The 46,698-nt window shown below is 71.1% G+C and carries 50 protein-coding genes, 1 tRNA gene and 2 pseudogenes; 20 read left to right on the top strand and 33 right to left on the bottom strand.

What is annotated here, in order from left to right; translation table 11 throughout:
- The first annotated feature begins 465 nt into the window (after positions 1-465).
- Entirely contained in the window at positions 466-765 is a 300-nt protein-coding gene (locus GEV28_RS17555) for a YciI family protein (protein ID WP_291413153.1), read from the top strand.
- Positions 766-806: 41 nt separating this feature from the next.
- Here GEV28_RS17555 and GEV28_RS17550 read toward each other — a convergent pair whose 3' ends face one another.
- From GEV28_RS17550 to GEV28_RS17535, 4 genes are all read right to left on the bottom strand, one after another.
- Positions 807-1,346 (bottom strand): recombinase family protein, encoded by a 540-nt coding sequence (locus GEV28_RS17550; RefSeq protein ID WP_291413152.1) that lies wholly within the window; start codon positions 1,344-1,346, stop codon positions 807-809.
- Positions 1,347-1,353: 7 nt separating this feature from the next.
- On the bottom strand, positions 1,354-1,845 hold the full coding sequence (locus GEV28_RS17545; protein WP_291413151.1) for a recombinase family protein: 492 nt from the start codon (positions 1,843-1,845) through the stop codon (positions 1,354-1,356).
- A 122-nt stretch (positions 1,846-1,967) separates the two neighbouring features.
- Positions 1,968-3,581, bottom strand: a complete 1,614-nt coding sequence (locus GEV28_RS17540; protein WP_291413150.1) for an MFS transporter — start codon at positions 3,579-3,581, stop codon at positions 1,968-1,970.
- The gene (locus GEV28_RS17535) at positions 3,578-4,333 is read right to left on the bottom strand and encodes a GntR family transcriptional regulator (RefSeq protein ID WP_291413149.1); all 756 of its coding nucleotides are present in this window, start codon (positions 4,331-4,333) and stop codon (positions 3,578-3,580) included. Before GEV28_RS17535 ends, GEV28_RS17540 begins: the two co-directional genes overlap by 4 nt.
- 203 nt (positions 4,334-4,536) lie before the next feature.
- Here GEV28_RS17535 and GEV28_RS17530 point away from each other — a divergent pair.
- The 3 genes and pseudogenes from GEV28_RS17530 (at position 4,537) to GEV28_RS17520 (ending at position 7,056) form a co-directional block, all read left to right on the top strand.
- A pseudogene (locus tag GEV28_RS17530) lies at positions 4,537-5,552 on the top strand (SIS domain-containing protein).
- A 62-nt stretch (positions 5,553-5,614) separates the two neighbouring features.
- On the top strand, positions 5,615-6,085 hold the full coding sequence (locus GEV28_RS17525; protein ID WP_291413148.1) for a helix-turn-helix domain-containing protein: 471 nt from the start codon (positions 5,615-5,617) through the stop codon (positions 6,083-6,085).
- Positions 6,082-7,056 (top strand): N-acetylglucosamine kinase, encoded by a 975-nt coding sequence (locus GEV28_RS17520; RefSeq protein ID WP_291413147.1) that lies wholly within the window; start codon positions 6,082-6,084, stop codon positions 7,054-7,056. The genes GEV28_RS17525 and GEV28_RS17520 overlap by 4 nt, the downstream gene beginning before the upstream one ends.
- Here GEV28_RS17520 and GEV28_RS17515 read toward each other — a convergent pair.
- Together GEV28_RS17515 and GEV28_RS17510 are read right to left on the bottom strand one after the other, a co-directional pair.
- Positions 7,040-7,756 (bottom strand): protein phosphatase 2C domain-containing protein, encoded by a 717-nt coding sequence (locus GEV28_RS17515; protein ID WP_291413146.1) that lies wholly within the window; start codon positions 7,754-7,756, stop codon positions 7,040-7,042. The genes GEV28_RS17520 and GEV28_RS17515 overlap by 17 nt on opposite strands.
- Positions 7,753-8,403 (bottom strand): DUF3159 domain-containing protein, encoded by a 651-nt coding sequence (locus tag GEV28_RS17510; RefSeq protein WP_291413145.1) that lies wholly within the window; start codon positions 8,401-8,403, stop codon positions 7,753-7,755. The genes GEV28_RS17515 and GEV28_RS17510 overlap by 4 nt, the downstream gene beginning before the upstream one ends.
- Before the next feature lie 323 nt (positions 8,404-8,726).
- Here GEV28_RS17510 and GEV28_RS17505 point away from each other — a divergent pair, with 323 nt between their 5' ends.
- Together GEV28_RS17505 and GEV28_RS17500 are read left to right on the top strand one after the other, a co-directional pair.
- Positions 8,727-9,224 carry a DUF3887 domain-containing protein gene (locus tag GEV28_RS17505; protein WP_291413144.1) on the top strand — a complete coding sequence of 166 codons (498 nt, stop codon included), beginning with the start codon at positions 8,727-8,729 and terminating at the stop codon, positions 9,222-9,224.
- 37 nt (positions 9,225-9,261) lie between these two features.
- Entirely contained in the window at positions 9,262-10,515 is a 1,254-nt protein-coding gene (locus tag GEV28_RS17500) for a serine hydrolase (RefSeq protein WP_291413143.1), read from the top strand.
- Positions 10,516-10,735: 220 nt separating this feature from the next.
- Here the strand turns inward: GEV28_RS17500 and GEV28_RS17495 are convergent, their stop codons facing one another.
- The 4 genes from GEV28_RS17495 to GEV28_RS17480 form a co-directional block, all read right to left on the bottom strand.
- Positions 10,736-11,509: an ESX secretion-associated protein EspG gene (locus GEV28_RS17495; RefSeq protein WP_291413142.1), complete on the bottom strand. Its 774-nt coding sequence runs from the start codon at positions 11,507-11,509 to the stop codon at positions 10,736-10,738.
- Positions 11,506-12,762, bottom strand: coding sequence for a hypothetical protein (locus GEV28_RS17490; RefSeq protein WP_291413141.1), 1,257 nt, complete (start codon positions 12,760-12,762; stop codon positions 11,506-11,508). The genes GEV28_RS17495 and GEV28_RS17490 overlap by 4 nt, the downstream gene beginning before the upstream one ends.
- 113 nt (positions 12,763-12,875) lie before the next feature.
- Complete coding sequence (locus GEV28_RS17485; protein ID WP_291413140.1) at positions 12,876-13,388, bottom strand: DUF3558 family protein; 513 nt, start codon at positions 13,386-13,388, stop codon at positions 12,876-12,878.
- An 8-nt stretch (positions 13,389-13,396) separates the two neighbouring features.
- The gene (locus GEV28_RS17480) at positions 13,397-13,840 is read right to left on the bottom strand and encodes a hypothetical protein (RefSeq protein WP_291413139.1); all 444 of its coding nucleotides are present in this window, start codon (positions 13,838-13,840) and stop codon (positions 13,397-13,399) included.
- 264 nt (positions 13,841-14,104) lie between these two features.
- Between GEV28_RS17480 and GEV28_RS17475 the strand changes: the two genes are divergently transcribed.
- Entirely contained in the window at positions 14,105-14,899 is a 795-nt protein-coding gene (locus GEV28_RS17475) for an SGNH/GDSL hydrolase family protein (RefSeq protein ID WP_291413138.1), read from the top strand.
- 164 nt (positions 14,900-15,063) lie between these two features.
- Here GEV28_RS17475 and GEV28_RS17470 read toward each other — a convergent pair whose 3' ends face one another.
- The 5 genes from GEV28_RS17470 to ectA form a co-directional block, all read right to left on the bottom strand.
- Positions 15,064-17,247, bottom strand: a complete 2,184-nt coding sequence (locus tag GEV28_RS17470) for a BTAD domain-containing putative transcriptional regulator (RefSeq protein WP_291413137.1) — start codon at positions 17,245-17,247, stop codon at positions 15,064-15,066.
- Between the two features lie 496 nt (positions 17,248-17,743).
- Positions 17,744-18,631: an ectoine hydroxylase gene (gene thpD / locus GEV28_RS17465; protein ID WP_291413136.1), complete on the bottom strand. Its 888-nt coding sequence runs from the start codon at positions 18,629-18,631 to the stop codon at positions 17,744-17,746.
- Positions 18,628-19,041 (bottom strand): ectoine synthase, encoded by a 414-nt coding sequence (locus GEV28_RS17460; RefSeq protein ID WP_291413135.1) that lies wholly within the window; start codon positions 19,039-19,041, stop codon positions 18,628-18,630. Before GEV28_RS17460 ends, thpD begins: the two co-directional genes overlap by 4 nt.
- Positions 19,042-19,059: 18 nt before the next feature.
- Positions 19,060-20,310 carry a diaminobutyrate--2-oxoglutarate transaminase gene (gene ectB / locus GEV28_RS17455; RefSeq protein ID WP_291413134.1) on the bottom strand — a complete coding sequence of 417 codons (1,251 nt, stop codon included), beginning with the start codon at positions 20,308-20,310 and terminating at the stop codon, positions 19,060-19,062.
- 91 nt (positions 20,311-20,401) lie between these two features.
- Complete coding sequence (gene ectA, locus GEV28_RS17450; protein ID WP_291413133.1) at positions 20,402-20,956, bottom strand: diaminobutyrate acetyltransferase; 555 nt, start codon at positions 20,954-20,956, stop codon at positions 20,402-20,404.
- Between the two features lie 143 nt (positions 20,957-21,099).
- On the opposite strand from ectA, the gene GEV28_RS17445 reads away from it, so the two are divergent.
- The gene (locus tag GEV28_RS17445; RefSeq protein ID WP_291413132.1) at positions 21,100-21,756 is read left to right on the top strand and encodes a response regulator transcription factor; all 657 of its coding nucleotides are present in this window, start codon (positions 21,100-21,102) and stop codon (positions 21,754-21,756) included.
- 11 nt (positions 21,757-21,767) lie between these two features.
- Here GEV28_RS17445 and GEV28_RS17440 read toward each other — a convergent pair whose 3' ends face one another.
- Entirely contained in the window at positions 21,768-23,498 is a 1,731-nt protein-coding gene (locus GEV28_RS17440) for a GAF domain-containing protein (RefSeq protein ID WP_291413131.1), read from the bottom strand.
- A 190-nt stretch (positions 23,499-23,688) separates the two neighbouring features.
- Between GEV28_RS17440 and GEV28_RS17435 the strand changes: the two genes are divergently transcribed.
- From GEV28_RS17435 to GEV28_RS17425, 3 genes are all read left to right on the top strand, one after another.
- Positions 23,689-24,468, top strand: coding sequence for a hypothetical protein (locus GEV28_RS17435; protein ID WP_291413130.1), 780 nt, complete (start codon positions 23,689-23,691; stop codon positions 24,466-24,468).
- A 107-nt stretch (positions 24,469-24,575) separates the two neighbouring features.
- Positions 24,576-24,983, top strand: coding sequence for a pyridoxamine 5'-phosphate oxidase family protein (locus GEV28_RS17430; RefSeq protein ID WP_291413129.1), 408 nt, complete (start codon positions 24,576-24,578; stop codon positions 24,981-24,983).
- 32 nt (positions 24,984-25,015) lie between these two features.
- Positions 25,016-26,455 carry an alpha-amylase family protein gene (locus tag GEV28_RS17425; RefSeq protein WP_291413128.1) on the top strand — a complete coding sequence of 480 codons (1,440 nt, stop codon included), beginning with the start codon at positions 25,016-25,018 and terminating at the stop codon, positions 26,453-26,455.
- Positions 26,456-26,479: 24 nt separating this feature from the next.
- On the opposite strand, the gene GEV28_RS17420 is transcribed toward GEV28_RS17425, so the two are convergent.
- From GEV28_RS17420 to GEV28_RS17405, 4 genes are all read right to left on the bottom strand, one after another.
- Positions 26,480-27,106 carry a dihydrofolate reductase family protein gene (locus GEV28_RS17420; protein ID WP_291413127.1) on the bottom strand — a complete coding sequence of 209 codons (627 nt, stop codon included), beginning with the start codon at positions 27,104-27,106 and terminating at the stop codon, positions 26,480-26,482.
- 108 nt (positions 27,107-27,214) lie between these two features.
- Positions 27,215-28,408, bottom strand: coding sequence for an RNA polymerase sigma factor (locus tag GEV28_RS17415; protein ID WP_291413126.1), 1,194 nt, complete (start codon positions 28,406-28,408; stop codon positions 27,215-27,217).
- A 6-nt stretch (positions 28,409-28,414) separates the two neighbouring features.
- A complete protein-coding gene (locus tag GEV28_RS17410; protein WP_291413125.1) occupies positions 28,415-28,771 on the bottom strand; it encodes a YciI family protein in 357 nt (118 codons plus the stop codon).
- Between the two features lie 19 nt (positions 28,772-28,790).
- On the bottom strand, positions 28,791-29,186 hold the full coding sequence (locus GEV28_RS17405) for a DUF6069 family protein (protein ID WP_291413124.1): 396 nt from the start codon (positions 29,184-29,186) through the stop codon (positions 28,791-28,793).
- A gap of 152 nt (positions 29,187-29,338) precedes the next feature.
- On the opposite strand from GEV28_RS17405, the gene GEV28_RS42380 reads away from it, so the two are divergent.
- Entirely contained in the window at positions 29,339-29,578 is a 240-nt protein-coding gene (locus GEV28_RS42380; protein ID WP_367115117.1) for a hypothetical protein, read from the top strand.
- A 306-nt stretch (positions 29,579-29,884) separates the two neighbouring features.
- Here the strand turns inward: GEV28_RS42380 and GEV28_RS17400 are convergent, their stop codons facing one another.
- Entirely contained in the window at positions 29,885-30,436 is a 552-nt protein-coding gene (locus GEV28_RS17400) for a TetR/AcrR family transcriptional regulator (RefSeq protein ID WP_291413123.1), read from the bottom strand.
- A 69-nt stretch (positions 30,437-30,505) separates the two neighbouring features.
- Here GEV28_RS17400 and GEV28_RS17395 point away from each other — a divergent pair, with 69 nt between their 5' ends.
- Entirely contained in the window at positions 30,506-30,925 is a 420-nt protein-coding gene (locus GEV28_RS17395; RefSeq protein ID WP_291413122.1) for a nuclear transport factor 2 family protein, read from the top strand.
- A 94-nt stretch (positions 30,926-31,019) separates the two neighbouring features.
- On the opposite strand, the gene GEV28_RS17390 is transcribed toward GEV28_RS17395, so the two are convergent.
- Positions 31,020-31,646 (bottom strand): TetR/AcrR family transcriptional regulator, encoded by a 627-nt coding sequence (locus tag GEV28_RS17390; protein ID WP_291413121.1) that lies wholly within the window; start codon positions 31,644-31,646, stop codon positions 31,020-31,022.
- Positions 31,647-31,759: 113 nt separating this feature from the next.
- Between GEV28_RS17390 and GEV28_RS17385 the strand changes: the two genes are divergently transcribed.
- On the top strand, positions 31,760-32,305 hold the full coding sequence (locus GEV28_RS17385; protein ID WP_291413120.1) for a TIGR03086 family metal-binding protein: 546 nt from the start codon (positions 31,760-31,762) through the stop codon (positions 32,303-32,305).
- Here GEV28_RS17385 and GEV28_RS17380 read toward each other — a convergent pair.
- Together GEV28_RS17380 and GEV28_RS17375 are read right to left on the bottom strand one after the other, a co-directional pair.
- The gene (locus GEV28_RS17380) at positions 32,302-33,078 is read right to left on the bottom strand and encodes a fumarylacetoacetate hydrolase family protein (RefSeq protein ID WP_291413155.1); all 777 of its coding nucleotides are present in this window, start codon (positions 33,076-33,078) and stop codon (positions 32,302-32,304) included. The two genes, GEV28_RS17385 and GEV28_RS17380, sit on opposite strands and share 4 nt — an antisense overlap.
- Entirely contained in the window at positions 32,967-33,476 is a 510-nt protein-coding gene (locus GEV28_RS17375) for a DMT family transporter (protein WP_291413119.1), read from the bottom strand. Before GEV28_RS17375 ends, GEV28_RS17380 begins: the two co-directional genes overlap by 112 nt.
- Here GEV28_RS17375 and GEV28_RS17370 point away from each other — a divergent pair.
- From GEV28_RS17370 to GEV28_RS17360, 3 genes are read left to right on the top strand one after another with little or no spacing between them, the layout of a single operon-like run.
- Positions 33,454-33,984, top strand: coding sequence for a TetR/AcrR family transcriptional regulator (locus GEV28_RS17370; RefSeq protein ID WP_291413118.1), 531 nt, complete (start codon positions 33,454-33,456; stop codon positions 33,982-33,984). The two genes, GEV28_RS17375 and GEV28_RS17370, sit on opposite strands and share 23 nt — an antisense overlap.
- A 4-nt stretch (positions 33,985-33,988) precedes the next feature.
- The gene (locus GEV28_RS17365) at positions 33,989-34,576 is read left to right on the top strand and encodes a DJ-1/PfpI family protein (RefSeq protein ID WP_291413117.1); all 588 of its coding nucleotides are present in this window, start codon (positions 33,989-33,991) and stop codon (positions 34,574-34,576) included.
- Between the two features lie 7 nt (positions 34,577-34,583).
- Positions 34,584-35,567 (top strand): aldo/keto reductase, encoded by a 984-nt coding sequence (locus GEV28_RS17360; RefSeq protein ID WP_291413116.1) that lies wholly within the window; start codon positions 34,584-34,586, stop codon positions 35,565-35,567.
- A 160-nt stretch (positions 35,568-35,727) separates the two neighbouring features.
- Here the strand turns inward: GEV28_RS17360 and GEV28_RS17355 are convergent, their stop codons facing one another.
- Positions 35,728-36,162, bottom strand: a complete 435-nt coding sequence (locus GEV28_RS17355; RefSeq protein WP_291413115.1) for an RpiB/LacA/LacB family sugar-phosphate isomerase — start codon at positions 36,160-36,162, stop codon at positions 35,728-35,730.
- Positions 36,163-36,175: 13 nt separating this feature from the next.
- On the bottom strand, positions 36,176-36,661 hold the full coding sequence (locus GEV28_RS17350; RefSeq protein ID WP_291413114.1) for a GNAT family N-acetyltransferase: 486 nt from the start codon (positions 36,659-36,661) through the stop codon (positions 36,176-36,178).
- A gap of 128 nt (positions 36,662-36,789) precedes the next feature.
- Between GEV28_RS17350 and GEV28_RS17345 the strand changes: the two genes are divergently transcribed.
- On the top strand, positions 36,790-37,188 hold the full coding sequence (locus GEV28_RS17345) for an SSI family serine proteinase inhibitor (RefSeq protein ID WP_291413113.1): 399 nt from the start codon (positions 36,790-36,792) through the stop codon (positions 37,186-37,188).
- A gap of 2 nt (positions 37,189-37,190) precedes the next feature.
- On the opposite strand, the gene GEV28_RS17340 is transcribed toward GEV28_RS17345, so the two are convergent.
- Both GEV28_RS17340 and GEV28_RS17335 read right to left on the bottom strand, forming a co-directional pair.
- Positions 37,191-38,399, bottom strand: a complete 1,209-nt coding sequence (locus GEV28_RS17340; protein WP_291413112.1) for an AMP-binding protein — start codon at positions 38,397-38,399, stop codon at positions 37,191-37,193.
- 238 nt (positions 38,400-38,637) lie between these two features.
- Positions 38,638-39,129: a metallophosphoesterase family protein gene (locus GEV28_RS17335; protein ID WP_291413111.1), complete on the bottom strand. Its 492-nt coding sequence runs from the start codon at positions 39,127-39,129 to the stop codon at positions 38,638-38,640.
- A gap of 47 nt (positions 39,130-39,176) precedes the next feature.
- Here GEV28_RS17335 and GEV28_RS17330 point away from each other — a divergent pair, with 47 nt between their 5' ends.
- Complete coding sequence (locus GEV28_RS17330) at positions 39,177-39,515, top strand: helix-turn-helix transcriptional regulator (RefSeq protein ID WP_291413110.1); 339 nt, start codon at positions 39,177-39,179, stop codon at positions 39,513-39,515.
- Between the two features lie 118 nt (positions 39,516-39,633).
- Here the strand turns inward: GEV28_RS17330 and GEV28_RS17325 are convergent.
- From GEV28_RS17325 to GEV28_RS17305, 5 genes and pseudogenes are all read right to left on the bottom strand, one after another.
- Positions 39,634-39,804 (bottom strand): annotated as a pseudogene (locus tag GEV28_RS17325) (RNA polymerase subunit sigma-70); the annotation flags it as partial.
- A gap of 40 nt (positions 39,805-39,844) precedes the next feature.
- On the bottom strand, positions 39,845-42,376 hold the full coding sequence (gene otsB / locus GEV28_RS17320; RefSeq protein ID WP_291413109.1) for a trehalose-phosphatase: 2,532 nt from the start codon (positions 42,374-42,376) through the stop codon (positions 39,845-39,847).
- 237 nt (positions 42,377-42,613) lie between these two features.
- Positions 42,614-44,092 (bottom strand): trehalose-6-phosphate synthase, encoded by a 1,479-nt coding sequence (locus GEV28_RS17315; protein ID WP_291413108.1) that lies wholly within the window; start codon positions 44,090-44,092, stop codon positions 42,614-42,616.
- 245 nt (positions 44,093-44,337) lie between these two features.
- Positions 44,338-45,273, bottom strand: a complete 936-nt coding sequence (locus GEV28_RS17310; RefSeq protein ID WP_291413154.1) for a hypothetical protein — start codon at positions 45,271-45,273, stop codon at positions 44,338-44,340.
- Positions 45,274-45,405: 132 nt separating this feature from the next.
- A tRNA-Thr gene (locus GEV28_RS17305) sits at positions 45,406-45,479 on the bottom strand.
- 151 nt (positions 45,480-45,630) lie between these two features.
- Between GEV28_RS17305 and GEV28_RS17300 the strand changes: the two genes are divergently transcribed.
- Positions 45,631-46,698: threonine/serine exporter ThrE family protein (locus GEV28_RS17300; protein ID WP_291413107.1), on the top strand; the 1,068-nt coding region annotated here is incomplete at its 3' end.

Raw genomic sequence — 46,698 nt, 5'->3', positions numbered from 1 at the left:
TGCCGCTCATCCAAGTGCGGCAGGATCGTCCCGAACTTCGCCGCCAGGACCTGCTCATCGATCTCCACGACCATGGCCATACCAGAACCATGACAGAACAATCACGACATGTACAAGTTAATTTGAGACAATTCCTAACGTGCCACAACCCGAACTCTATGGTCCTGGTCGAAGGCCCGGAGATCACGATCCGGCCGGTCGGCAGCCGAAGGCTTCCGTCGAAGTGGCGCAGGTCAAGCGCCGAGGCGGTGACGCCTGATGGCCACCGCCCCCTCACCACGCATGTCACCCCGCATGAGCCGCTGGCACGTCTCGTCCTAGCCCCGGTCGGGCACAATGGTTTCGTAGAATTCCTTGTAGGCGCGAGCCAGCACCTCCCAATCTGCGGCCCCCAGGACTCACCGTGGTTCGTGTCAGACCCTCCTGACACGATGGCGCAGAGGGAGGCCGAGAGGGAGAGATGCCATGGCAGTGTTCGCCGTCACGACGGCCACGGGACGCAACTGGGAACCCACCCGCGGAATTCGCGAGCAGCAAGGGTGGGATCAGCACGCCAAGTTTGCCGACGGGCTGGTCGATCGTGGTGTCATCATGTTCGGCGGCCCGATTGGCAGTGCCGATGACGAGGAGGTCGCACTTCTCGCCGTGGAGTCGGCTGACGAGAAAGAACTGCGGTCCGTCTTCGCTGAGGACCCGTGGGTGTTGAACGGCGTGTTGCGGATCAAAGAAGTGCGCCCCTGGACGGTGTGGCTCGACGGCCGGTGACACGACCGGAACCCGACATTGGTTGAGGCCACGGCCGGTTCTTATGCCGACCCAACGGATCGGCAAACGTGCAGGTCAGCGAGGGCCGTGGGGCTGTCCAGTCTCGGTTGATGGGCGACGGCCGACAGGGTGTGACCACACACTGCGCACCGGAGAATCCCGGTCCCCACGTAGCGTTCCCCGATCGGTCGGCCCCGGCTGCGGCCCTTGTACATCGACCGCAACCGCTCGAACACCTCCGGGTCGATGATCGGCTCACCCGGGATCCGCGAGACGAACTTGTCGTCCTGTTCGATCAGCCCGGCATTCGTGGCGCGCAGCATCATGAGCCGAAGCCCCTTTGCCGTCCACGGCAACCCGGTCACCGTCCACAGCCCTTCTTTGTTCCAGGCCCGAACGATCTCGCCCTGACTCACCCCGGCCAGCAGCTCGTCAGCCGCTGCCCGGATGGCCTCACGCTCCCGCGCCACCTGCGCAGCCGGTACCTGCGGCCGGTCCTCATCTGTCTGGCCCTCGGCGGGCTGCCACGTCAGGTCTCCGCCCGGCCAGCCGAACCGACGCGGCCCGCCGACGTAGGCCATGCCCGCCTCACGTAGGGCGCGAATGCGGGCGCTTCGCCCGTCGCGACGTGTCGTCCGACGACCGGGCCGCGTGCGCCACCTCGATACGCAGGATGTACCGGTCGTCCGGGTCGGAGAGGTCCCGCTCACCGTGCGCGGACGCGACCCGGAAGCCCTTGTCACCCAGCTCGATCAGCGTTTCCAGGTCACGGGGCTGCCGGAACAGCCGGTCGGTGTGCCACACCACGATCCCATCCGACTCCCCGGACCGGACCCGCTCCAACAACCGCTCCCACCCCGGCCGGCGGACACCGCGCTTCCATGCCGACAAGCCGTCCGACAGCTCCTCACCGAGCGACCCGCGCAACCGCTTGACCACCTTGCGGTTGTCCGCCAACTGGGTCTCGATCTTCTCCAACTCACCGGTCTCCGGCACCCGCGACAACCGCCCGTAGGAGTCGTACACAAGCGGGCGGCCGTCGCCCCGACCTGCACTAACGTCGCTCTCGTCACCAGCCATTGAGTCAGTGTGCAACCAAAAGACCGCTTCCTGGGCACCCTCAGCGCCAGTCTACGGGTTATACGTGCTGGTCAAAGGGGTGTGCGGCGGGCTGTGGGCAACTTCGCGGCGCGAATGGAGGGTCAGGCCGCTGTGTCGCCCGGCCGCGGTGAGGCCACCGGGATGTTGCGGGCCGGGACGATATGGGTCGGTGGGGTGAGGATGCCGCAGCTCATGCAGTCACCCGGGCGAGGGGCCTCGGGAGCCGCCGCCACGGCCGGCTCGGGTTCGGCGGGCGACGGCTGCTCCGCGGCGGCGGGCTCCGCCGCGCGGGGCTCGGGCACGGCCGACTCCAGCACGTCGTTCCGCACGCCCAGGGCCAGCAGGCCACCCACCACGCACAGGCCGGCGCACAGCCACATCGCCATCTGCCAGCCGGCGGTCAGCGCCACCGGGTCCGCGTACGCCGCACCGCTGAGACCCGCCGCGGCCGGCAGCACCGCCACCGCCAGCAGCCCACCCGTGCGGGCGATCGCGTTGTTCACCCCGGACGCCACCCCGGCGTGCCGGTCGGCCGCGGCGGCCAGCACGGTCGCCGTCACCGGGGCGACCACGGTCACCAGGCCGAGCCCGAACACGACCGTCGCCGGCAGCACCACCAGCAGGTACGACGCGCCGGGCGTCATCCCGGTGTACATGATCATCGCGACGGCGATGATCATCGGGCCGATCACCAGGAACCAGCGCGGTCCGAACCGCTGCGCCGCCTTTCCCGACCGCGCCGACAGCAGCAGCATCAGCACCGAGATCGGCAGCCCCGCGAGCCCGGCCGCGGTCGGCGAGTAGCCGAGCGAGGTCTGCAGCTGCAGCACGAACAGCATCATCACGCCGCTGAGCGCCGCGTACACCACGAACGTCAGCGCGTTCGACACCACGAACGTCCGGTTAACGAACAGGTCCGGCGGCACCAGCGGATCGCGCTGCCGCCGCTGCAGCACCACGAACGACGCCAGCCCGACGACCCCGACCACCACCGACCCCAGCACGAGCGGGTCCGCGAACCCCCGCCCCGGACCCTCGACCAGCGCCGCCGTCACCCCCGCCAGGCCCAGCGCACCCAGCACCGAACCCCAGATGTCCGGATGCCCACCCATCGTCCGGTCGCACGACTCCGGCACGAACCGCCTGGTGAACCACACGCACAGCAGCGCGATCGGCACGTTCACCAGGAACGCCAGCCGCCACGACCACAGCTGCACCAACGCGCCGCCGACCAGCGGCCCGATGGCGCCGGCGATGCCGCCGAGGCCCGACCACGCGCCGATCGCCCGCGCCCGGTCGGCCCGCACGAACGACGACTGGATGATCGCGAGCGAGCCAGGCGTGAGCAGCGCGCCGCCGATGCCCTGGAGCACCCGCGACACGACCAGCATCTCCGTCGACACCGCCAGCCCGCACAGCACCGACGACACGCCGAACCACGCGACGCCGAGCAGGAAGATCCGCCGCCGCCCGTACCGGTCGCCCAGCGAGCCGGCGATGAGGATCAGCGCCGCGAGCGACAGCAGGTACCCGTCGAGGATCCACTGCAGACCCGACAACGACGCGTCGAACTCCTCGCCGATCCGGGGCAACGCGATGTTGACCACCGTGCCGTCCAGGAACGCCATCCCCGACCCGAGGATCGTCGCGGCGAGCACCCCGCGCGCCGCCGGGCTGCCCCAGCGGACCTCGCCCTGGATGAGCGACGAGGTCATGACGGCCGGTTCAGCTCCGCCACGAACTTGTACCGGTCACCCCGGTACACCGAGCGCACCCACTCCACCGGCTTCTCCGTCATGTCGTAGGAGTGCCGCGACAGCAGCAGCATCGGCATCCCCACATCGGCGCCGAGCAGCTCGGCCTCGTGCGGGCCGGCCAGCGCGGTCTCGATCGTCTCCTCCGCGTGTCCCATCTCGACGTCGTAGCGCTCACGCAGCACCTGGTAGAGCGAGCCGCCCGCGGAGACGTACTTGCGCAGGCCCCGGAACCGCCCGAGCGGCAGGTGCGAGGTCTCGATCGCCATCGGCTCGCCGTCGGCCAGCCGGAGCCGTTGCATCCGAAGGATCTTGGCCCCGGCGCGGACACCGAGGAGCGCGGAGAGCTCGCCCTCGGCCGGGATCTCGGCGATGTCGAGCAGCCGGGAGGACGGCTCGCGGCCCTGCGCCCGCATGTCCTCTGTGTACGACGACAGTTGGAGCCGTTGTGCCACCTTGGGTTCCGCCGCAAACGTGCCCTTGCCCTGCACACGCAGTAACCGGCCTTCTACTGTCAGGTCGGCAAGAGCCTGGCGGACGGTCGTGCGGGACACGTCGAACTCGGCCGCGAGGGAGCGCTCGGTGGGGATCGGCGAGCCCGGTGGCAACGAGCTGAGCAGCTCGAGCAGGTGCCGCTTGAGCCCCCAGTACTTGGGCTCGCGCAGCGCACGACCAGCGGTGTCGGGCTCTTGCGCGGCCGACGTTTCCAGCATGGCTCCTCCAGACGACGACTTCCCTGCTACAGGATGCCTTCCCAGGTGCCGGCAGCGCGATCACACGCGCCGGATTTGGGAAATCCGTTACTCCCCTCGCGTCGGACCACCCTACAGCGATACCATGATTGGTCTAGACCTACTCGGCTGAGTCGACCGCAGCAGTTGGCAGGAGGACCCGAATGACCGGAGCAGGCGCACGGATGGCCGCGGAGATTGCCGAGCAGCCGTCGGTGTTCGACTCCGTCGTCGCCCGGCGGACCGAGCTCGCCGGGGTCGCGTCGCGGCTCGCCGCCCACCAGCCCAGGTTCGCGCTGCTCGCCGCCCGCGGGTCGAGTGACCACGCCGCGCTGTACGCGAAGTACCTGATCGAGGTACTCCTCCAACTTCCGGCTGGTCTTGTCTCGCCGTCGACGACCACGCTCTACGGCGCCGAGCCGGACCTGAACGGCGTGCTGTACGTGACGGTCAGCCAGAGCGGAGGTTCACCCGATCTGGTGGAGGCGACCACGGCCGCCCGCGGCCGCGGCGCTTTGACCGTCGCGGTGACGAACACGCCCGGCTCGGCGCTGGCCGAGGCCGCCGAGCACTCGGTGCGCATCGGCGCCGGTGCGGAGCTCGCCGTCGCCGCCACCAAGACCTACACCGCCACGCTGCTGACGTTGTACCTGCTGGTCGACGCCGCGCGCGGCGGGCACGGCGAGGCGGTGGCGAACCTCGGCGAGCTGGCCGAGCGGACGCTCACCGGCTCCGCCGACGCGGTCACCGCGGCCATGGAGCGCTACCGGAATGTGGAACGCGTCGTGACCACCGGCCGCGGCTACTCGTCGGCCACCGCGGCCGAGGCGGCGCTCAAGCTCGCCGAGACCAGCTACCTCGGCGCTCGCGCCTACAGCGGCGCCGACCTGCTGCACGGCCCGGTCGCCGCGATCGACGCGCGCACCGGGGTGGTCGCCGTGACCAGCAAGGGCCGCGGCGGCGAGGCCATGCGCGACGTCGTGGCCGCGGTCCGCGACCGGGGCGCCGACGTGCTGGCGGTCGGCTCGGCGGCCGTCGACGTCCGGCCGACCGGCGCATCGACGTGCCGGCGACGGCCGAGGAGGTCGCGCCGATCCTCGAGATCCTGCCGCTGCAGCGGCTCGCACTCGAGCTGTCCCTGGCCCGCGGCGGTGACCCGGACCAGCCGCGCGGCCTGTCGAAGGTCACCCGAACTCGGTGACGATCACATTCGACGCGTTTGGCGCATTACCGGAACGGGTGAGTTTCCCTACACTGTCCGGGGTGCGAAGGACGTCGTTCGCCCGCTGGCCGTGTTCCGTCGCGAGAACCATGGACCTGCTGGGCGACCAGTGGACGCTGCTCGTGCTCCGCGAGGCGTTCCACGGGGTGCGCCGGTTCGACCGGTTCCAGGCCTCGCTCGGCATCGCCCGCAACACGCTCACCGAGCGGCTGGACCGCCTCACCGGCGCCGGCCTGCTCGACCGGGTCCGCTACCAGGACCGTCCGGCCCGCTACGAGTACCCGCTCACCGACATGGGCCGCGACTTCTTCCCCGCGCTCGTCGCGATCATCCGCTGGGGTGACACCTGGCTCGACGGCGGCGCCGGGCCGCCCGCGCTGCTGCGCCACCTCGACTGCGGCCGGCACACCACGGCCGACGTCCGCTGCCCGCACTGCGGCGGCACGCTCGACTCCGAGCGGGTGACGTTCGAGCCGGGGCCGGGGGTGTCCACAGTGGAGGAGATGACGTGACCGTAGGCCGCGTGGTCGGCGTCGACGCGGGGGCCACCTCGACCCGTGCGCTCGCCGTCGAGCTGGACGGGACGGTGATCGGGCGGGGGACCGCGGGCGGCGGCAACCCCAACTCGCACCCGCCGGAGCTGGCCGGGAAGCGGGTCGCCGAGGCGGTGCGCGACGCGCTGGCCCCTGGCGGCGCCGGCAAGGTGCGCGCCTGCGTGCTGGGCATGGCGGGGGTGAGCAAGTTCACCGACCCGGAGGTCGTCGAGACGTTCACCGCCGCGCTGCGGCACATCGGGGTGACCTGCCCGATCGGCATCGTGAGCGACGCGGAGGTCGCGTTCGCGTCGGCCACCGCCGAGCCGGACGGCGTGGTGGTGATCGGCGGCACCGGCTCGATCGCGGCCCGGATCGCCGGCCACAAGATGATCTCGCGGGTCGGCGGCCTCGGCTGGATGCTCGGCGACGAGGGCTCGGCGTACTGGATGGGCCGCGAGGCGGTGCGGCGGACGCTGCGCCAGCTGCAGACCGGAAAGACGCCGTCGCCCCTCGCGGAGGCGGTGTTGTTCGAGGCACTGCCGGGCCTCACCTCGGTGAACGAGCCGAAGGTGGCCAACCGGCTGATCATGGCGGCGAACGCGGAGCCGCCCATCCGCCTGGCCCGGTTCGCCTCGATGGTCAGTACCTATCTGGCGACCGACCCGGTCGCGGCGGGCATCGTCGCCGAGGCCGCGGAGCTGCTCGCGGAACTGGCGATGGCCGCTCGGCCGGCCGACGAGCGCACGCCGATCGTGCTCGCGGGCAGTGTGATCGGGCCCGCGAGCCCGGTCGGCACGGCACTGCGCGCGGCGCTCGCCGAGTGCACACCGGTGCCGGTGCTGTTCGCACCGGACGGGGCCATTGGCGCCGCGTGGCTGGCGGCACTCGAGGTCCGCCCGGACGCGCCGAGGCCTAGAACGGAACCGAGGCCTAGAACGGAACGGTGACGACGACGGCGGTGGCGTTGTCCTCGCCGCCTGCCACGTCCGCGGCCGCGAGCAGGCGCTCGACCATGGCGGCGGGCTCGATGTGCAGCCGCAGGATCTCGCGGAGCCGCGGGTAGGGCACCTGCTCGGCGATGCCGTCGCTGCAGAGCAGGTAGATGTCGCCGGGTGCCGGGACGATGCTGAGCACGTCCGGCTCGGGGCGCATGGCGTGGCCGACGTAGCGGGTCAGGTGGTAGCGGGCGGCCGCGGCCTGCGGTGAGTCGAGCGAGTAGAGGCCGTGCGCGACGCCGAGCCAGGCCATCGTGTGATCGACGGTGAGCAGCTCGAGCAGGTCGTCACGGAACCGGTAGACCCGCGAGTCACCGAGCTGGGTGACCCACATGCCGTCGGCGCCGGCGAGGAGCGCGGTGAGCGTGCAGCCGGCCAGGCCGATGTCGCCGCGGCCGATGTCGATGACCCGGTCCTGCGCGGCCTCGACCGCGTCCCGGATCGTCTTGGGCCCGACGTCGCCCCGGGCTGCCCGGATCCGCTCGACGAAGATGTCCACGGTGGCGCGCCCGGCGAGTGCGCTGCCCTCGCTGTCGCCCATGCCGTCGGCGACGACGGCCAGGAGCGGCTCGAGGTCCAGGTGCGCGACGTCGAAGTTCGCCCGGTACTTGCGGCCGACCTCGCTGCCGGCCGCGCCGCGTAAGCCGTTCACGCCGGCATCCTAGGGTGCCGCAGGCCCGGATGGTCGGACGGCAGCGAGCGGCGCAGGACGACCGCGCTCGCCGCGACGGTGGCCGCGACGAGCGGCCAGCTGAGCACGACCCGCGCCACGCCGAGCGCGACCACCCAGCCGGACCACCAGAGGATGCCGAACACGAGCACGCGGACGGTGTACTGGGCGAACACCCAGACCCAGCTGGCCCGGCCGTACGCACGGACGAGGTCGGGATCGCGGCGCCAGCGGGTCTTCTGCCCGAGCAGCACGCCGACGACGACGCCGAGCAGCGGCCAGCGGATCAGGACGCTGACCGCCCAGGCGAGCGCACTGGCCACATTGGACAGCAGCTGGATGAGGAAGAAGTCCTGCGCGCGGCCGGTGTAGAGGGCGACGAGGGCGGCGCCGGCGACCGCGGCCACGCCGGCCAGCACGGCCGTCACCCGACCGCCCCTGACCAGGCGAATCACGCCGACCACGGCACCGGCCGCGACCGCGGCGAGCGCGCCCCAGCCGATCGAGCGACCGCTGACGAGCCAGCCGAGCACGAAGACGGCCGGCGGGATGCTGGCGTCGATCGCGCCGCTCCGGCCGCCGAGCAGCTCGCGCAGCGATAGCTGGTTCTCGGTCGCCTGCTCGGTCACGGTGCAAGCCTGCCTCATGCGTCCTGGCTTAGGTAGCCCTAACCTCAGGCCCGGCACGTTTTATGATAACGTGCGGATAGTTCGCGGCACGAAAGCAGGTGACCATGGCCAACGTCCCCCGCCCAACCACCTGCCTGGCCTGCGGTCGCTCGCTGCCAGCACAGCACGGAAAAGGTCGCCAGCGACAGTACTGCGACGCGACCTGCCGCAGTGCGGCGCGACGTTCCCGCGCATCGTCCGTCAAGGTGGGCTCGACGCTTTCGACTCGTAAAGGTTACCTTGACGACGAGGGGAGCGGCGGTGGTTCGAGGCCGCTGGAGAAGGTGCCGCGGGCCCGCGAGCAGGCGCGCAGTGCCGAGGATGCGCTGCGGCAGGCGGTCGAGCGGGCCCGCGACGCCGGCCACACCTGGCAGGAGATCGGGGACGTTCTCGGGACCTCCCGGCAGGCGGCGTTCCAGCGGTTCGGGCGCCCGGTCGACCCACGGACGGGAGCGGAGATGACCCGGGACGCGCTGCCGGGCGCGGCCGACCACGCGGTCGCGTTGCTGGCCGAGCTGGTGGTCGGCCGGTGGGCGGCGGTGCGCAGGGACTTCGACGGGCCGATGCTCGCGGAGATCACCGAGGACAAGCTCGCGTCGGTGTGGACGCAAATGGCGGCGAACATCGGTCGCTACGAGCGGATGGGCGACCCGTACGTGCTGCGGGCCGGCACGCACACGGTGGTGAGTGTGCCGCTGTTCTGCGAGGCCGGCGAGGTGCTCGGGCGGGTCGCCTTCAACGCCGACGGCACGGTCGGCGGGCTGTATCTGCTGCCGGCCTGACCCCTCGCCTTCGTCCGTCTACATCGGAGGGTGAGCGATGCGATCTCGAATTTTGCTGGGGTTGTCGGTGGTGGCGCTGGTCCTGCCGGGCGTGCCAGCGGTGGTGCGGCCGGCGCCACCCATGGCGCAGCTGGCGTGGGTGGTCGACGCGTCGTCCCGGTTGCCGATTTCCGAGGCGGAGCAACGGGAGCACCTGTCGGCGGAGTTCCTGTCGGCGATCGGCGGGCCGGCGGAGTTCAACGAGACTATGGCCGGGTTCGGCGCGCTGGCCCCGCCACGGGTGTTGTCGTCCACGCCGACGTCGGTGGAGGCGGTGTCGGGGGCATGGCTGGTGTCGCTGGTGGTCGACGCGAACGGCCTGGTGGGGAGGTTGCGCTTCAGCCCGTACGCGCCGTCACCGAGCTCGTGGTCCGAGCTGGACGGACGGTTGCGGGCGCTGGCGCCGTCGGTTTCCTTTGCCACGTTCGATGTTTCCGCCGGATGCGAACCGATCCACTCGGTCGACGGTGACGTGCCACGCCCGCTGGGCTCGGCCTTCAAGCTGTACGTCCTGGGGGCGTTGGCTCGCGCGGTCGCCGACGGCCGCGCGAGCTGGGACCAGGAGCTGGCGATCCGGGACGAGTGGAAGAGTCTCCCGACGGGGGTGCTGCAGGAGGAGCCCGCGGGGACGCGGCTGCCGCTGCGTGAGTACGCGAACCTGATGATCTCGATCAGCGACAACACGGCGACGGATCACCTGATCCATTTCCTCGGCCGGCGTGACGTGTCCCGCCAGCTGTCGCTGTCCGGCAACCGCGCGGACGGCAACGTCCCGTTCCTGACGACGCGGGAGTTGTTCGCACTCAAGGGTTTCCACTATCCCGCGCTCGCGCGCCCGTACCTGTCGTTGCCGCCGTCACTGCGCCACGCGGTGCTGCCGGCGGCGAACTCCGTGCCGCGTGACCGTATCGAGCCGTGGACCACCGCGCGCGACGTCGAGGAGATCGAGTGGTTCGGCGCACCGAGCGACATGTGCCGAGCGTTCGCCGGCCTCCAGTCCCGGCACGGCGCCGCCGTGGACCATGCTTTGTCCATTTCGGACGGCGGTATCGGCCTGGGCGGCGACTTCCCGGCGGTGTGGTACCAAGGCGGCGCGGAGCCGGGCGTGCTGACGCTGAACTACCTGGCCCACAAGGCGGATGGCCGAACGCTGGTGTCGAGTGTGATGCTGACCGATCCGGACGGCACCCTGACCCCGTCCACCCAGACCGAAGCCTTCGCCCTGGCTCGAGGCGGCTTGGAACTGTCCTGACCCGATCGGCTGAACCCCGTGCGAATGGACCATTCGCACGGCCGGGGGTCCCCCGGTTTCCACATTACCGCGCGGCACTGACAACGTCGGCGGCGCGAGCCGCTCACCGCCCGATTGCTCCACAGGGGAGGCCGTTGTCCACGGAGCACCGCTCGAGCCCGCCGAATTGTCGGTGCCGCTCGGTAGACTGGATACTCGGGGGCCGGAGGCCACGGCCGAGCTAGCCGCGGGCGATCGTCTCGCTCAGACGGTGCGTCAGTCGGGTGTTGTCCGCGGGCCACAAGGTCACCCAGTCCTCGCCGTCGCGGCCGCGGGTCATCGTCGTGGCGTAGCGGCCGTCGTCGGTGTCGAACCACGCTATGCCGGGTTGGCGGTGACGCTTGCCGGTCTCGTCGGTGAGCGTCACGCCGACCTGACCGGCCCGCCGCACCGGCTTCTCCATGATCGCGGCGATCGCGCGCAGCTTGCTGTCGGCCATGTCGCGCGGGGCCGCCGTCCGCAGCACACCGCCAGGCTGGGCGCGGCGGTGCTTGGGCTGGTTGGCGCTCACCGCCGCGGCCGGCTGGGTGATCGAGCTGCCGAGAGCCGCGCGCGTGTCGGGCAGCAGCTCCACCAGCGCGCCGGCGATCGTCGTGTCGCGCATCCGGCTGAACGACACCGCCAGCTTCCCTTGCACGACAAGGAGTCCGCGCCGCCCCCGCGCCACGGCGACCGCCCGGACCGGGTCCGTGCCAGTCATGTCGAGCAACGCGACGAGGTCGATGCACACCGCCGGGTCGGCGAGCAGCCGCAGGTCCTCGACGAGGTCGTCGTCGGGACGGCTGCCCTGCGCGAGCCCGCGGCGACCCAGGTCGGCGTAGACGGCCGCCTTGATCCGCGCACGGACGTCGAGAGAGTCGCCGTGGCTACGCACCTCGAGCGGGAACGGGAACCGGCCGAGCCGGAGGTCCTCCCAGAGCGTGTCGACCGCGGCGAGCGAGAGCTCGGCGTTCATTCGTCGTCCGGCGCGCCGATGACCGGCGGCGCGGTGAGGACGTCGGTGTCGAAGATGCCGTCGGGGTCGGGCTCCTGAAGGAACTCGGGCCGCTGGTGCTCGGCGTCCTCGTCGCGGCGCCCGGCACCGCCCATGGGCATGCCGCTCATGGGAGCGCCGCCGCGCCCGGCAGCCGCACCGCGCATCGCGGCCGCCTTCGCCGCCGCCGGTCCCGGCGCGACACCCGGCAGCCCGCGGCCACCCGGCCCGGCTCCCGGCTGACCCGCGCCCGCGCCGCCACCCGGCGAGCCACCACGTACCCCGCCGCCGGAGCCGCCGCCGGACCCACCGGCTCCGCCACCGAACCCGCCCGGTCCCCCACCCATTGGCCCGAACCCCGGCGGCACGCCAGGCGGCTGGGACGACCCGAACCCGGTGGGCCCTCCACCGACCGGCGCCGGCTCGCGAGGAGCGAAGGAGTCCGGCGTGGTGATGCCCGGGCTGCCCGACCCGCCGACCGGCGGACCTCCGCCGGGTGGCCCACCGCCGGGAGGCGCGCTGGTCCGAGGCGCACCGGAGTCACCGCCGGAGCCGGGCCCGCCACCGAACCCGCCCGGCTCGCCGGACCTGGGCCCCCCGGGCTCGGGCCCATCCGACCCGGGCGCCCCGTCCGACCCGTCCCCCGAGTCGATGTAGCCCGCATCATCCGACCCGTCCAACGAAGGCGGCGCCTGGAAGACCGACACCTCCCCAGCCGCGGTACTCATGGTCTGGTCCCGCTCCGCGACGACCCGAACGGCCTCCTCATGAGCGGCGTTGCTCTCCTGATAACGCTGGTACATGAGCTCCGGCAGCTGAACCAACGCCATGAGCCCGTTCCCTGGCGCATCCCGAATGATGTCGGCCGGCTTGTACGACACGGGCTCCGGCATGGCCCGCCGAGCAGCGTCCGCCGCCTCGCTCTGCCGGGCGATCGTCTGCCCGGCGGCGGAGATCTGCGAGCCGGTGCCGCCACTCCAGCCGGCGATCAGCCCGAGCCGCTGCCGCATCGCCTCGGCCGCATCACCCGTCCAGCCGGCCTCGGTGCCCATGGAAGCACGCTTGAGGGAGTCGGCCGCGTCCATCAACACGGTTCCGGTGCGCGTCCACTCATCGGCGAAGGCCTGCGAGGTGCCGGTGTCGGCATCGTCGGTCCACTTCTTGAGCTGCTCATGGTCGAAAGCCGCATGATTGCTCTCTGCCGGCGGCACCTGCCGCCCACCCTGCCCCGTCATCGACCCCCCCTTCACGAACCGCTCGGTGATCGACTGATAACCGTCAGCAGCATACCCACGGGCAAATTCGGGCACATCGGATCGACGAACCTTTCACCTGGTTGGCGCGCCGCTCACGGCAGCTTCTGCTCGACCCGCTCGGCGACATCGGTGGCCAGGCCGCACGCGGCCGACGTATCGTCCCCATGATTGGCAGTGACCAGCACGAATGACGAGTCCGAGGCCTCAATCGCCACTGCGCACACCCCAGGTTCACCGCCCGGACCTTCGATCCGGTCGCCACGATGATCACCGATGTCGACCGGTGTCCCCTTCTCGGCGTTGCTGTCCATTGAACGTTCGCGGTAGAGGTCGAGCCGGACACCGGTACCGATATCCAGCTTCCAGTCACACGTGATGTCACTGAGCCTCTCGCCGTCTTCGAGGCCAACCTCTGCCACGTCGATGTCGCTCAGCAACTCACACGGCTCGACGTCGTCGAGTGCCTGGTCGTCAGACTCCGACGAGGTCTCTTTCGGCTCGCTCGTCGACGTGCTGTCCGGCTCGGCCGGGGTTGGCGTACCGGCCTGGCTCGACGTGCAGGCGCCCAGCGATCCGACGGACCACGCCAGCACGAAGCCGACCATCGCCTTCCTCATCGAGTCGGCCCAGCCGCGTTGATGTGCGCCGCGCCACCCTCATCGGCTTGCTCGTAGGTGGCCATGCTCTTGCGAACCGCCTCCTTGAGCCTCTCCAGCTCCTTGACGTATTCGTTCATGATCGTCACCGCGGAGTTCGCGCCGGTCGAGGTCCAGTCCTGGATGAACCTGTCGATCTGCTCCGCGTAGCCACCGCCCAGCCGAGTGCCGACGGTGACCACGCTCCCGCCACGTCGCACATATCTGTTGACTTCGTCCTGGATGTCCGTGAGCGCCTTGATCGTGGCGTCGCCGGTGGCTTGGTCCACCCGAAGCCGGCCGGTTGTCGCGGCCTCGACAAGGCCGTCCAGCGAAGAGCCGATCATGCCGCCGACGCCGGTGCCGGCGCCCGTCGTCGTGGGCTGGGTGTTCGGGGTGGAGGCGTTCGGGTCGACGTACACGAAATCCCCCTCGGTGACCGGCTGATGACGGTGAGCAGCATACCGGCCGGGAAATTCGGGCACATCGGATCAGTCGCGACTAACTCGATTGCGGATGGCGTGCGCGCGGCGTACCAGTGGTGCACCAGTGGGGTGCGATCGGATGGTTACCGAACGAACGCAGAATCGAGTGTTGCTGACCGACGGTGGCGTAGGTCGGGAATGACACGGCATCCTGAGGGTTTAAGAGGGAATGGGGAAGGACCGGACGGAGGGGAGGCGACCGTGCCAGGGTTGTCTAGTTGGGTGGCCATCGGGGACAGCTTCACCGAGGGTTTGAGCGATCTTGCCGCGGACGGGTCCTATGTGGGATGGGCCGACCGTTTCGCGCAGACCCTCGCACTTCGAGATCCGGACTTCCGGTACGCCAATCTGGCATTGAGGGGCAAGCTGCTCCGGGAGATCATCGACGAGCAGGTGCCGGTCGTGCAGCAGATCAGGCCGGATCTCGTCACGTTTTGTGCCGGTGGGAACGATCTGATCGTGCCGGGCAGCGACGTGGACCAGCTCGCGGACGAGTTCGAGCAGGCTCTCGTCGAGCTGCGGAGGGTGAGCGAGGTCGTCGTCTTCACCGGACCGGACCCGCGCAAGCAGCCGGTCGTCCGGCGGGTTCGGGGCAAGGTCGCCATCTTCAACGCGCATCTGCGGGCCATCGCCGACCGGCACGGCGCCAAGCTCGTCGACCTGTGGGCCATGCCGGTGCTCGTCGATCTTCGGGCCTGGAGCGACGATCGGCTGCACTTCTCCGCCGACGGCCATCGTCGGATTGCCTTGCGTACGGCCGAAGTTCTGGGCGTTCCGGTCGCCGAGGACTGGCGCGAGCCGTGGCCGCCGGTCGACCCCACGCCCTGGATCCGGTCCCGCCAGGCCGATCTCGCCTGGACCCGAGCCCACCTGTTGCCCTGGGTACGCAGGCAACTACGCGGTGAGTCCGTGGGGGACGGCCTCCACCCCAAGCGGCCCGAGCTCCAGCCCTTCGCCAACCACACCAGCGAAAACGGCCACGCGGCACCCGTGTGAACAAGCGACGACCGGCCGGCACAGTCCCCCACCGCGCCGGCCGGTTCGCTCGGGCAGCACACCCCCACGTTGGCAGTGCCGCCCCGGCACTCGCATCAGGCTCCGGGACGTCGAGCACCGCGGCGCAGCCTGCCAGTTGATCGCGCCGATCGGTTAACTGTTCGCTAAACGACCAACCGCACGGCCCGCCCCAGCGCGACCGGGCCCAGCGTCCGCGTCCCTTCCGAGAACTCGCTCGCCATCCTCGCGAGCCGGACGATCTCCTCGTCCTGCCCGGTTTCCAGGCCCGACTCGACCACCGCGAGCAGGTTCGCCCACTCCTGGTCGATCCAGTCGATCGCGGCCGCCGGGGTGGTGATCGGCGGTCGCGGCGTGCCCGGGTACTCGTCTGCCGCCGAGTCCGCGGCGAGGCCCGAGCGCAGCTGGCGCTTCGCCTGGTCGACACCTACCAGGTAGTAACGACGAAGCCGGGTTCGCGCGGCCACCTTGTCCACTTCGGACAGCTCGTGCTCGGCCAGCTCGTGGGCGTGCAGCCGGACGAGGTCGTGCATGAGGAACACGTCGCGGCTGGTCTCGGTCACCACGAAGGACCCGGCCAGCGTGCGCAGCCGGCGCCTGGCCAGCTCGACGTCGATGCCGCACAGCGCCGCGACCGGGTACGGGCCGATCATCGTGCCGGGGAAGAGTCCCAGCAGCCGCAGCGTCTCCGCGAGCTCCGGGCGCAGGCTCCGGTAGGTGACGTCCAGCGCCGCGCGGACGCTCGTGTCGGCTTCCTCCAGGTCCAACGCGGAGAGCCGGCCACGCTCGTCGGCCAGCTCCTCCACCAGGCCCGCGACCGACCACTGTGGACCGCCGGTCAGCCGCGCGCCGGCGATCCGCAGCGCCAGCGGCAGGTGCCCGCACAGCCGCGCGAGCTTGCGCCGAAGCTCCCGGTCCCGGCCCTGAGCGGGCCCGCCCGCCATGTGCTCGATCACCTTCTCCGCGGCGTCCGCGGCGAGCGTGCCCAGCACCTGCAGCCGGGCACCCGTCCACGCGACCAGCGCGTCCAACCGCACCCGGGTCGTGACGACGACCAGCGACGACGACCCGGCCGGCAGCAGCGGGCGGATCTGCTCGGAGTCCCGCGCGTCGTCCAGCACCACCAGCACCCGCCGGTGCGCGAGGATCGACCGGTACAGGCTCGCCCGGTCGTCGATCTCGGCCGGCACGTCCTCCACGCCGACCCCGAGGGCCAGCAGGAACTGCGTGAGCACGTCGTCCGCGGACATCGGCGCGTGCTGCGGATCGAACCCGCGCAGGCTCGCGAACAGCTGCCCGTCCGGGAATCGCTCGGCCACACCGTGCGCCCACAGCACGGCGAGCGCGGTCTTGCCGACGCCGGCCGGCCCGGCCAGCACCGCGACCGCCGGCTCGGCCCGAGGCGAGTCGGAACCCGCCGGTAGCAGCCGATGCAGCCACGCGAGCTCCTCGTCCCGGCCGGCGAACCCGGACGGCGCGCGCGGCAGTTGGGCCGGCACCAGTACGCCGACCCGCGGCGCGACGACCGGCTCCGGGGACGGCTCGAGCAGCGTCGTGTCGTCGCGCAGCACCCGCAGGTGCAGGCCACGCAGCTGCGGGCCCGGGTCCATGCCGAGCTCGTCGGACGCGCGGCGGGCGAACCGCTGGTAAGCGGCGAGCGCGGTGGCCCGGCGGTCCGAGCGGTACAACGCGAGCACGAGCTGACCGACGAGCCGTTCACGGAACGGCTGCTCGTCGACCAGTTGGGTCAGCTCACCGATGATCTCGTGGTGGCGGCCGAGCTCGAGGTCGGCGTCGAACCGCGCTTCCAGCACGGCGAGCCGCAGCTCGGTGAGCTCGGGCGCGCTGAGCCGGCCGCCGAGGTCGGCGAGCTCGGTGCCGTGCCACAGCGCCTGCGCGTCGCGGAGCAGGCCGGCGCGACGGACCGCGGGCGTGCCGCGGGCCTCGGCGAGCAGCGTCCGCGCGACGGTGACGTCGATCAGCGCCTCGTCCACCTCGAGCCGGTAGCCGGGCGGCGCGGTCGCGATCCGGACCGCGCCATCAGGACCGCCCTCGTCGACCGCGCCGAGCCGCTGCCGGAGCCGGGAGACGTAGCCCTGCACCATCGTCCGCGCGCTCGCCGGCGGCTCGTGCGCCCAGAGGACGTCGACCATCCGATCGAGCGGAACGACCTGGTTGGGCTCGAGGAGCAACATCGCGAGCACGCCACGCATGCCCGGTCCGCCGATGGGCACCGTGCGACCGTGGACCAGCACCTGCACCGGGCCGAGCAGGCAGAACCGCAGCCCGGCCACCGTCGCGGCGGCTCGCGAGCCGTTCGGATCGGCCACGGGTCACCACCCCCAGTTACACCCGGGCGCCCTCTGTCCCGCCCGGCCGATATCGCACAAGGTACGGGTTCACCCGCCGGAAAGGCGATCTCCGGCGGGCGCTCATCATCCAGATGGCCTAACGCTGATGTGCCCGACTGATGGAGCGTGACGTCCGGCAGGTGCTGTCGGCGAAGACGCCCATGCAGGTCCTGACTCCGTGGGCGGGTCGGGTGGTCTCGACCGGTCGCGGCCTCCGGCCCCCGAATCCAGCGTATCCGCGGACACCGACGGTTTCGGACGACGTCGCCTGTGCCGGTGGACAACCCGTTGGTTCAACCCGTTGGTCCACAGGCCGGCGCGAGCACCGGGCGAAACTGTCGGTGGGTCTCACTACGCTGGAGTCCGGGGGCCGGAGGCCACCCTCGAACCGGTTGTCCACAGGTTCGCCCGCCGGCGACCGGAACCGTCGGGGCCCGTCGGTAGGCTGGATTCCGGGGCCGGAGGCCAGCCGTGGCTAACGGGTCAGCGGGGTGAAGTCCCGGGACGCCACGTAGGTCGGTCTCGGCGGGTCGCCGCCGAAGGGCTCCTCCAGCGCGTTGTCCACGCTGTTGAACACCAGGAATATGTGCGACCGCGGGAACGGTGTGATGTTGTTGCCCGACCCGTGCATCAGGTTCGCGTCGTACATCACCGCCGAGCCGGCCGGTGCGGTGAACTGCTCGATCCCGTACGCGCTCGCCAGGCTCGTCAGGTTCTCGGCGCTCGGCAGGCCGATCTCATGGTCCATCAGCGGCGTCCGGTAGTGCTCCGGCGGCGTCCCCCCGGCACACGGCACGAACGTCCGGTGCGAGCCAGGCATCATCATCAGACCGCCGTTGAACGGGTGATGGTCCGTGAGCGCGATCGACATCGACACCGCCCGCGGCGCACGCATGCCGTCCTCGGCGTGCCAGGTCTCGAAGTCCGAGTGCCAGTAGTGGCCACGACCCTCGAACGCCGCCAGGTACGTGGCCCGGCTCTGGTGGACGTACACCTCCGAGCCGAGGATCTGCCGGGCGCGGTCCAGCACCCGGGGATCCCGCACCAGCTCGGCGATCAGCGGCGACTCGCGGTGCGCGGCGAAGATCGTGCGGACCTCGCCGTCCTCGGTGATGACGCCGCGCCGCGCCCGGTCGGCGGCCAGCCGGTCGAGCTCGTGGCGGAACGCGTTCACCTCGGCCGGGCTCAGCAGGTCGTGGTGCACCGAGAAACCCCGGCTGTCGTGTGCGGCCAGGCCGGCCGGGTCGATCGGGCCCGCCGTCCCCGTCGCCCACACGGTCGGCTCGATGCGGTCGAGCAGCTCGGGGTCGCCGGAAATCCTTGTGGGATAGGGATCGGCGGTCCCGGTCTTGGTGAGCGTCATGCACTCGTCCCCTCCATCTCGGGTTCCTCTGAGATCAGCGGGTAGACGCCGTTCTCGTCGTGCACCTCGCGCCCGGTGACCGGCGGGTTGAACACGCACACCGTGCGCATGTCGGTCTTCGGCCGCAGTTGGTGGTGGTCGTGCTTGTCCAGCAGGTAGAGGCTGCCGGGGCGCAGCTGGTAGGTGGTGCCGGTCTCCTTGTCGAGCAGCTCCCCCTCGCCCTCGACGACGAACACCGCCTCGATGTGGTTGGCGTACCAGAAGTCGTTGACCGTGCCGGCGTACAAGGTCGTCTCGTGCACGGAGAAGCCCACGCCCTCCTTGGCCAGCACGATCCGCTTGCTGCGCCAGTTGGGCGTCCTGATGTCCCGGTCGGTGTCGTCCAGGTCCTGCACCGATCTGACGAACACGTCGTTCTCCTTACCCCTCTAGGCGCACACCGCGTGCACGGACTCGGCGAGCAGATCGAGGCCTTGCGCCAGCTCGTCGTCGGTGACCGTGAGCGGCGGCATGACCTTCGCGACCTCGCCTTCGGGGCCGGAGGTCTCCATCAGCAGCCCGCGGTCGAACGCCGCGCGGCACACCTTCGACGCCAACTCGCCGGTCTCGAAGGAGAGCCCCCGGGCGAGACCGCGACCCTTGGCGAGCATCGGCGTGCCGGGTAGCGCGTCGACCAGCGAGCTCATGACCCGGCCGACCTGCTCGCCCTTCGCGAGCGTGCTCTTCTCGAGCTTGTCGTCGGTCCAGTACGTGCGCAACGCCTCGGTGGACGCGACGAACGCCGGGTTGATGCCGCGGAACGTGCCGTTGTGCTCGCCGGGCGCCCAGATGTCGAGCTCCGGACGCAGCAGCGTGAGCGCGAGCGGCAGCCCGTAGCCACCGATCGACTTGGACAGGCACACGATGTCCGGGGTGATGCCGGCGGACTCGAAGCTGAAGAACGGACCGGTGCGGCCGCAGCCCATCTGCACGTCGTCGACGATCAGCAGGATTTCGTGCTGCTTGCACAGGTCGGCGAGGCCACGCAGCCATTCGTCGCGCGCGACGTTGATGCCGCCCTCGCCCTGCACGGTCTCGACGATCACCGCGGCCGGCTCGTTGAGGCCCGAGCCGCTGTCCTCGAGCAGCCGCTCGAACCACAGGAAGTCCTCGACCTTGCCGTCGAGGTAGTTGTCGTACGGCATCGGCGTGGCGTGCACGAGCGGGATGCCGGCGCCGCCGCGCTTCATCGAGTTGCCGGTGACCGACAGCGCGCCCAGCGTCATACCGTGGAAGGCGTTGGTGAAGTTGATGACCGACTCGCGGCCGGTGATCTTGCGCGCGAGCTTGAGCGCCGCCTCGACCGCGTTCGCGCCTGCCGGACCAGGGAACATGATCTTGTAGTCGAGAGCGCGCGGCTGCGTGACGACCTCGGTGAAGGTCTCGAGGAAGTCGCGCTTGGCCACGGTCTGCATGTCCAGCGCGTGGGTGACCCCGTCACGCTGGATGTAGTCGATCAGGGCCTGCTTGAGCACCGGGTTGTTGTGTCCGTAGTTGAGCGCACCGGCCCCGGCGAAGAAGTCGAGGTACGCCCGTCCGTCCTCGGCGTAGAGCCAGGAGCCGGTGGCTCGGTCGAACACGACCGGCCAACTTCGGCAGTAGCTGCGAACCTCGGATTCGACGGTCTCGAAAACGTTCACGATTCTCCTCAAACGCGCGGACATGGCATGGATGCGCATTCAGCACATGACCAACCGCCGACTCGCGCTAAGCCGGCGTCAATTCCGGGGACTAGGAGGCGGATCTGATACCGGGCGCGGGCGCGAACGGCCCGATGCGGAACCGCACCTCGGACTCGTGCTCGTCGGGGAACTCGCCGGCGTCGAATGTGCCGGCGCGGTCCATCGATGTGCTCCAGCGCTGCGCGAGCGACGCGAACAGCGCGTTGGAGGCGGTGTTGTCGGGTGTGATCGTGGTCTCCATGAGCCGCACGCCGTCGTCGGCGAGGCGGCTGACCAGCGCATCCAACAGCGCACCGGCCGTGCCCCGGCCGCGCTGGGAGTGACCTACCGCGATCTGCCACACCACGACCGTTTCGGGCGCGGTGGGCCGGCGGTAGCCGATCACGAAGCCGACGACGTCGTCGCCGGCCCTGGCGACCAATGACGTGTCGGCGAAATCGTGGCACCACATGAGGTAGGCGTAGGACGAGTTCAGATCGAGCTTTCTGGAATCGCGCGCGATTCGCCAGATTGCTGCTCCGTCCTTTGTGGACGGTTTGTCGATCACAAGCCCTGACGCTCCCCGAATGTCGCCGTTGGCACGGTTGGCGTGCTTTCCGGACATACCAAAGTAACGTAACAGAGAATTTTCGGACGGTCAGAACGAGCAGGTCAGACCGACCGGATCACCAGCGGATTCGGAAGATACCCTGTGACAACCCTCGCATAATTGTTGCGATCATCTGCGGAGGCGTGGTATATAGCCGGGTGGCTATCAGGATCTTCTTGGTTGACGATCACGAGATCGTCCGGCGCGGCGTAGCCGACCTCTTCGAGGACGAGCCGGACGTTCGCATCGTGGGCGAGGCGGCATCGGTCGCCGAGGCGATGACCCGCATCCCCACCAGTACCGCCGATGTGGCCGTGCTGGACGTGCGGATGCCGGACGGCAACGGGGTGGAACTGTGCCGTGACCTGCGCTCGCTGATGCCCGATCTGCGCTGCCTGATCCTCACGTCGTACTCCGACGACGAGGCGCTGCTGAACGCGATCATGGCCGGCGCGTCGGGGTTCGTGCTGAAGGAGGTCCTCGGCAACGACCTGATCAGCGCGGTCCGCACGGTCGGCGCGGGCGGCTCGCTGCTGGACGCGCGCACGACGGAGGTGCTGATGAAGCGCCTGCGCAGGGGTCGCGACGGGGACGCCGGCCCGCTCGCGGATCTGACCGACCAGGAGCGCGCGGTGTTCGAGCTGATCGGCGAGGGCATGACGAACCGGCAGATCGCCGAGCGGCTGTACCTCGCGGAGAAGACGGTGAAGAACTACGTGTCACACATGCTCGCGAAGCTGGGGATGCAGCGGAGGACGCAGGCGGCGGTGCTGGCGGTGGAGCTGAAGTCGCGGAAGCTGCCGCCGGAGGCGTGATCGACCGCTCGTCAGCGCGGGGTCAGCGGTGCGCGCCAGGTCAGCCGGGTACCGCCTTCCGGGCCGGGGGCCATCCGCAGCGTGCCGCCGAACTTCGCGGCCCTTCGTTCGATTCCCAGTAGGCCGCTGCGGGCGACGCCCGGCGGGAAGCCGACACCGTCGTCCACCACGTCGATCACCAGGTCCGTGCCGGCCTCCACGGTCACCACGATCGTGCCCGCGTGGGAGTGGCGGACCGCGTTGCTCACGGCCTCCCGCAGCACCGCCGTCGCATGGGCGGCCAGGTCCTCGCCGACCACCGTGTCGATCGGGCCGGAGATCCGCACCGACGGCGACACGTCGGCGTCCGACGACAGCTCGTCCACGACGTCCAGCATCCGCCGGCGCAGGCTCGCCCCCGGGTCGGTTCCCGTGGTGTGCAGGTCGAAGATCGACGTGCGGATCTCACGGACCGTCTCGTCCAGCTGTTCGACCGCGCGACTCACCCGGGTCCGCACCTGCGGGTCAACGATCCGCCGCACCGTGCCCTGCAGGCTCATCCCCGTCGCGAACAGGCGCTGGATCACGTGGTCGTGCAGGTCACCGGCGATGCGGTCGCGGTCGGCCAGGACGTCCAGCTGGCGCTGGGCGCGGTGCTTCTCCGCCAGCTCCATCGCGAACGCGGCCTGGTCGGCGAACGACGCCAGCAGCGGCACCTCGTTGCGCATGTACTGCTTGGCGCCCTTGTCCCGCATCGCGACCAGCACGCCACGCACCACGTTGCCCGCACCGAACGGCACCACGACCGCCGGGCCGAAGTCGCCACCGGACACCGTCCAGCCCTCGGGCGTCAGGTTCGCGAGGTTCGGGATGATCTCCGAGGTCCGGGTGCGGAAGACCCCCGCGACCATCGGCTCGGCGGCGTTGATCCGCACGCCGGCCAGCTCCTCGCCGCGCTCCCCCGCGCTCGCGCGGACCATCACGTGCCCGGTCGGGTCGGCGAGCAGGATCAGCGCGCAGTCGGACTTGGACAGGTCGCGGCTCTTGCCGGCGATGAGATCGAGCGCGTCCTGCGACGACGCGCCGCCGAGCAGGTGCGCGTTGACCTCGCGCGAGGCCTCCAGCCACCGCTCACGCAGCCGGGTCTCCTCGAACAGCCGGGCGTTCTCGATCGCGACGCCGGCCGCGGCGGCCAGGCCCTGCAGCACGACCTCGTCGTCGGCGGTGAACTCGCCGGCGCCGCGCTTCTCGGTGAGGTACAGGTTGCCGAAGACCTCGTCCCGCACCCGGATCGGGGTGCCGAGGAAGCTGCGCATCGGCGGGTGGTTGGGCGGGAAGCCGACAGACACGGGGTGCTCGGTGAGGTCGGCGACCCGGATCGGGTGCGGGTGCTCGATCAGCACGCCCAGCAGGCCACGGCCCTCCGGTAGGTCGCCCATGTCCGCCCTGGTCTCGTCGTCGATGCCGACGTGCACGAACTCCGCCAGCCGCTCGCGCTCGTCGGGGCTCAGCACGCCGAGCGCGCCGTAGCGGGCGTCGACCAGCTCGACCGCGGTGTGCACGATCCGGTTCAGGGTGCCCTCGAGCTCGAGTCCCGCGCCGACCGCGACCACGGCGTCCAGCAGGCCCTGGAGGCGGTCGCGGGTGCGCACGATCTCGGTCAGGCGGTTCTGCAGATCGCCGAGGAGGCCGTCGAGGATCAACCCGTCGGGCTGCGCGCCCGCGGTGTCGCGGGCGGTGGTCCGCACCTGCTGATCTGGCATGGGCAACCCCGAAGCTCCAGGGGAGATGGCGCCCGCGCGAGCACCATCTGCGAAGGTGACCCTTGGCACATCGCCTATCGAACGGTGCGGACGCTCTGTTACCACCTGCACGGAGCGTGATCGGGTGGCTCGATATGCGTCGCGCTGCGAGGTTCCGCCGGGTCGCCCATCCTGGAACGGGGTGGTGACCATGAGCGACACACGCCGGGGACCGGCTCTGCTCGTACTCGCGATCGTGCTCGTCGTGGCGGGCGGGGCCGTGGCGGCCGTCCTGATGTCGACCGACGGCACCGGGCCGCGGCCCGCGGCGGACGCCAGGTCGGCACCCGCGGCGGCGTCCTCGAGTGCGCCCGCGCCCGCCGCGGTCGCCGAGCCGGCGCTCTGGCCGTTCCGCACGCTCGACGAGGCACGCCGCTGGCAGCAGGAGCAGCAGCCCGGCGGGCACTCGCCCTGGCACCTGGACGCGGAGGCCACCGCCCTCTCGTTCACCACGGGCTACCTGGGCTTCGCCGAGGTCGACACCGTGCTGCGCAGCGAGGTCGATGCCACCGAAGCACTGGTCGAGGTCGGCTATGCGGGTGAGAGCGGGAGGCCGTCACCCGCCGCGACCCTGCGGCTGGTCCGGTTCGGCGACGGACCGCACGCGCCGTGGGAGGTCGCCGGCACGGTCGACGGCACGCTGACGATCACCGAGCCGGCGCCGGACGCCGTGGTCACCTCGCCGGTGCGGGTCGGCGGGCTCGTCAGCGGCGTCGACGAGAGCATCCGGGTGCAGCTGCGCGATCCGTCGGCGCCGAAGCCGATCGGCGAGTCGTGCTGCCGGCCCGCGGGCGGGGAGAACAGCCCGTGGTCGGTGACGGTCGGGTTCACCGGGGCGAGCGGCGCGACGCTGACGGTCGTCGCGTCGTCCGGCGGGCATGTCACCGACGTGGAAGGATTCGCCGTGATCGGGACTCGTCCGGCCATCTGATCGCCAGGGCCGAAGGTCCTTTTCCGGCTGGTGTACTTGTGCCCTGGTGCGGTCCCCGGATCGCGCTCATGCTTCAGTCCGCTCGGGGAGGCAGAGGGAGGTGGCCGGTGGTCGGCGAGCCACGTCGGTTGGCGGAGCTGACGCGCCCGGAATCCCTTCGACTGCTTGATCAGGTGCCCCTCGGGCGCATCGTCTACACCGTGCGCGCGCTGCCCGCGATCGTGCCGGTGAGCCACGTCGTCGACAACGGGATGGTCGTCGTGCGCACCCATGTCGGCGCGGAATGTGCCGGCTCGGTGGTGGCTTACCAGGCCGACCAGATCGACGTGGACGGGCGGCTCGGCTGGAGTGTGACGGTCACCGGGGTCGCGCGGCGGGTGCTGGACCCGGAGGAACTCGCCGGTTTCGAGGCCCGGCTCATCCCGCTGGTCAGCGCGGACGGCGTGGAGACGATCCGGATCTATCCCGAGATCGTGACCGGGTACCGGCTGGTCGACCCCTCCGTTCGAGGGTAACGGCGGCGCGGTCTTCGCATTACGTTCCAACTATGCGTCGTCCCGGTTCGGCCTTGGCGGCGGTTGTCGCTGTCGCGTCGACCCTGCTGCCCACGTCCCCCTCCTCCGCCGCGCCGGCCATGCGCGTCGCGCCGGTGACCGACGTGATCGCGCACCTGTTCCAGTGGCCGTGGGCGTCGGTGGCGACGGAGTGCACGAACGTGTTGGGGCCCAAGGGTTTCGCGGTCGCGCAGGTGTCGCCGCCGCAGGAGCACGTGGTGCTGGCGGGTCAGGGTTACCCGTGGTGGCAGGACTACCAGCCGGTGAGCTACCAGCTGAGCTCGCGCCGTGGGGACCGGGCGGCGTTCGCGTCGATGGTGCGGACGTGCCACTCGGCCGGTGTGAAGATCTACGTCGACGCGGTCGTCAACCACATGGCGGGCGGCGCGTCCGGCGGTCCGGGCAGCGGCGGGTCGCCGTTCTCGCACTACGCCTACCCGTCGGTTCCGTACGGGGACGGGGACTTCCACCACTGCGGGCGCAACGGCAACGACGACATCGTGAGCTGGACGGACCACTGGGAGGTGCAGAACTGCGAGCTGGTCGACCTGTCGGACCTGAAGACCGAGTCGTCCTACGTGCGGGACCGGCTCGCCGGGCTCCTGAACGACCTCGTCTCCCTCGGCGTCGACGGGTTCCGGGTCGACGCGGCGAAGCACGTGCCGGCCGGTGACCTGGCCGCGTTGTACGGGTCGTTGAACGGCGATCCGTACATCTACCAGGAGGTCATCGAGGGCGGCCCGGGTGAGATCAGCCCGACCGACTACGCGGGGATCGGCGACGTGACCGAGTTCCGTTACGGCGACCTCGTGAGCGCGGCGTTCCGCGACGGCAACCTGCCGCGGGCCGCATCGGTGGCCGACTCGATGCTTCTGGCCGGCGACAACGCGATCGCGTTCATCGACAACCACGACACGCAGCGCAACGGCCGCCCCGTTCTGTCCTATAAGGACGGTGCGGTGTACGCGCTGGCGGAGGCGTTCATGCTGGCATGGCCGTGGGGGCACGCGCAGGTGATGTCGAGCTTCTCCTTCGGTGGCGCGGATCAGGGCCCACCTGCGTCGGCTTCCGGTCAGACGTCCCCGGTGAGCTGCGGCAACGGCTGGGAGTGCGAGCACCGGTGGCGGACGACGGCGAACCTGGTGGGGTTCCGCAACGAGGTGTGGGGCACGGACGTGACGAACTGGTGGGCCAACGGCGGCGACCAGCTCGCCTTCGGCCGGGGCAGCAAGGGTTTCGCGGTGTTCAACCGGTCCGGCGGCGCGCTGGCGCAGACGTTCCGGACGAGCCTGCCGGCCGGTCGTTACTGCGACGTCGCGAACAGCGATCCGGGCGCGGGCTGTACCGGTTACGACGTCGGCGCGGACGGCCGCTTCACCGCCACCGTGGGACCGAACGGCATGCTGGCCCTGCACACGGGTGCCCGCGCGTAGTTGTCCACAGGCGCGGCACCTAGGTCACGTGCTTGGGGTCGGCGCGGCCGTTTCGTACTGCGGGCGGCCGGTGGGCCGGTAGACCTGGATCGTTATCCCTTTCGGGGTGGACCGTGAGTCGACCAGGTCGAGCGCTGCGTCCGGGCCGGTGCCGGGGAACAGCCGCGTGCCCTGGCCGACGATCACGGGGCAGACGAGCAGGGTGATCTCGTCGACAAGCTGGTTGTCGAGTAGCCAGCGGATCAGGGCGCCGCTGCCGTGCACCTGCAGCTCCCCTTCCTGCTTGGCTTTCAGCTCGCCGATGGCGGCCGCGACGTCACCGGAGAGGACGGTCGTGTCCGCCCACCGCGGTTCGGTGAGTGTGGTCGATGCGACGTACTTGGGCCGCGTGTTCAAGGAAACTGCGATGGGGTTGGTGCTCGAATCTGCCATTGCTCCCCAGTAGCCGGCAAAGATCTCGTAGGTCCACCGACCGAACAGGAACGCGTCGGCGCGCTGGTAGACCTGGTTCAGAAACGTCCCGCCCTCGTTGTCCCACAGCGGCGCTTGCCATCCGCCGCGCTCGAATCCGCCCCTACGGTCCTCGTCCGGCCCGCCGAGTCCCTGCATCACTCCGTCGACGGAGACACACGTGGTAGTGGTGAGCTTCATGATCGTGGTTCCTGTCTCGTTGGTTGGTTGGTCGTCGTTCGGTTCGACCGGACCACCGCACCGATCTCATCGGTGGTGGCACTGGGGTCCGGTCAGGTGGGGCGGTGGTCAGGTGTCCGGGGTCAGGCGCGCCCGTCGCGTCTCCAGGAAGGTTCGTTCCGTGTCGTTCGTGGCCAGGGTGATTGCCTCGTCGTAGGCGGCGACGGCATCCGAGGTACGGCCGAGGCGGGTGAGCAGGTCCGCGCGGGTGGCGGGCAGCAGGTGGTAGCCCGGCAGGTCCAGCTCATCGATGGTGGCCAGCGCCAGCGCCGGTCCGTGCACCTCGGCGACGGCGACCGCGCGGTTGAGCGCCACGATCGGGGTCGGGGTGTGCTGCAGCAGCTGGTCGTAGAGCGCCAGCACCTGTGCCCAGTCGGTCGCCGACCCGTCCGTGTGCACGGCGTTTATCGCGGCCTGCACCTGGTAGGGCCCCGGCTGATCACGGCGCAGGCACCGCCGCACCAGCTCATGCCCCTCGGCGATCAGTTCCCGGTTCCACAACGACCGGTCCTGCTCCGCGAGCACCACCAGTTCACCCGAAGGCCCCACCCGCGCCGGCCGCCGGGCTTCGGTGAGCAGGAGCAGCGCCAGCAGCCCGATCACCTCCGGCTCGTCGGGCATCAGCTCGGCGAGCGCCCTCGCCAGGCGGACGACCTCCAGACACAGGTCCGTCCGCAGCAGCTCCCCCGACGTGGACGTGTATCCCTCGTTGAAGACCAGGTAGAGCACGGTGAGTACCGAGGTCAGCCGATCGGGGAGTTCGGCGGCGTCGGGCACCCGGTAGGGGATGCCGGCGTCGCGGATCTTCTTCTTCGCGCGGACGATCCGCTGGGAGACGGTCGCCTCCGGCACCAGGTAGGCCCGCGCGATCTCCGCCACCTCCAGCCCGCCGAGCAGGCGCAGGGTGAGCGCGGTCTGCGCGAGCGGCGACAGCGCCGGGTGGCAGCAGGTGAAGATCATGCGGAGCTGGTCGTCGCGCACCGGTCCCACCTCCTCCGGCTCGTCGGGTTGGTGCAGCAGCAGCGCCTGCGCGTGGCGGGCCTCCCGGGTGGATTCCCGGCGCAGGCGGTCGATCGCCCGGTTGCGGGCGGTGGTCACGATCCACGCGCCGGGATTGGCCGGCGGCGCCTCGGCCCACTTCTGGACGGCCACCGCGAACGCGTCCTGGACGGCCTCCTCGGCGAGCCCGATGTCACCGAGGAGGCGCGTCAGCGTGGCCACGCACCGGCCGTACTCCGCCCGGTAGACGCCGTCCAGATCCATCCGCGCTCAGTCCTCCGAGCCGTCGTTGAACGGGCGCACCTCGATCGGGCACCCGCAGGCCAGCGCGCACTTCTCGGCCCAGGACAGCGCCTGGTCGAGGTCGTCGCACTGGATCACCCAGAACCCCCCGAGCTGCTCCTTCGTCTCGGCGAACGGGCCGTCGGTCATCGTGGTCGTGCCGTTGTCGGGGCGGACGACCGTGGTGGCGTGCGAGGGCCGCAGGCCGCCGACGAACACCCACGAACCGGCGGACCGCATCTCGTCGATGACCTTGCCCGTCCGAGCCATCTGCTCCTGCAACTCCTTCTTGGACGGCGACGGCGCGCTTTCGTCGAACTGGACGGCGAGCAGGTACTGGTTCATGGCGAACTCCTTCGAAGGATCAGGCGGACAGGCGGCGGGCGATGGCCGGGATCACGATCGCGGCGGCGACCACGTGCGTCAACATCAACAGCATCTTCGTGGCCGCGGACGCGTCCGCGAGCACATCCGGTACCAGTGACAACGCGGTGAGCACGATCGTGGTGCGGACGAACGCCGTGCGCGGACGGCGAGCCGAGCGGGCCAGCACCAAGGCCAGCACCAGGCCCACCACGGAGCAGATGACGGTCAGCACGGCGAACCCGGACACCGGGATCGGCGCGCCGTTGACAACGAGGCTGATCCCGGCGAACTCACCCGCCGCGGCGACGGTCGCGGTCGCCGCGGCGGCGACGGCCGCGGCGGTCAGGCCGCCGGTGATCAGTGGTTTCGCGGGAGCGGTGGTGATGACGGACATCGTGGGCCTCCGGTGTGGCGACCGGCCCGTTGCCGGTCTCTCACCTTGGCCACGAACTGGCTCGACGCCATTCGACACCACCGCAGAAAAAGATTAGAAGACGTACTCGCCCCGGCCGCGGCCGAGGCGACAAGGCCTACTAGTCACGAGCGATCCGACGGCATCTGCGAACTCGCGGCATCACCGCCGTGATCCCCGAGCCTGCCGACCAGTCCGGGCACCGCAAACGCCGCGGCTCCCGCGGCGGCCGACCGCCCGCGTTCGACCCAGTCGACTACCGCGCACGCAACGTCGTTGAACGCGGCTTCATCCGGGTCGAACAATGGCGCGGCTTAGCCACCCGCTACGACTCGCCATTGTCTACCGATCCGCCGTGCTACTCCACGCGGTAACCACCTGGCCTACGGACATATGTCTCCAGCCGCAACGGTGTGTGGGCCTGATGCGGTGCTAGCCGTGTTCGCCCAGGTCACAGTTATGTAACCAAATAGGACTTAGCCTAGTGTCGCGTGATCCTGTTCCTTTGCGTCCGCTGTGGATCCACGTGGTTCCTGGCAAGGCGGAGGAAAGCCGCTCGTACTGGATGTACTTGGGCTTTTCTCCAACGCCGTAACACAGACAGGGGCCGCTGTTGGCCGCAGCGGCGTCAAGGTTTCAGGGTCACGCGACACTAGGGTGGAACCCGAGGCCGGAGGCCACTACGGCCGCAGGCCCGCGAAGATCACCTCTTGGGTGCGGCGCCGCAGGTCGTCGTCCCAGCCACCGTGCAGCGCACCCTGAGCGGTGGCCGTGAGCAGCGCCATCACCTCGTCGAGCCGGACCCCTTCGCGTACCGCGTTTGCTTGCTGCGCCTGGGTCAGCAGTGCGCCGATCGCGTCGCGCAGGGTGGCGAGCGGCTCGGCCACACCCACCTCGATCCCGCCGGCCGCGAGCAGGTCGACCACGGACTTCTTCGCGGCGGCCTGTTCCACGACGCCGGCGAAGAAGTCGAAGAGCGCGGTCGTCGGGTCCGCGGACGTGAGCTCGGTGACCTCGGCGGTGAGCCGGGTGAGCAGCTCCTTGACGATGGCCGACAGCAGGTCCTGCTTGGTCGGGAAATGCCGGAACACGGTGCCGATCGCGACCCCGGCGGTTGCCGCGACCTCCTCGGTCGACGCGCTCGTGCCGCGCCGGCCGAACACCTCCTCGGCGGCGGCGAGGATGCGTTCCCTGTTGCGCCGGGCGTCGGCCCGCAACGGCTTGCTTGACAAGATGAGTCCCCACTCATAATCATTAACGTGAGCGCTCACTCATCTTACCGTGTCGGATTGGAGTGATCGATGAAGGACGTGCTGAAGCGGATCGAGGACTACTTCCTGGGCCGCGACCGGTCGATGGACGTGTGGGCACCGGACGTGGTGATCGAGGCGCCGTTCGCCCCGCCGGGCCAGCCGCGCCGGTTCGAGAACCGCGACGCTTTCGTGGCGGCGACCCGGGCCGCGCGCGAGTCGCTGCAGGTGCGCTTCGAGTCACTGACGTGGACCGCGGTGCACGAGACGACCGACCCGGAGGTGCTGGTGCTGGAGTACGAGCTCGGCGGCATGGTGTTGACGACGGGGAAGGAGGCGTCCGCCCCGTTCGTGGCGGTGCTGCGCGTGCGTGACGGGCAGATCGTCCATTGGCGGGAGTACCAGGACAAGCTCGCGATCGCGGCCGCGCTGGGCGAGCTGCCGACCCTGGACGCCTACACCCAGTCCTGACCAGCCGCGGGTCCTGAGCGTTGGACTCGCGGGTCCTGAGCGTTGGACTCGCGGGGTTCTCGGTGGGTGGGGGACGTTCGGGCGACGGGGGCGGTTACGGGAGGGTGGTCGGGTCGGTGGCCAGGGTTCGCAGGCGGGTTCGTACGGCGGTCTCGGCCAGGTCGTAGGCCGTGTCGTCGTCGTGGAGGACCGAGCGGGCGTTGGCCGCCGAGACCATCGCGTCCAGCTCGAAGGCCAGCTGCCGGCTGTCGCATGTGGACTCGAGGTGGCCCAGTTGGCGGGCGTCCTCCGCCGTTCGTTCCAGCAGAGCGCCCCAGGCGGACAGGGCCGCGGCGACCGCGTCCCGCACTCTGCCGGGGCGGGCGTCGTACTCCGCGGCGGTCGCGAAGAAGAAGCAGCCGCCGGGGAAGACGCGGCCTCGGGAGTAGGCCAGCCAGCCGTCGCACAAGCGCCACAGGCGGTCCAGGCCCGGCGGCGACTCCAGCGCCGGGCGCACCACCCGCTCAACGAAGATCTCGCGAGCGGCCGCGACGGTGGCGAGTTGCAGCTCCTCCTTCGAGCCGAACCTCGCGAACACACCGCTCTTGCTCACCTCGAGCTCGCTCGCCAGCCGGCCGATGGACAGGCCCGCCAGCCCCTCCACCGACGCGATGCCCATCGCGTGCGCCAGCACGGTGGCCCGGGTCTGCTCGCCGCGCAGTACGCGGCCGTCGGTCGACACGACTCACAATCTAGACGATCGTGCTGACTTCTTCCACAACTGTGGACACCGCTTGTGGATAGCCGCTACCGTTCCCTCAAACATTTAGCACGATCGTTCACAAAGGGGATGTCATGGATCTCATCGAGCTGGACCGGCGCGCCGGCGCGGCCACGAGCGCGATCATCGACCAGGTGCCGGCCGGGCTGCTGGACGCGCCGACACCATGTACGAAGTGGACGGTGTGGCAGATCATCGAGCACATGGTGGAGAACAACAGGGCACACGTCGCGCAGGCTCGCGACGAGTCCGAAGTAGACATCGGCATCGGGTTCGCGCGCACCGGTCAGGCGTTCACCGAGACCTTCCGCGACCCGGCGACGCTCACCAGGCAGTTCACCCTCGGCAAGTTCCCCACCGACGGCCGCGGTGTCGTCGCCGTGCACCTCGCCGACGTCCTCGTGCACGGCTGGGACATCGGCCGCGCCGCGGGCATCCCGGTCACCTTCGACACGGACCTCGCGCGGGTCGCCCTGCGCATCACCGAGGGGTTCCCCGACGGCCTGCGCGGCCCGGACGGTGCGTTCGCGCGCGCGCTCCCGGCGCCCGACGACGCCCCGATCCACACCCGGCTGCTGGCCTTCCTCGGCCGCGACCCGGAGTGGACGCCAGCCACCTAGTCCACGACCCGGACGGTCACCGACCCGAGGCGGTCGAACTCGGCGAGGTACACGTCACCGGCGGCCATCGGCACCGCGGCGTGCAGCGCGCCGGTCATGACCAGGTGACCGGGTTCCAGCGCCACGCCGCGCTCACCGAGGGTGTTCGCGAGCCACGCCACCACGCCGACCGGGTCGCCGAGCGCGGCCGCGCCGGCGCCGGTGCCGACCAGCTCCCCGTTGCGGCTCAACACCATTCCCACCAGTCGAGTGTCTACTTCGGACAACGGAACGAGCCGGTCGGACCGGGCGACCGCGCCGCTGGACGCGAGGTCTGCGATCGTGTCGGCGAGCCTGATCTTCCAGTCGACGATTCGCGAGTCGACGATCTCGACGGACGCGGCCACCCCGGACACCGCCGCGCGCGCCTCGTCGACGGTCACGCCGGGACCCCGCAGCCGCGAGCCCATCACGAACACGATCTCGGCCTCGATCTTGGGCGCGATGAACGAGCCGACGGAGAGTTCCGCACCGTCGGCGTACACAGTGGACTCCAGCACCGGCGCGAAGTCCGGTGAGTCCATGCCGAGCATCCGCTGCATCGGCTTGGATGTGAGGCCGACCTTGTGCCCGACGATCCGGTCGCCGTCGGCGAGCAGCAGCTTCACGAGCTCCTGCTGGATCAGGTAACCCTCGTCGGCGCCGAGCGTGGGGTCGGCGTCGGTGAACGGCGCGACGGGAACGCCGGTGCGGCGTGCCTCGTGGAGCTGCTTCGCCTTCTCCCGCGGATCGATGTGCCCCTCCCGTTCGCCGACAGCACCAGCCATACCGAGCCGGCGCACCCGAGCATGCCGACCACGCTCAGGAGGCCGACGCGCTCGTCGAACATCAACAGCGCCCACAGCATCGTGGTCGGCGGCGTCAGGAACAGCAAGGTGCTGGCCCCGGTCGCGCCGAACGCGCGGAGTGCGAGCAGGTAGCAACCGTAACCGCCGAAGGTCGACAGCACGACCACCCAGGCCACGGCCCACCAGAAGCCCGAGGTGGCCGGCGGATCCAACCGCCCGGCCACCGCCGCGGAGCCGACGAACACGGCCGTGGAGACCAGGCTGTGGATGGTGAGCGAGTCGAGCAGCGGCGTCTCGAGCCGCCAGCGGCGTTCGAGCAGCGTGCCCGCGGAGAGCGACAGCATCCCGCCGACCACCAGGCTGTTCTACACGCGCGGCATCCACGCGGTCGGGGTCGACCTGATCGCCGAGGTCGCGGGCACCACCAAGAAGACCCTGTACGACCGCTTCGGGTCCAAGGACGCGCTCGTCGCGCTCTACCTGAGCACGCGGTTCGAGCGGTGGAAGGCGCACGTCGAGGCCTGGCTCGACGGGCACGGGCGCGGCGCGGTCCAGGCACTCGACGCGCTGGAGGCGTGGCTCGAGAGCAACACGTTCGGCTGCGCGTTCGTCAACGCCAACGCCGAGATCGGCCCCGACCACCCGGCGGTCGGGGTCATCCGGGCGGAGAAGGAGTGGATGCGGGAGCTCTACGAGCGGCTCGCCGAGGAGGCGGGTGCGCCGGCCGCGGTCGGCGCGCAGCTGCACCTCCTGCACGAGGGCGCGATCATCGGGTACGCGGTGGCCGCCCAGGCCGACGCGCTGGACAACGCGAGAGCGGCGGCACGCACCATGCTCGGCGCGGGAGGATGAGCTGGTGAGACACATCGGCATCCTGCTGTTCGAGGACGTGGAGGAGCTCGACGCGATCGGCCCGTGGGAGGTGCTCGCCTTCTGGTGCCGCGGCTTCCCCGACGACGGCTACGCGGTCCACACGCTCGCCGCGCGGGCCGGGCCGGTGCGCTGCGCCAAGGGCCTGGAGGTGACCGCGCGGCACTCGCCGGCCGACGCGCCGCCGCTCGATGTGCTGGTCCACCCCGGTGGGCGCGGCACCCGCCCGATGCTCGGCGACGACGGCCACCTGGCCTGGGTCCGCGAGCAGCGCGCGAAGGTACCGTTGATGACCAGCGTCTGCACCGGCTCGCTGGTCTACGCGGCCGCGGGGCTGCTCGCCGGCCGCCCGGCCACCACGCACTGGGGCTCGCTGGAGCGGCTCGCCGAGCTGGAGCCGACCGTGGAGCTGCGGCCCGACGACCGGTTCGTCGACGACGGCGACCTGATCACCTCGGCGGGCATCTCCGCCGGCGTCGACATGGCGTTGCACCTGGTCGCGCGGCTCGCGGGGGTCGATCGGGCGCGGCAGGTGCGGCGCGGCATCCAGTACGACCCGCTGCCGCCGGTATAACAACCACGTGGACTACGTACGTCTGGGCCAGTCGGGGTTGAAGGTGTCGCCGGTCTGCCTCGGGATGCTGAGCTACGGCGACCCGCGGCGGCGGGCCTGGTACCTCACCGAGGAGCAGGCCGAGCCGATCGTGCGGCGGGCGGCGGAGCTGGGCGTCAACTTCTTCGACACCGCCGACATGTACTCCGACGGTCTCACCGAGGAGATCACCGGCCACCTGCTGAGCCGCCTGTTCAAGAGCCGGGACGACTACGTGCTGGCGACCAAGCTGTACTACGCGACAGGCCCCGGGCCCAACGACCGCGGCCTGTCCCGCAAGCACATCATGTCGGCCGTCGACGCGTCGCTGCGCCGGCTCGGCACGGACCACGTGGACCTGTACCAGATCCACCGCTGGGACGTCGAGACCACGGTCGAGGAGACGATGGCCGCGTTGCACGACGTCGTCCAGGCGGGCAAGGCGCGCTACATCGGCGCGTCGACCATGCCGGCGTGGCGGTTCTCGAAGGCGCAGCACACCGCGCGGGCGCACGGGTGGACGCCGTTCGTGTCGATGCAGAACTACTACAACCTGCTGTACCGCGAGGAGGAGCGGGAGATGATCCCGCTGTGCCTCGACGAGGGCGTCGGCTGCGTCCCGTGGAGCCCGCTGGCGCGCGGCATGCTCGCCGGCAACCGCGAGCGGGGCGGCGTGCGCAGCACCACCAGGGCCGGCAGCGACCTGTTCGCCGATGAGCTCTACACCGACGACGACTTCGACGTGGTGGACGCCGTGCGGGCGGTCGCCGAGGAGCGTGGGGTGCCGGCGGCGCAGGTGTCGCTGGCGTGGTTGCGGGGCAACCCGGCGGTGGCGGCGCCGATCATCGGCGCGACCAAGGCGAAGCACATCGACGACGCGGTGGCGGCCGCGGAGCTGACGCTGAGCGATGAGGAACGGGCCCGGCTCGAGGCGCCCTACCGGCCGCACCCGGTGACACCCGCGACGAGCTAGTGTCGCGTGATCCTGTTCCTTTGCGTCCGCTGTGGATCAACGTGGTTCCTGGCAAGGCGGAGGAAAGCCGCTCGTACCGGGGTTGTACTTGGGTTTTTCTCCAACGCGGCCAGGGGCCGCGTTGGCCGCAGCGGCGTAAAGGTTTCAGGGTCACGCGACACTAGATCTCGTCCACGTGGCGGATGTTGGCCACGTCGGACTCCTCCTCGCTCGGGGTGCCGGCGAACCAGCCGTCGAGGATCTCGGTCAGCTGCGGGGCGCTCGTGAGGCGCAGGGACAGCGCGAGGACGTTCGCGTCGTTCCAGCGGCGGGCACCCCGCGCGGTCTCGGCGTCGACGCACAGCGCCGCGCGGACGCCGGGAACCTTGTTCGCCGCCATCGAGGCGCCGGTGCCGGTCCAGCAGGCCACGACCGCCTGCTCGGCCCGGCCCTCCGCCACGTCCCGGGCGGCGGCCTCGCTCGCCCACGCCCAGTCGTCGCGCTCGTCGTCGTTCAGCGCGCCGTGCGGGACCGGCTCGTGGCCCCGGCCGCGCAGCTCCTCGGCGATGGCCTCGGCGACCCCGACCCGCTCGTCAGCGGCGATTGCGATCCTCATGCCGCCGAGGCTCTCACAGCTTGCGGTACATGATGTGCAGCCCGACGAAACCCTCGGTGGGATGCCGGAACCCCTCGGGCAGCGTGCCGAGGATCTCGAAGCCGAGCGACCGCCACAGCCCGACCGCCCGGGTGTTGGTCGACACCACGGCGTTGAACTGCATGGCCCGGTAGCCGTCCTCCCGCGCGCGGTCCAGCACGTGGTTGCCGAGGGCACGGCCGACACCGCGGCCGCCGTGCGCGGGATGCACCATGAAGCTCGCGCTCGAGATGTGCGACGCCGGGCCCAGGTGGTTCGGGCCCATCTTGGCCGTGCCCAGCACGGTGTCCCCGTCCACCGCGACCACGGTCCGGCCCGGTGGGGTCTGCATCCACATGTCGCGGGCTCGCTCCTCGGTGACGTCCGGGTCCCACGTGTAGGTGTCGCCCGCCGCGACGATGTCCCGCAGGAACGGCCAGATCCGCGCCCAGTCGCCCGCGGTGGCCTCTCGGATCCGCATGCCTCCAGCATGTCCGGCCCACGGAGCCGCCCGCCAGCCCTTTTCGCCGCGTAGTCACCCGGGACACGATCGGGCGTTACCGGTGAGTCGGGCTGCCGCACCCGGAGTCAGAGGTCCACTGTGGAGGCATGACCTCGTTCCGGCTCAGCGGCACGGTGCTGGCCGTCGCCGCGCTGCTGTCCACCGCCGTGCTCACCGGCACCGCGAGCGCCGACGACAAGCCGCGGTCCACGCTGATCCTCAGGCTGGCGACCCCCGACGGTGCGAGCAGCACGGTCCGCCTGGAGTGCGACCCCGCCGGCGGCTCGCACCCGAACGCGAAGCCGGCGTGCGACGAGGTCTCGGTGGCCGGCGGCGACTTCGACGAGCTGCCTGGCACGCCGCAGCTGACGGCCTGCACGATGGAGTACCGCCCGGTGGTCGCGTCCGTGCGCGGCAGGTGGGAAGGCATGCGGGTCCGGTGGACGCACGAGTACAGCAACAGCTGCACGCTGCGCGTCGACACCGGCGTGGTGTTCGCCTTCTGACCTCAGGCGGCGAGGACGTCGGTCACGTGCAGCCCGCCGTCGTGGAGGAAGCCCAGGTCGCCGGTGCGGAGGAAGTTGTCGGTCGAGCCGCGCAGGCGCGCGCAGAACGTGCGCTCGCTGACGTCGGGCCTGCCGAGGTAGCCGACCGCGACGTTGGGACCGGACACCCAGATCTCGCCGGCGGTGCCGTCCGGGCAGCGGGTCGCGGTGAGCGGGTCGACGATGGCGACCTCGAGCTCGTCGGCGGGGCGGCCGCGGTCGACCACCGGGGTGCCGCCCCAACGCGGCTTGGTGAACCGGCCAGAGGCGAGCGTGTCCGCGTCGAACTCGGTGGCCGCGGGGCCGCGGCGGCCGGCGATCAGCGAGGTGGCCTCGGCCCGCCAGTAACAGGAGAAGAACGCGTCGCGGCGGAATCCGTTACCCGCCAACCGGTCCGCGAATGAGTCCATTGTGGAGGACGGCGCGTCGGTGAACGCCACGTCCCATGTGGACAAGTCGACACCGGGCATGGTCCGCGCGGCGGCGAAGGCGGCCGCCGGGCCGCCGCTGACCCGGGCGTGCCGGTCGGAGATCGCGCGCAGCCACTCGGCGGGCCCGACCTGGGGCGGGAGCAAGGTGGCCCGGCTGCCGGCGAGGACCGGGTGCAGCACACCGGTCATCAGGCCCAGGTCCCGGTGGGGCGCGAGCCGGCTCACGACGCCGGCGTCCGGCCCGGCGCCGAAGAGGCGGCAGGTCTGCCGGGCGGACGCGACGAGGTTGCCGTGCGAGACCATCACCCCACCCGAGCCCGAGTACTGCAGCAATGCCAGGGAGTCCGGCCCGATCGCCGGCCGCCGCCAGTCCTCCGGCGCCGCCTGGAAGTCCACAGTAGACAAGACAGTGGACAACGTGATGACGCCTGGCACGGTCCGGCCGTCGGGCACGATCGCGGCGGCCGGGTCGGCGTCGCCGAGCACCCTGGCCAGGTCGCGGGACGGCGACAGCGGGACGGCGACCGCACCCGCGTACCAGCAGCCGAACAGCGCGGCCACGTAGTCGAGGCCCGCCGGCAGCAGGATGAGCACCCGCTCCCCCACCAGGCCCCGGTCGAGAAGCGAGGCGCCGATCGACCGGGCCCGCGAGTGAAGCTCGGCGTAGCCGATCGACGCGGCACCGGACTCGAACGCCGGCCCGGACCGCTCCCCGAGCACGTCGACGAACGTCGGGGTCATGCCGCACCTCCTGGTCGGGTCGAGAACCGCTCGACCATGACATCGCGCCCGCCTCGAACCGGGCTCGAGACCGGCTAGTGTCCCCCGCCGGGAGTCTGTTGCGTGAGTCGGCGAGTCCAGGTTTCTGCTGGCAAGGCGCCGGTTCGTCCTCGTACCGGGTTGTACTCGGGCGGACCGGCAACGCCGCCAGCAGGAAGCTGGGCCGGCGAATCATGTGACGAACTTCCGGCGGGGGGCACTAGGTCACCTGGACGATCCGCGCCGAGGCCAGCTCACCGCCGGCGATCTCCAGCACCCCGACCGTCCCGTGCGGCTGCCGGCGCCGGTCGGTGGGCGAGCCCGGGTTGAAGATCCGCACCCCGTGGCCGGTCTCGTCGAGCGGGATGTGCGAGTGACCGAACACCACCAGGTCCGCCTCCGGGAACAGGCGGCGCATCCGCGCGGTGCGCCCGTCCTTGGGCCCGCTGTCGTGGATCATCGCCACCCGCAGGCCGGCCAGGTCCAGGTCCAGCGTCTCGGGCGCGCCCCAGGCCAGCACGTCCGGCCCGTCGTTGTTGCCGGCCACCGCGTGCACCGGCGCGAACCCGGCCAGCTCGTCGAGCACCGACGGCACGCACACGTCACCGGCGTGCAGGATCACGTCGGCGCCGCGCAGCTCGTCGGCCACCCGGGGCGGGCAGGTCGTCCACCGGCGCGGCGCGTGCGTGTCGGCCAGGACCACAACCCTCACACTTCACCTTTGATCTATCTGAGGACCGATCGGTTACCGTGGCTGACGTGCACGCCTTCGATGTCCTCGGCGACCCGGTCCGCCGCCGCATCCTGGAGCTGCTCGCCGACGGAGAGCAGGCGGCCGGCGAGGTCTCGGCGGTCGTGCAGGCGGAGTTCGGCATCACCCAGCCCGCCGTCTCCCAGCACCTGAAGGTACTCCGCGAGAACGGGTTCGCCCGGGTCCGCGCCGAGGGCACCCGCCGCCTCTACGCTGTCGACCCGGCGCCGTTGCGCGAGGCAGACCAGTGGCTCGACCACTTCCGCCGCTTCTGGACCCCGCACCTGAGCGCGCTGGCCACCGAGATCGCCCGCGGCAAGCGCGACCGCCGCCGGGAAGCCGAGTAGCGGGACGTAGGTGTGCCGCTGGTTCAGGGCGACGAGGAACGTCTCACGCACGACTCCCCCTCGCGGGCTCGGTCGAGCCGCTCGCGGTCACCCTGTCACATGGTTCGCTCGCAAGCTCACTAACGAGGTCGTGCGCCGCGTCCGCGCCGACCCGGCGCGCCAGGTAGCGGTGCAGCGGTCGGGCGTAGGTGTCGAACAGCCGGCCGAACTCCACCGCGGGCTCGGGACCACCGAGGTAGGGGCGGTCCCGGTCGACCGGCGGGTCGTCGGAGGGCTCTCGTCGGGTCATCGTCCGCACACCATGTGTTGCCCGAAGACCCGGCAGGTGTTCACATGACGGAGAGGAGCTGCGCGCAGCGGATGAGGCCCAGGTGCGAGTACGCCTGCGGGTGGTTGCCCAGCGAGCGCTCGGCCACCGGGTCGTACTCCTCGGGCAGCAGCCCGGTCGGGCCGACGGCGTCGACGATCTGGGCGAACAGGTCCTCCGCCTCCGTGCGGCGGCCGGTGAGCAGGTACGCCTCGATCATCCAGGCCGCGCACAGGTGGAAGCCGCCCTCGTTGCCGGGGAGGCCGTCGTCGCGGTGGTAGCGGTAGACCGTCGAGCCGCTGCGGAGCTCCGCCTCCGTGGCGGTGACCGTGGCGTGGAAACGTTCGTCGCTCGGGTCCAGCAGGCCGACCATGCCGATGAGCAGGGTCGCGGCGTCGAGGTCGGTGCCGTCGTAGGCGGTGGTGTAGGAGCGGACCTCGTCGTTCCAGCCGTTGGTGAGCACGTCCTCGGCGATCTGGTCGCGCAGGCCCGGCCAGCTCGGCTCGACCTCGCGGCCGTGCGCCTCGGCCAGCTTGACCGCGCGGTCGATGGTGAGCCAGCACATGACCTTGGAGTACACGTGGTGGCGCGGCCGGTGCCGCTCCTCCCAGATGCCGTGGTCGGGCTCGTGCCAGCGGCGCGCCACGGCCTCGGCCATCGCGCAGACCATGCGCCAGTCGTCGTCGGTGAGCTTGCCCCGGGTCTCGGACAGCGCCGCCACGAGATCCACGACCGGGCCGAACACGTCCAGCTGGACCTGCTGGTTGGCGAGGTTGCCGACGCGCACCGGGCGGGAGCCCGCGTACCCGGGCAGCGTGTCGATCACCGCCTCGGCGGGCAGCGTCGTGCCGGCGATCGTGTACAGCGGGTGCAGCAGCTCCGGGCCGGGCAGGGTGGCGAGCACCCTGTGCAGCCAGGTGAGGAAGCCCTCGGCCTCGGCGACCGAGCCGACCGACGCCAGCGCCCTGGCGGTCATCGCGCCGTCGCGCAGCCAGCAGTAGCGGTAGTCCCAGTTGCGGATGCCGCCGAGCTCCTCGGGCAGCGACGTGGTGGCCGCGGCCATGATCGCGCCGGTCTCCGCGTGGCAGAGCCCGCGCAGGGTGAGCGCGGACCGGGCGACCAGGTCCTTCTCCACCGGCGGCAGCGACAGCCCGTCGAGCCACTCGGACCAGTACGCCGCAGAGCGGGCGGCCCGCTCGCGCTCGGGCACCTTGTGCGGGTCGAGGTCGTTGGTGCCGCAGCGCAGCTCCAGCACGACCGGCGTGTCCGGCGTGGGCGCGACCACCGCGCGGGCCGTGTCGTGCATGCCGTCCGAGCTGATCTCCCAGACCACACCAGGGGCGCGCAGCGCGACCGGGTCGGACGTGCCGAGCACCCGCAGGCCGTCGTCGGACGGGATGAGCCGGACCTGCACCTGGGCGAACTCCGGCCGCGGCGCGAACTCGACCACCGCCGCCGCGGTGCCGGAGACGACCCGCACGAGATCGGTGCGGTGGCCGTAGGAGTAGTGGTCGAGGTAGTCCGTGACCAGCAGGCCCGACCAGCGCGTCTCGACCGTCATCGTGCCCGGCAGGTAGCGCTGGCCCAGCGGGAGCCCGCCGCGCTCCGGGGTGATCGAGAAGTGGCCCGCGGACGCGCCGCCGACCAGGTCCGCGAACACCGCGGCGGAGTCCGGCTCGGGGTGGCACATCCAGGTGAGCCGGGCGTCGGGCGTGAGCAACGCCACCGAGCGCTCGCTCGCCAGCATGGTCAGCCGCTCGATGGGCGGCGCCTGCTCGCCGTAGAGCCAGTTGCGCCGTTCCTCCAGCAGGAACGCGAGCACCATGCCGACCTCGGTCGGGTCGGCGATGCGGAACCCGGCGAGGGTCTGGCCTTGCCCGACCTTGACGCCGAGATCCGGCCCGGACAGCCGGGCGAAGGCCTTCTCGTCGGTGACGTCGTCGCCGACGAACACCGCTGCGGTGGCCCCGACCTGGTGGCGCAGCACGTCGAGCGCGCGGCCCTTGTCGGTCTGCACGACCGCGAGCTCGATGACCTCCTTGCCCTCGGTGACCTGCACGCCGTCCCACGTGCACGGCCCGGACCGGACCGCCGAGGAGACCCGCGCGGACACGTCGGGCTCGGCGCGCCGGGTGTGCACGGCGATGCTCGCCGGCTTGACCTCGAGCTGCACTCCCGGCTCGTCGGCGGTGAGCCGCTCGAGCTCGGCGTCGAGCCTGCGGTGCAGGGCGCGGGCGTGCCCGTCGAGCGCGTGCACGAAGCCGATGTCGAACTCCGAGCCGTGGCTGCCGACGAGGTGCACCTCGGAGGGCAGCCGAGAGAGGGTGGCGAGGTCTCGCAGCGCCCGGCCGGAGATCACCGCGGTGGTGGTCTCGTGCAGGCCGGCGAGCGAGCGCAGGGCGCCGACCGACTCGGTCATCGGGCGGGCCTGCTCCGGGATCTCCACGATCGGCGCGAGCGTGCCGTCGTAGTCGCAGGCGACCAGCAGGCGGGGAGTGCGGGCGATCTGGACGATCGCTCGCCGCAGCTCCGCGGGGAGGGCCTCAGCGGTCATGGCGCGGACCTCGTGCGGGGGCGCAGGGGTGCAACGGTCACGGTCGTTCGACTCTCTCGCAATGGGGTGTGTGCTCACACTCGTCTCAAACTGGCACACCGCGGCAGAGCCGCACTGTATCGCCCGTCAACGACGGCCATACGCCGCGGCTGCCGCATGCGGGTGATCACCTTCGGCCGCGTCGTCATGATCCACACGGTCGGCACCGGGACCGCGGCCGCTGCCGCCGCGGCCCGCTCAGATCACCGCTTCCTGCGCCGAGGGCCGCAGGGCCTCGAGGAACGAGCGGGCCCAGCGGTCGACGTCGTGGGTGAGCACCTGGCGGCGCAGCGCCCGCATCCGGCGCCTGCCCTCGGCCGGGTCGAGCGTCAATGCCGCGTGCATGGCGTTCTTGACGCCGTCCAGGTCGTGTGGGTTGACCAGGAACGCGCTGGTCAGCTCGGCCGCGGCGCCCGCGAACTCGCTGAGCACGAGCGCTCCGCCGAGGTCGTGCCGGCAGGCGACGTACTCCTTGCAGACGAGGTTCATGCCGTCCCGGACCGGGGTGACGAGCATGACGTCGGCCGCGGAGAAGAACGCCACGAGCTCCTTGCGGTCGATCGACTGGTGCAGGTAGTGCACGACCGGCCGGCCGACCCGGGCGAACTCGCCGTTGATCCGGCTGACGACCTGCTCGATCTCGCCACGCATCCGCTGGTAGTGCTCGATCCGCTCGCGGCTGGGTGTGGCGAGCTGGACCATGGCGACCTCGGACGGGTCGACCCGCCCTTCGGCGAGCAGCTCCTGCAGCGCGTAGAGCCGCAGGTCGATGCCCTTGGTGTAGTCGAGCCGGTCGACGCCCAGGATGATCTTGCGCGGGTTGCCCAGGTCGGCCCGGATCTGCCTCGCGCGCTGGATGGCCTCGCGGCTGCGGGCGATGGCGTCCAGGCCCTGGGAGTCGATCGAGATGGGGAACGCGCCGACCCGCACCGAGCGGTCGCCGACCTGGACGATGCCGGGTCGGGTGCGCACGCCGACCGCGCCCCGGCTGGGCTCGAGGCCGATGAGCCGCCGCGCCAGCCAGAGGTAGTTCTGCGCGCCGCCCGGCCGGTGGAAGCCGACGAGGTCCGCGCCGAGCAGGCCGCGGATGATCTCCGCGCGCCACGGCAGCTGCATGAACAGCTCGGTGGGTGGGAACGGGATGTGCAGGAAGAAGCCGATGCGCAGGTCGGGCCGTTGCTCGCGGAGCATCGCGGGGACCAGCTGCAGCTGGTAGTCCTGCACCCAGACGATGGCGCCCTCGGCGGCGATCTGCGCGCAGGCGTCGGCGAACCTTCGGTTGACCTTGACGTAGCTGTCCCACCAGCCGCGGTCGAACACAGGCGTCGCGACGACGTCGTGGTAGAGCGGCCAGAGGGTGGCGTTGGAGAAGCCCTCGTAGTAGTCACGCACCTCGTCGGAGCTCAGCGTGACCGGGTGCAGCCAGATGCCGTCGTCGGCGAACTTGTCGACCTCGACGTCGGGGACACCGGGCCAGCCGACCCAGGCGCCGCTGTGCGAGCGCAGGAACGGGGTCAGCGCGCTGACGAGCCCGCCGGGACTGTGCTTCCACCGCTCGGTGCCGTCGGGCAGCCGTTCCAGGTCCACCGGTAACCGGTTGGCGACGACGATGAAGTCGGCGCCGTCGGTGCCACCGGTGCTGCCGATCGGAAGGTCGGTCGTGCTGTGATCCGTCACGCCGGGCGTGCCTCCCTCGAAACCCCGTTCGGCCTTCGAGGTTAGTCAACCTTCTATCGGCGTGGGTGATGGGAAGTACCCCCGCCGCAAGGAATCCGGATCACATGAAGCGCCGTTCCACCTTTCCCCCGCGACGAAAGCGCTTACGTGGCAGCGAACCGCCCGGGCGCACGGCCGCGGGCCGCGGTCCGGGCAGGCCGCGACGGCCGGGCGACCGCGTGCCCGACCGTCGCGGAAGTACCAGGTCAGGGCCGTCGGGGCGGTTGCTGACCGGGCGGCACGGTGCCCTCCTGTGGGTAGCCGGGATCCTGCCGGGGCGGCTGCGGGTAGGCCTGCGTGCCACCTGCCGGCATCCCCGGCGTGCCCGGAGCACCGGCGGTGTGCGCACCGTGACCCGCCGGCGCGGGCTGCGGCATCTGCATGGTCCGCGCCTCCGCGGGGGCGGTGGTCCGCGCCGCGTCCTCGCGGCCGCGCTGGTAGGCCTCGGCGACCGCCTTGGCGTGCGGGATCTCGTCCTCGGCCCGGCCGAGCCAGCGGTCCCAGCGGGCCTGCATCGGCCGGATCAGGCCACCGCCGACACCGACGATCGCGATGCCGCCGATCATGGCCAGCACGGTGATCAGCACCGGCAGGGTCACCGCGGTGGCCACCCCGATCTGGTTCAGCGCCGCGATGACGCCGAGGCCCCAGATGAACACCGAGGCCAGCGTGCCGAGCAGCGGACCGTAGGAAAGCCCGCCCAGCAGGTTGGTGACCATGTCGCGGACCGCGCTCGCGATCGCGCCGACCACGACGATGATCAGGATGGCGACGACGGCCCTCGGCAGCCACGCCACGACGGCCGTGAGCAGGTCGCTGACCGGGTTTGGCCCGAAGACGCCGAACGCCAGCTGCAGCGTGATCAGCAGGATCGCGTAGTAGATCAGCTTGGCGATGATGTCCGACGCGTCGTACTTGCTTCTCGCGAGCATCCGCTTGATGCCGCCACGCTCGGCGATCCGGTCGAACCCGACCCCTTCCAGGACCTTGTCCACGAGCTTGGCGATGGCCTTGGCGATCAGCCAGCCGATGAACAGGATGACGAGGAACGCCAGCAACTTGGGTACGAACGAGGCTATCGAGCTCCACGCGTCAGAGATTCCCTGACCGAAGTCAACGGCCGCGAGTGCGGGAGTTTGCACCGTCACCGCCCCCTTCCAGGCGCGACTGGCACGTCCGCTGCTGGACGCGCGTTGGGCCGGGAATACCCGAGCCGGGGGGTAACACACATCACGACCGCCAAGCTCACCCCAACGGGTGACCGGCGAAAACGGAGCCGCTGACAGGACTTGAACCCGCAACCGTTCGCTTACAAGGCGAGTGCTCTACCGAGTTGAGCTACAGCGGCACGGCCACGCTCGGTGGCCGGTGCTCATCGTAGGTCACGTTGGCGGCCACGTGTCCCAGACCACGGCGTACCCCATTAACACCAGCCCCGGGCAACTCGATGAGCCCTGGGACAGCTTCGTGGACGAGCGCCCGGAACGGAGGTGAAAGCCGTGTGGTTCGCCCAGCGGAACCGGTCCGCACGGGCACCCGACCCGCCCCGGTTCGTCCGGGAACGGCGGGTCGACGGGCATCAGCCGGATGCGGTGCAGGGCCCGGCCCTGCCGGACGAGTCGACCGTCCACTTCGTACTCGACCTGGCCATCAGGATCGGCGAGGTGCAGATGTCCTCCGGCGCGGGCGCGGCGGACGCGACCGCCACGATCCTCGCCGTCGCCAACGCCTACGGGCTGCCGCACTGCGAGGTCGACGTGATCTTCACCTCGATCACCGTCACGTGTCATCGCGGGGTCGACCTCCCGCCGACCACCTCGCTGCGGGTGGTCCGCTCGCGCAGCCTCGACTACACCCGGCTCGCGCTGGTCGAACGGCTGGTCCACGACATCACCCGGGGCCGGGTCACGGTCCGGGACGCGCACATCGAGCTGAACAAGATCACCACCGCGCCGCACCCGTACCCGCGCTGGCTCGCCACGCTCGCCTACGCCGGGATGGCCGCCGCGGTCGCGCTGCTGATCGGCGGCGACGCGGCGATGGCGGTGTTCGCCGGGTTGATCACCGCGCTCGTCGACCGGGTCGGCAGGCTGCTCAACAAGCGGGCGCTGCCGTTCTTCTTCCAGCAGGCCGTCGGCGGCGCGCTGGCCACCGCGGCCGCACTGGCGCTGGTCGCGAGCCACCTGCTGCCGGACCAGACCCGGCCGACGCTGGTGGTCGCCGCCGCGATCACGGTGTTGCTGTCCGGGCTGTCGGTCGTGTCGACCGTGCAGGACGCGATCACCGGCTACAACGTCACCGCCGCCGGCCGCACCATCGAGGTGTCGCTGATGACCGCGGGCCTGATCGCGGGCGTGGTGCTGGCGCTGAACGCGGCCGTCGGGCTGGGCATGCCGCCGCAGGAGCTGGCCGACCCGCTCACGCCGTCCGTGCTGCGGCTGCCGCTGCAGACCCTCGCCGGCGGGGCCGCGGCCGGGTGCTTCGCCCTGGCGAGCTACGCCACGCGGCGATCGGCGCTCGTCGCCGCGGTGGCCGGCGGGGCGGGCGCCGGCGGGTACAGCGCGCTG

Origin of the sequence: Actinophytocola sp., from assembly GCF_009379765.1 — a bacterium.
In the GTDB taxonomy this organism is placed as follows: domain Bacteria; phylum Actinomycetota; class Actinomycetes; order Mycobacteriales; family Pseudonocardiaceae; genus Actinophytocola.
Note: the sequence above shows the minus strand (reverse complement) of the source record. Positions and strands in the feature narration are given on the sequence as shown.

Bases quoted from the DNA above. Each gene is read 5' to 3' on its own strand.
- GEV28_RS17405 (WP_291413124.1), bottom strand. From the start codon at position 29,186: ATGTCCGTCATCACCACCGCTCCCGCGAAACCACTGATCACCGGCGGC.
- GEV28_RS17440 (WP_291413131.1), bottom strand. From the start codon at position 23,498: ATGCCAGATCAGCAGGTGCGGACCACCGCCCGCGACACCGCGGGCGCG.
- GEV28_RS17375 (WP_291413119.1), bottom strand. From the start codon at position 33,476: ATGCTGTCGCTCTCCGCGGGCACGCTGCTCGAACGCCGCTGGCGGCTC.
- GEV28_RS17500 (WP_291413143.1), top strand. From the start codon at position 9,262: ATGCGATCTCGAATTTTGCTGGGGTTGTCGGTGGTGGCGCTGGTCCTG.
- GEV28_RS17345 (WP_291413113.1), top strand. From the start codon at position 36,790: ATGACCTCGTTCCGGCTCAGCGGCACGGTGCTGGCCGTCGCCGCGCTG.
- GEV28_RS17485 (WP_291413140.1), bottom strand. From the start codon at position 13,388: ATGGTCGGCTTCGTGCTGGCGTGGTCCGTCGGATCGCTGGGCGCCTGC.
- GEV28_RS17410 (WP_291413125.1), bottom strand. From the start codon at position 28,771: ATGAACCAGTACCTGCTCGCCGTCCAGTTCGACGAAAGCGCGCCGTCG.
- GEV28_RS17425 (WP_291413128.1), top strand. From the start codon at position 25,016: ATGCGTCGTCCCGGTTCGGCCTTGGCGGCGGTTGTCGCTGTCGCGTCG.
- GEV28_RS17420 (WP_291413127.1), bottom strand. From the start codon at position 27,106: ATGAAGCTCACCACTACCACGTGTGTCTCCGTCGACGGAGTGATGCAG.
- GEV28_RS17395 (WP_291413122.1), top strand. From the start codon at position 30,506: ATGAAGGACGTGCTGAAGCGGATCGAGGACTACTTCCTGGGCCGCGAC.
- GEV28_RS17540 (WP_291413150.1), bottom strand. From the start codon at position 3,581: ATGACCTCGTCGCTCATCCAGGGCGAGGTCCGCTGGGGCAGCCCGGCG.
- GEV28_RS17495 (WP_291413142.1), bottom strand. From the start codon at position 11,509: ATGAACGCCGAGCTCTCGCTCGCCGCGGTCGACACGCTCTGGGAGGAC.
- GEV28_RS17355 (WP_291413115.1), bottom strand. From the start codon at position 36,162: ATGAGGATCGCAATCGCCGCTGACGAGCGGGTCGGGGTCGCCGAGGCC.
- GEV28_RS17535 (WP_291413149.1), bottom strand. From the start codon at position 4,333: ATGCTGGAAACGTCGGCCGCGCAAGAGCCCGACACCGCTGGTCGTGCG.
- GEV28_RS17435 (WP_291413130.1), top strand. From the start codon at position 23,689: ATGAGCGACACACGCCGGGGACCGGCTCTGCTCGTACTCGCGATCGTG.
- thpD (WP_291413136.1), bottom strand. From the start codon at position 18,631: ATGACGCTCACCAAGACCGGGACCGCCGATCCCTATCCCACAAGGATT.
- GEV28_RS17350 (WP_291413114.1), bottom strand. From the start codon at position 36,661: ATGCGGATCCGAGAGGCCACCGCGGGCGACTGGGCGCGGATCTGGCCG.
- GEV28_RS17550 (WP_291413152.1), bottom strand. From the start codon at position 1,346: ATGGCCTACGTCGGCGGGCCGCGTCGGTTCGGCTGGCCGGGCGGAGAC.
- GEV28_RS17385 (WP_291413120.1), top strand. From the start codon at position 31,760: ATGGATCTCATCGAGCTGGACCGGCGCGCCGGCGCGGCCACGAGCGCG.
- ectA (WP_291413133.1), bottom strand. From the start codon at position 20,956: ATGTCCGGAAAGCACGCCAACCGTGCCAACGGCGACATTCGGGGAGCG.
- otsB (WP_291413109.1), bottom strand. From the start codon at position 42,376: ATGACCGCTGAGGCCCTCCCCGCGGAGCTGCGGCGAGCGATCGTCCAG.
- GEV28_RS17555 (WP_291413153.1), top strand. From the start codon at position 466: ATGGCAGTGTTCGCCGTCACGACGGCCACGGGACGCAACTGGGAACCC.
- GEV28_RS17415 (WP_291413126.1), bottom strand. From the start codon at position 28,408: ATGGATCTGGACGGCGTCTACCGGGCGGAGTACGGCCGGTGCGTGGCC.
- GEV28_RS17545 (WP_291413151.1), bottom strand. From the start codon at position 1,845: ATGGCTGGTGACGAGAGCGACGTTAGTGCAGGTCGGGGCGACGGCCGC.
- GEV28_RS17490 (WP_291413141.1), bottom strand. From the start codon at position 12,762: ATGACGGGGCAGGGTGGGCGGCAGGTGCCGCCGGCAGAGAGCAATCAT.
- GEV28_RS17340 (WP_291413112.1), bottom strand. From the start codon at position 38,399: ATGACCCCGACGTTCGTCGACGTGCTCGGGGAGCGGTCCGGGCCGGCG.